Annotated in this window: 50 protein-coding genes and 3 pseudogenes (2 of these 53 running past the window's edge); 26 read left to right on the top strand and 27 right to left on the bottom strand. The window is 65.2% G+C overall.

Annotation, left to right across the window (positions count from 1 at the left end; all coding sequences use genetic code 11):
- On the top strand, nucleotides 1-584 hold the final stretch of the coding sequence (locus tag D1F64_RS08195) for an ATP-binding protein (RefSeq protein ID WP_162901417.1). Its footprint begins 1396 nt before the window's first position; only the last 584 of its 1980 coding nucleotides appear in the window; the start codon falls outside the window, past its left edge; it ends in the stop codon at nucleotides 582-584.
- A gap of 19 nt (nucleotides 585-603) precedes the next feature.
- Here the strand turns inward: D1F64_RS08195 and D1F64_RS08190 are convergent, their stop codons facing one another.
- The 4 genes and pseudogenes from D1F64_RS08190 to D1F64_RS08175 all read right to left on the bottom strand — a co-directional run bounded on the left by D1F64_RS08190 (nucleotide 604) and on the right by D1F64_RS08175 (nucleotide 4308).
- Entirely contained in the window at nucleotides 604-981 is a 378-nt protein-coding gene (locus D1F64_RS08190; protein WP_117412042.1) for a cupin domain-containing protein, read from the bottom strand.
- A 96-nt stretch (nucleotides 982-1077) separates the two neighbouring features.
- On the bottom strand, nucleotides 1078-2043 hold the full coding sequence (locus D1F64_RS08185) for a ChaN family lipoprotein (protein ID WP_117412041.1): 966 nt from the start codon (nucleotides 2041-2043) through the stop codon (nucleotides 1078-1080).
- Nucleotides 2044-2097: 54 nt separating this feature from the next.
- Nucleotides 2098-2933, bottom strand: a pseudogene (locus D1F64_RS08180) (SMP-30/gluconolactonase/LRE family protein).
- Between the two features lie 187 nt (nucleotides 2934-3120).
- Nucleotides 3121-4308, bottom strand: a complete 1188-nt coding sequence (locus D1F64_RS08175; RefSeq protein ID WP_117412039.1) for an acetyl-CoA C-acyltransferase family protein — start codon at nucleotides 4306-4308, stop codon at nucleotides 3121-3123.
- 182 nt (nucleotides 4309-4490) lie between these two features.
- Here D1F64_RS08175 and D1F64_RS08170 point away from each other — a divergent pair, with 182 nt between their 5' ends.
- The gene (locus D1F64_RS08170) at nucleotides 4491-4904 is read left to right on the top strand and encodes a hypothetical protein (protein WP_117412038.1); all 414 of its coding nucleotides are present in this window, start codon (nucleotides 4491-4493) and stop codon (nucleotides 4902-4904) included.
- A 90-nt stretch (nucleotides 4905-4994) separates the two neighbouring features.
- On the opposite strand, the gene D1F64_RS08165 is transcribed toward D1F64_RS08170, so the two are convergent.
- The gene (locus D1F64_RS08165; RefSeq protein WP_117412037.1) at nucleotides 4995-6494 is read right to left on the bottom strand and encodes a CoA-acylating methylmalonate-semialdehyde dehydrogenase; all 1500 of its coding nucleotides are present in this window, start codon (nucleotides 6492-6494) and stop codon (nucleotides 4995-4997) included.
- A gap of 177 nt (nucleotides 6495-6671) precedes the next feature.
- Here D1F64_RS08165 and D1F64_RS08160 point away from each other — a divergent pair, with 177 nt between their 5' ends.
- Nucleotides 6672-7553 (top strand): LysR family transcriptional regulator, encoded by an 882-nt coding sequence (locus tag D1F64_RS08160; protein WP_117412036.1) that lies wholly within the window; start codon nucleotides 6672-6674, stop codon nucleotides 7551-7553.
- A gap of 44 nt (nucleotides 7554-7597) precedes the next feature.
- Here the strand turns inward: D1F64_RS08160 and D1F64_RS08155 are convergent, their stop codons facing one another.
- The 7 genes from D1F64_RS08155 to D1F64_RS08125 form a co-directional block, all read right to left on the bottom strand.
- Nucleotides 7598-8224, bottom strand: coding sequence for a carbon monoxide dehydrogenase subunit G (locus D1F64_RS08155; protein ID WP_117412035.1), 627 nt, complete (start codon nucleotides 8222-8224; stop codon nucleotides 7598-7600).
- A 50-nt stretch (nucleotides 8225-8274) separates the two neighbouring features.
- Entirely contained in the window at nucleotides 8275-9120 is an 846-nt protein-coding gene (locus D1F64_RS08150; RefSeq protein ID WP_117412034.1) for an XdhC/CoxI family protein, read from the bottom strand.
- Between the two features lie 14 nt (nucleotides 9121-9134).
- On the bottom strand, nucleotides 9135-10343 hold the full coding sequence (locus D1F64_RS08145; protein ID WP_117412033.1) for a VWA domain-containing protein: 1209 nt from the start codon (nucleotides 10341-10343) through the stop codon (nucleotides 9135-9137).
- 1 nt (nucleotide 10344) lies between these two features.
- On the bottom strand, nucleotides 10345-11226 hold the full coding sequence (locus D1F64_RS08140; RefSeq protein WP_117412032.1) for a MoxR family ATPase: 882 nt from the start codon (nucleotides 11224-11226) through the stop codon (nucleotides 10345-10347).
- Between the two features lie 310 nt (nucleotides 11227-11536).
- Entirely contained in the window at nucleotides 11537-13957 is a 2421-nt protein-coding gene (locus D1F64_RS08135; protein WP_117412031.1) for an aerobic carbon-monoxide dehydrogenase large subunit, read from the bottom strand.
- Nucleotides 13954-14454, bottom strand: a complete 501-nt coding sequence (locus D1F64_RS08130) for a (2Fe-2S)-binding protein (protein WP_117412030.1) — start codon at nucleotides 14452-14454, stop codon at nucleotides 13954-13956. The genes D1F64_RS08135 and D1F64_RS08130 overlap by 4 nt, the downstream gene beginning before the upstream one ends.
- A gap of 27 nt (nucleotides 14455-14481) precedes the next feature.
- Nucleotides 14482-15345, bottom strand: coding sequence for a xanthine dehydrogenase family protein subunit M (locus D1F64_RS08125; protein ID WP_117412029.1), 864 nt, complete (start codon nucleotides 15343-15345; stop codon nucleotides 14482-14484).
- A gap of 385 nt (nucleotides 15346-15730) precedes the next feature.
- Between D1F64_RS08125 and D1F64_RS08120 the strand changes: the two genes are divergently transcribed.
- From D1F64_RS08120 to chrA, 3 genes are all read left to right on the top strand, one after another.
- Nucleotides 15731-16990 (top strand): Hsp70 family protein, encoded by a 1260-nt coding sequence (locus D1F64_RS08120; RefSeq protein WP_117412028.1) that lies wholly within the window; start codon nucleotides 15731-15733, stop codon nucleotides 16988-16990.
- A gap of 192 nt (nucleotides 16991-17182) precedes the next feature.
- The gene (locus tag D1F64_RS08115; RefSeq protein ID WP_117412027.1) at nucleotides 17183-18007 is read left to right on the top strand and encodes a sulfurtransferase/chromate resistance protein; all 825 of its coding nucleotides are present in this window, start codon (nucleotides 17183-17185) and stop codon (nucleotides 18005-18007) included.
- Nucleotides 18004-19371: a chromate efflux transporter gene (gene chrA, locus D1F64_RS08110; RefSeq protein ID WP_117412026.1), complete on the top strand. Its 1368-nt coding sequence runs from the start codon at nucleotides 18004-18006 to the stop codon at nucleotides 19369-19371. The genes D1F64_RS08115 and chrA overlap by 4 nt, the downstream gene beginning before the upstream one ends.
- 66 nt (nucleotides 19372-19437) lie before the next feature.
- Here chrA and D1F64_RS08105 read toward each other — a convergent pair whose 3' ends face one another.
- Nucleotides 19438-20622 carry an MHYT domain-containing protein gene (locus D1F64_RS08105; RefSeq protein ID WP_162901413.1) on the bottom strand — a complete coding sequence of 395 codons (1185 nt, stop codon included), beginning with the start codon at nucleotides 20620-20622 and terminating at the stop codon, nucleotides 19438-19440.
- Between the two features lie 367 nt (nucleotides 20623-20989).
- On the opposite strand from D1F64_RS08105, the gene D1F64_RS08100 reads away from it, so the two are divergent.
- From D1F64_RS08100 to D1F64_RS08070, 7 genes and pseudogenes are all read left to right on the top strand, one after another.
- Entirely contained in the window at nucleotides 20990-21904 is a 915-nt protein-coding gene (locus D1F64_RS08100; protein ID WP_117412024.1) for a pirin family protein, read from the top strand.
- 96 nt (nucleotides 21905-22000) lie between these two features.
- Nucleotides 22001-22441, top strand: a complete 441-nt coding sequence (locus tag D1F64_RS08095; protein ID WP_117412023.1) for a VOC family protein — start codon at nucleotides 22001-22003, stop codon at nucleotides 22439-22441.
- A 49-nt stretch (nucleotides 22442-22490) separates the two neighbouring features.
- Nucleotides 22491-23186 carry a YafY family protein gene (locus D1F64_RS08090; protein ID WP_117412022.1) on the top strand — a complete coding sequence of 232 codons (696 nt, stop codon included), beginning with the start codon at nucleotides 22491-22493 and terminating at the stop codon, nucleotides 23184-23186.
- 59 nt (nucleotides 23187-23245) lie between these two features.
- Complete coding sequence (locus D1F64_RS08085; RefSeq protein WP_117412021.1) at nucleotides 23246-23971, top strand: class II aldolase/adducin family protein; 726 nt, start codon at nucleotides 23246-23248, stop codon at nucleotides 23969-23971.
- 1 nt (nucleotide 23972) lies between these two features.
- Nucleotides 23973-24875, top strand: coding sequence for an ROK family protein (locus tag D1F64_RS08080; protein WP_117412020.1), 903 nt, complete (start codon nucleotides 23973-23975; stop codon nucleotides 24873-24875).
- 145 nt (nucleotides 24876-25020) lie between these two features.
- Nucleotides 25021-25782 carry an FKBP-type peptidyl-prolyl cis-trans isomerase gene (locus D1F64_RS08075; RefSeq protein WP_117412019.1) on the top strand — a complete coding sequence of 254 codons (762 nt, stop codon included), beginning with the start codon at nucleotides 25021-25023 and terminating at the stop codon, nucleotides 25780-25782.
- A 297-nt stretch (nucleotides 25783-26079) separates the two neighbouring features.
- Nucleotides 26080-28256 (top strand): annotated as a pseudogene (locus D1F64_RS08070) (anthranilate synthase component I).
- A 136-nt stretch (nucleotides 28257-28392) separates the two neighbouring features.
- Here the strand turns inward: D1F64_RS08070 and D1F64_RS08065 are convergent.
- Nucleotides 28393-29010, bottom strand: coding sequence for a TetR/AcrR family transcriptional regulator (locus D1F64_RS08065; RefSeq protein WP_117412018.1), 618 nt, complete (start codon nucleotides 29008-29010; stop codon nucleotides 28393-28395).
- A gap of 88 nt (nucleotides 29011-29098) precedes the next feature.
- Between D1F64_RS08065 and D1F64_RS08060 the strand changes: the two genes are divergently transcribed.
- Both D1F64_RS08060 and D1F64_RS08055 read left to right on the top strand, forming a co-directional pair.
- Nucleotides 29099-30316 carry an MFS transporter gene (locus D1F64_RS08060; RefSeq protein WP_117412017.1) on the top strand — a complete coding sequence of 406 codons (1218 nt, stop codon included), beginning with the start codon at nucleotides 29099-29101 and terminating at the stop codon, nucleotides 30314-30316.
- An 81-nt stretch (nucleotides 30317-30397) separates the two neighbouring features.
- Entirely contained in the window at nucleotides 30398-30901 is a 504-nt protein-coding gene (locus D1F64_RS08055; protein WP_117414501.1) for a DUF1203 domain-containing protein, read from the top strand.
- A 91-nt stretch (nucleotides 30902-30992) separates the two neighbouring features.
- Here the strand turns inward: D1F64_RS08055 and D1F64_RS08050 are convergent, their stop codons facing one another.
- From D1F64_RS08050 to D1F64_RS24355, 13 genes are all read right to left on the bottom strand, one after another.
- Nucleotides 30993-31694 carry an ABC transporter ATP-binding protein gene (locus D1F64_RS08050; protein ID WP_117414500.1) on the bottom strand — a complete coding sequence of 234 codons (702 nt, stop codon included), beginning with the start codon at nucleotides 31692-31694 and terminating at the stop codon, nucleotides 30993-30995.
- A 5-nt stretch (nucleotides 31695-31699) separates the two neighbouring features.
- Nucleotides 31700-32452: an ABC transporter ATP-binding protein gene (locus D1F64_RS08045; RefSeq protein ID WP_117412016.1), complete on the bottom strand. Its 753-nt coding sequence runs from the start codon at nucleotides 32450-32452 to the stop codon at nucleotides 31700-31702.
- A complete protein-coding gene (locus D1F64_RS08040) occupies nucleotides 32445-33422 on the bottom strand; it encodes a branched-chain amino acid ABC transporter permease (protein WP_117412015.1) in 978 nt (325 codons plus the stop codon). The genes D1F64_RS08045 and D1F64_RS08040 overlap by 8 nt, the downstream gene beginning before the upstream one ends.
- 4 nt (nucleotides 33423-33426) lie before the next feature.
- Entirely contained in the window at nucleotides 33427-34350 is a 924-nt protein-coding gene (locus D1F64_RS08035) for a branched-chain amino acid ABC transporter permease (protein ID WP_117412014.1), read from the bottom strand.
- A gap of 148 nt (nucleotides 34351-34498) precedes the next feature.
- Nucleotides 34499-35662 carry an ABC transporter substrate-binding protein gene (locus tag D1F64_RS08030; protein ID WP_117412013.1) on the bottom strand — a complete coding sequence of 388 codons (1164 nt, stop codon included), beginning with the start codon at nucleotides 35660-35662 and terminating at the stop codon, nucleotides 34499-34501.
- Nucleotides 35663-35877: 215 nt separating this feature from the next.
- Nucleotides 35878-36906: a trypsin-like peptidase domain-containing protein gene (locus D1F64_RS08025; RefSeq protein WP_162901412.1), complete on the bottom strand. Its 1029-nt coding sequence runs from the start codon at nucleotides 36904-36906 to the stop codon at nucleotides 35878-35880.
- A gap of 13 nt (nucleotides 36907-36919) precedes the next feature.
- A complete protein-coding gene (locus D1F64_RS08020; protein ID WP_117412011.1) occupies nucleotides 36920-38164 on the bottom strand; it encodes a hypothetical protein in 1245 nt (414 codons plus the stop codon).
- Between the two features lie 451 nt (nucleotides 38165-38615).
- Entirely contained in the window at nucleotides 38616-39383 is a 768-nt protein-coding gene (locus D1F64_RS08015) for an SDR family NAD(P)-dependent oxidoreductase (protein ID WP_117412010.1), read from the bottom strand.
- Between the two features lie 149 nt (nucleotides 39384-39532).
- Nucleotides 39533-40879 carry an adenylate/guanylate cyclase domain-containing protein gene (locus D1F64_RS08010; RefSeq protein WP_117412009.1) on the bottom strand — a complete coding sequence of 449 codons (1347 nt, stop codon included), beginning with the start codon at nucleotides 40877-40879 and terminating at the stop codon, nucleotides 39533-39535.
- A 146-nt stretch (nucleotides 40880-41025) separates the two neighbouring features.
- Nucleotides 41026-41850 carry an MBL fold metallo-hydrolase gene (locus D1F64_RS08005; protein ID WP_117412008.1) on the bottom strand — a complete coding sequence of 275 codons (825 nt, stop codon included), beginning with the start codon at nucleotides 41848-41850 and terminating at the stop codon, nucleotides 41026-41028.
- Between the two features lie 13 nt (nucleotides 41851-41863).
- Nucleotides 41864-42331, bottom strand: a complete 468-nt coding sequence (locus D1F64_RS08000; RefSeq protein WP_117412007.1) for a Crp/Fnr family transcriptional regulator — start codon at nucleotides 42329-42331, stop codon at nucleotides 41864-41866.
- A gap of 121 nt (nucleotides 42332-42452) precedes the next feature.
- Nucleotides 42453-43616, bottom strand: a complete 1164-nt coding sequence (locus D1F64_RS24360; protein ID WP_205470701.1) for an ATP-binding cassette domain-containing protein — start codon at nucleotides 43614-43616, stop codon at nucleotides 42453-42455.
- Nucleotides 43601-45067 carry an ABC transporter ATP-binding protein gene (locus D1F64_RS24355; protein ID WP_205470700.1) on the bottom strand — a complete coding sequence of 489 codons (1467 nt, stop codon included), beginning with the start codon at nucleotides 45065-45067 and terminating at the stop codon, nucleotides 43601-43603. The genes D1F64_RS24360 and D1F64_RS24355 overlap by 16 nt, the downstream gene beginning before the upstream one ends.
- A gap of 261 nt (nucleotides 45068-45328) precedes the next feature.
- Here D1F64_RS24355 and D1F64_RS07990 point away from each other — a divergent pair, with 261 nt between their 5' ends.
- The 11 genes and pseudogenes from D1F64_RS07990 to D1F64_RS07945 form a co-directional block, all read left to right on the top strand.
- Nucleotides 45329-46564, top strand: a complete 1236-nt coding sequence (locus tag D1F64_RS07990) for a glycosyltransferase (RefSeq protein WP_117414499.1) — start codon at nucleotides 45329-45331, stop codon at nucleotides 46562-46564.
- Between the two features lie 93 nt (nucleotides 46565-46657).
- Complete coding sequence (locus tag D1F64_RS07985; RefSeq protein ID WP_117412006.1) at nucleotides 46658-47893, top strand: glycosyltransferase family 4 protein; 1236 nt, start codon at nucleotides 46658-46660, stop codon at nucleotides 47891-47893.
- On the top strand, nucleotides 47890-49041 hold the full coding sequence (locus tag D1F64_RS07980) for a glycosyltransferase family 4 protein (RefSeq protein ID WP_248304658.1): 1152 nt from the start codon (nucleotides 47890-47892) through the stop codon (nucleotides 49039-49041). Before D1F64_RS07985 ends, D1F64_RS07980 begins: the two co-directional genes overlap by 4 nt.
- Entirely contained in the window at nucleotides 49038-50204 is a 1167-nt protein-coding gene (locus D1F64_RS07975; protein ID WP_117412004.1) for a glycosyltransferase, read from the top strand. Before D1F64_RS07980 ends, D1F64_RS07975 begins: the two co-directional genes overlap by 4 nt.
- Entirely contained in the window at nucleotides 50201-50965 is a 765-nt protein-coding gene (locus D1F64_RS07970; protein ID WP_117412003.1) for a polysaccharide deacetylase family protein, read from the top strand. The genes D1F64_RS07975 and D1F64_RS07970 overlap by 4 nt, the downstream gene beginning before the upstream one ends.
- A 262-nt stretch (nucleotides 50966-51227) precedes the next feature.
- On the top strand, nucleotides 51228-51755 hold the full coding sequence (locus tag D1F64_RS07965) for a PAS domain-containing protein (protein ID WP_117412002.1): 528 nt from the start codon (nucleotides 51228-51230) through the stop codon (nucleotides 51753-51755).
- Between the two features lie 84 nt (nucleotides 51756-51839).
- Nucleotides 51840-53000 (top strand): HAMP domain-containing methyl-accepting chemotaxis protein, encoded by a 1161-nt coding sequence (locus tag D1F64_RS07960; RefSeq protein ID WP_117412001.1) that lies wholly within the window; start codon nucleotides 51840-51842, stop codon nucleotides 52998-53000.
- A 478-nt stretch (nucleotides 53001-53478) separates the two neighbouring features.
- Nucleotides 53479-53562 (top strand): annotated as a pseudogene (locus tag D1F64_RS25045) (universal stress protein); the annotation flags it as partial.
- Between the two features lie 35 nt (nucleotides 53563-53597).
- The gene (locus D1F64_RS07955) at nucleotides 53598-53909 is read left to right on the top strand and encodes a universal stress protein (RefSeq protein ID WP_205470699.1); all 312 of its coding nucleotides are present in this window, start codon (nucleotides 53598-53600) and stop codon (nucleotides 53907-53909) included.
- Nucleotides 53910-53967: 58 nt separating this feature from the next.
- Nucleotides 53968-55470 (top strand): alanine/glycine:cation symporter family protein, encoded by a 1503-nt coding sequence (locus tag D1F64_RS07950; protein WP_117412000.1) that lies wholly within the window; start codon nucleotides 53968-53970, stop codon nucleotides 55468-55470.
- Between the two features lie 261 nt (nucleotides 55471-55731).
- On the top strand, nucleotides 55732-57671 hold the 5' portion of the coding sequence (locus D1F64_RS07945; protein ID WP_117411999.1) for a LytS/YhcK type 5TM receptor domain-containing protein. The gene runs 169 nt beyond the window's last position; 1940 of the gene's 2109 nt are visible here — the first part of the coding sequence; its start codon is at nucleotides 55732-55734; its stop codon lies beyond the right edge, outside the window.

Here is a 57671-nt window from a genome sequence, read left to right as displayed (position 1 = left end):
CCACAAAGGGTGAAGGCAAGGGGTCCGGTCTGGGCCTGAGCATGGTCTATGGTTTCGTCCAGCGCTCGGGCGGCCACATCAAGGTCGAGACGCATCCCGGAAAAGGCGCCACCTTCCGCATCTACCTGCCCCGCGCACGCCGGACAGTCGCCGAGGCCAGCCCCAAGGCACAAACGCCCGTCGCCATGCTCCGGGGCACCGAAACGATCCTGATCGTCGACGACGAGGCGGATTTCACCGACATCGCCGCGCACAACCTCGGCTTCCTTGGCTACACCGTGCTGAGCGCCAGCAACGGCAGCGAGGCGCTCGAAATCCTGAGAACCAATCCGTACATCGACCTGCTTTTCAGCGATGTCGTCATGCCCGGCGGACAGGACGGCTATCAGCTCGCGGTCGAGGCGCACAAGATGTTCCCGGAACTCAAGATCCTGCTGACCAGCGGCTACACGCAGCGGCGCGAACACTCGACCAGCGGCGATGAGACGTTTATCGCCAAGCTGGCCAGCGAATTGCTGAGCAAACCCTACAACCGCAGGCAACTGGCCGGGGCCATCCGGCGGGCGCTTGACGCCGGCGGCTGATACCGCCGGCGGCGCCATCTCACGGAAGGTGCGCGGTTTGCTCCGCAACGGATCGGGTGATGTCGGTCTCGACGTCTCCCGTGTGCTTCGTCGTGGCGGGTTCCACGAAAAGCAGCCAGGTTTCCTCGGGCGCGAAGGGATGATGCGCGACGCCTTTCGGCGTCACGTGGAAATCGCCTTGCTTCAGCGTCACGTCCTCGCGGCCGGGATAGCGCAAGACGAATGTGCCTTTGACGACAAAGAAGAACTCATCCTCCTCGTCGTGGCTATGCAGCACGAAATCGCCCTTCACCTTGGCCAGCTTGACGAACTGGCCGTTGGCCATGGCGATGACACGCGGCGACCAATAGTCGGTGATCTTGGCGAACTCGGCGTCCAGATTTCCGATTTCAAGCATGGCGTTCCCCGCAAGAGTGTCGCACGCCCTCCCACAGCTCACCGACGGAAGGATCGTCAGGGAACGGCTATTTGGCGGGCTTGCTGAAACGTTCCTTCAAGTCCGCGCAATGATCGCTGACGTTTCCCTTGGGCGTAAACCAAAGATAATCGAACGGCGCGATACCATCAACGAACCCCGCACCGTCTTGCCCCGGCAGGTAGGCGCGCGGATCGACCTCGTCCGGTTCCACTTCCGTGAATCCGATGCTGATGATCGTCGCCTCCGGATCGCGGGCACGCAGATACCACGGCACGGCATAGTCCGCGCGCGCATGACCGCCGCCGGCAATAAGCACGGCGCCGGCCTTTCCCCCGACGACAGCATGGCGCGTGCCAGCGCGGCATCGCGCGCCCTCTGCACCTTGAAGATGGCGCTGACCGCGGCGTCGGGCAGCATGCCGCAGTGAGAGATCCGCAACGTGTTCTCCAGATCGGCGGCAGCGCCTTCGCTCAACGGCTGATCAAGGGCCAATTCCGCGCGCTCCTCCGGCGGCACGGCATCAAACCCCTGCGTGCCGATGCGCTTGCGCTGCGATGGATCCAGATCGCCGGCAACAAGCGTCAGACCGGCATCGAGCGCGGCTCGCGCCACCGGTTCATAGAACGGCCACGCGGGCCAGCCGCTGGCGCTCCAGCCGAGCGCCTCGCCGAGCCCCGCCGCATCGTTGGGATGCGCCGCCAGATGGTCCGCGAGCGCTTGCGCCTTGTCTACGGACACCATCTCGAAGACCACAGCGGGATCGCGCCCGGCCGCGGCGAGTGCCGCGATCACACGCGCCTGCAACAGATGGTGATCGGCGTTGTCGTGGGTTTCGCCCAGCAGCACATAGCGGGCGGCTGCCGCGTCACGGACAAGCGCGTCCTCGCTGACGAAGGCCTCGAGCGCCGCGGAATAGATCCGTCCGACAAGCGGATGCGCGGTGAAATGCTGCGACCGCCATGCGCCAGGGTCTTCCGCTTTCGCCGCTGCGGCGTGCAAAAAGCAAGCCGTCAGGGCAAGGATCGCCAAGCGCAATTTCATGGAGATCGCTCCCTCCTGGTGAATGCCGGTTCCGCACGCACGGGTGAAAACCCGTCAGCGCAGCCGGTGTTCCGCCTGTCCAGGCACGTCGACGTCAATCGCCAGCACCGCGCCCGCGTAGGGTTGCTTCTCCAGCGCCTCTTCATCGAGGTCCTCGCTTGCCGAGGTGATGTAGAGGGTCTTCAGATCCGGCCCGCCGAAGGCCGGGCACGTGGGCTGGCCAACGGGAAGCTCAATGGTCCGGTCGATGCTGCCGTCGGGCGCGTAGCGCACCACGCGCCACGCCCCCACTGGGCGTTCCAGAGATAGCCTTCGCTGTCGACCACGCTGCCGTCGGGCACCGAGTCGCTGTCGTCCAGCGAGGCGAACACCCGCTGGCGCAAAATATCCCCGGTCTCCGGGTTCAGATCGAGCGCCAGGATGTTGCGGCTGGGACTGTCGGCGAAATAGGCCCGGGCGCGGTCGGGCGAGAACGCGATCGAGTTGGGGATGCTGATGTCCTGCTTGAGAACCTCCAGCCGGGCGCCGTCGAGCCGGTAGAGCGCGCCGGCCGCCGCCTCAAGCTTGCGTCCCATGGTGCCGATCCAGAAGCGGCCCCAGGGATCGACCCGGCCATCGTTGGACCGGGTTGCGGGATTGTCGTCCTCCAGCACCATATGCGGATGCAGGCTGCCGCTTTCCATGTCCAGCACATAGAAGCCATCATCGCCGGCAAGCAGCAGGTTGCCCGCGTCGATCCAGCCCGCGGCCGATCCCATGAACGGCAGGTCCATTACGGCGACGTCGCCCTCGCCCGCCATCCGGTAGAGTTTCGAGCGCAGGATATCGAACCAGAACAGGCACTGCGCCTCGGGATGCCACAGGGGTCCTTCGCCGAGAATGTTTCCCACGTTGGCCGCGATCCGCACGCCGCTGTCCGTTTTGACCACAGCGCCACAGTCGACCGCCCGCCATTGCGACACCTGACCCAGTTTCTGCACGCCTCGCTCCCGATTGGTTCTGCCCGCTTGCCCGACCAATGATACGGGCAAGCGGGCGTGTGGTCAGTAAAATTACGACGACGAATCGCCGGAAGGGCTACGCGAGGTTCTCGATCGCGATCGCGATGCCCTGGCCGCCGCCGATGCACATGGTGATCAGACCAAAGCGGCCGCCGATGCGCTTGAGCTCGTACATCGCCTTGATGGTGACGATGCAGCCCGTGGCACCGACCGGATGGCCGAGCGCGATGGCGCCACCGTTGGGATTGAGTTTTTCGGCCGGCAGGCCGAGATCCTTCGCCACCGCGCAGGCCTGGGCGGCAAAGGCCTCATTGGATTCGATCGTGTCAAAATCCGCGACCGACAATCCGGTCTTTTCCAGCAGCTTGCGCACGGCCGGAATCGGGCCCACGCCCATCACGCTGGGCTCCACGCCCGCATGCGCGTAGCCGACGATCCGCGCCATGGGCTTGCGGCCCTCGCGCTCGGCCCGCTCGCGGTCCATCAGGATCACCGCCGCGGCGCCATCGTTGATTCCGGAGGCATTGCCTGCGGTCACCGAACCATCCTTCTGGAACACGGCGCGCAGGGACGCCAGCGTCTCGGCCGTGGTGTCGCCACGCACATGCTCGTCGGTGTCGAAGGAAACCGTGTCGCGCCGGACCTTGACCTCGACCGGAACGATCTGCTCCCTGAAACGGCCGTCCTTGATGGCGGATGCCGCGCGCTTTTGGCTTTCCAGCGCCAACGCGTCCTGATCCGCGCGGGAGATGTTCCAGTCGCGGGCCACGTTTTCCGCCGTAACCCCCATGTGGCCGGTGCCGAAGGGGCAATTCAGCGCGCCCAGCATCATGTCGGCCATCGTCGCGTCGCCCATCTTCTGGCCGAAACGCGCATCCAGCGAGGCATAGGGCGCGCGGCTCATGCTTTCCGCGCCGCCCGCGACCGCCACCTCGACGTCGCCCAGCAGGATCGTCTGCGCGGCTGAGACGATGGCTTGCGCGCCGGAGCCGCACAGCCGGTTGACCGTCAGCGCCGGAACCTCCACCGGAATGCCCGCCTCGACGGCGGCGATGCGCGAGAGATACATGTCGCGCGGCTCGGTGTGGATGACGTTTCCGAAGACCACATGCCCGACAGCATCCGGCGCCACGTCCGCGCGGCCCATCGCCTCGCGCGTCACCAGCGCCGCCAGAGCCGAGGGCGGAACGTCCTTCAGCGCCCCGCCGAAGGTGCCGATGGCGGTGCGGGCGCCGGCGAGAATGACGACTTCACGATTGGACATGCTTTCCTCCCACGGAGACGCGCAACGCGTCCGTCCTGTTTGAAGCATCCTATTGGGGTCCGCGGCAGCACGTAAATGCCCCAGACGGATTTGGGACGGAACTGCACAGATTGCTATTCCAGACGGGAGGCCTCAGTATTAATTGCGATATTTATTCCATTGATTCCAACTTCGGAGGTAATATGCGGCCCATTTTCCCCGCACTTGTGATTTTCCCCGCACTTGTGATTTCCGCACTGTTTGCGAGCATCGGCTCCGCTTCCGCCGGCACGGCGATGCCGCCGTGCAACGTCCAATACAAAGGCATCGAAAAGGTCGCGGGATATGACGTCCGCGTCTACAGCGGCGTGTACAAACCTGGCAAGGGATGCCGTCAAATCATCGAGCTGTCATCGCGCGATTTTCCCGCGACCATGCTGAAGGCCGAGCTTTTGAACAAGCCTCTGAAAGGGAAAGTCAGGACCCAAAAAAGCTATTTCGAATATACTCCGAAAAAGGGATATTCCGGAAAAGACGATTTCGTCCTCTCATACTATGTTAAGAACAAATTCGGGACCGGGTATCAATTCACGCATATCAAGCTGAGACCCAGATAAAACAAGCCCTATCGCTTACTTGTTTATTGGAGCAGCACACAAGCATCGCGGGCGCGCCGCGATGCTTTTCCGGTTTATCCGCCAACACCCTCACATCGTCGGGATGACGAATTCCGCGCCGTCCTTGACGCCGGAGGGCCAGCGGGCCGTGACGGTCTTGGTGCGGGTGTAGAACTTGAAGGCGTCCGGGCCGTGTTGGTTGAGGTCGCCGAAGCCGGAGCGCTTCCAGCCGCCGAACGTGTGATAGGCCAGCGGCACGGGGATCGGCACGTTGATGCCGACCATACCGATGTTGATGCGCGAGGCGAAATCGCGCGCGGCGTCGCCGTCGCGGGTGAAGATCGCGGTGCCGTTGCCGTATTCATGGCTCATCGGCAGGTCGAGCGCCTCCTCATAGGTCTTGGCGCGCGCCACGCACAGGACGGGACCAAAAATCTCGGTCTTGTAGATGTCCATGTCCTTGGTGACGTTGTCGAACAGGCAGCCGCCCATGAAATTGCCGTTCTCATAGCCCTGCATGGTGAAGCCGCGGCCGTCGACCACCAGCTTGGCGCCTTCCTTGACGCCATTGTCCACCAGACCCTTGACGCGCGCGAGCGCCTCCTTGGTCACCAGCGGGCCGAAGTCGACGTCGTCGCCGGCCGTGTACGGCCCGATCTTCAGGCTTTCGACGCGCGGGGCCAGCTTCTCGATCAGCCGGTCGGCCGTGGCGTCACCCACGGGCACCGCGACGGAAATCGCCATGCAGCGCTCGCCGGCCGCGCCGTAGCCCGCGCCGATGAGCGCATCCACCGCCTGGTCCATGTCGGCGTCCGGCATGATGATCATGTGGTTCTTGGCGCCGCCGAAGCACTGCACCCGCTTGCCGTTGGCGCAGCCGCGCGAATAGACGTATTCGGCGATCGCCGTGGAGCCGACGAAGCCGACCGCCTGGATGTCGGGATCGTCGAGAATGCCGTCGACCGCGTCCTTGTCGCCGTTGACCACATTGAGGATGCCCGGAGGCGCGCCGGCTTCCAGCATCAGCTCGGCCAGCATCATCGGCACGGAGGGATCGCGCTCCGACGGCTTGAGGATGAAGGCGTTGCCCGCGACGATCGCCGGGCAGAACTTCCACATCGGGATCATGGCCGGGAAGTTGAACGGCGTGATGCCGGCGACGACGCCCAGCGCCTGGCGCATGGAATACATGTCGATGCCGGGGCCGGCGCCCTCGGAAAACTCGCCCTTGAGCAGATGCGGCGCGCCGATGCAGAACTCGGCCACTTCCAGGCCGCGGATCACGTCGCCCTTGGCGTCGGGAATAGTCTTGCCGTGCTCGCGCGACAGGGCTTCCGCCAGCTTGTCCATGTCCCGGTGCAGCAGCGAGACGAATTTCATCATCACGCGGGCGCGCTTTTGCGGGTTCTGCGCGGCCCATGCGGGCTGGGCGGCCTTGGCGTTCTCGACGGCTGCGCGCAGCTCGGCCTTGGTGGCCAGCGCCAGTTTGGCCTGAACCTCGCCTGTGGCCGGATTGTAGACGTCGGCGAAGCGCCCCGACGTGCCCGCAACATGCTTGCCGCCGATGAAGTGACCGATTTCCTGGGTCATGGAGACCTCCCTGAATTGTTTCGCCAAGCGGCTTAGAGCCGCGTCGTGTTTCGCCTCCGGCACGCGGCCGGATTCTCTGTGGCTGGCATTTTGTGCTTTAATTTTTGAAACACAATACTCGACTTAGCGCATCCGATGTGCGCATTTTGACCCTCACGTTCAATCTGAAAGCATGCCATGAACTGGGACGACGCACGGATTTTTCTTGCCATCGCGCGCTCCGGACAGATCCTGGCGGCGGCCAAACGGCTGGGGTTGAACCACGCCACGGTGGGCCGGCGGCTGACCGCGCTGGAGGAGGCGCTGCAGACCAAGCTGTTCGAGCGGCGCACCAACGGCTGCGTGCTGACGGCGGCGGGCGAGCGGTTCCTGCCGGCGGCCGAGCGCATCGAAGCGGAAATGCTGGCCGCGCGCGCGGCGATCGGCGGCACGGACGTGGAGGTTTCAGGCACCGTGCGCATCGGCGCGCCGGACGGCTTCGGTGTTGCCTTCCTGGCGCCTCGCCTGGGTGAGCTCACCGCGCACTATCCCGATCTCACGGTGCAACTGGTGCCGGTGCCGCGCTCCTTCTCGCTGTCGCGGCGCGAGGCGGACATCGCGGTCACCGTCAGCCGTCCCGAGCACGGCCGGCTGGTGGCGCGCAAGCTGGTGGACTATTCCCTCGGCCTCTATGCCGCGCGCGGCTATGTCGAGGCGCACGGCGCGCCGCGGTCCACAGCCGAGCTGGGCGCGCATCAACTTGTCGGCTATGTGGATGACTTGGTGTTCGCGCCTTCGCTGAACTACGCCGCCGAGATCGACCGGAACTGGTCGGCGCGTTTCGAGATCGCCTCGGCGCTGGGCCAGACGGAGGCCGTGCGCGGCGGCGCGGGCATCGGCATCTTGCACGGCTTCATCGCGCGGCGCGATCCGGATCTTGTCCAGGTGCTGCCGGACATCACCATCCGCCGCGCCTACTGGATCACCTATCACGAGAGCCTGCGCGACGTGCGAAGGGTCCGCGCGGCGGCGGACTTCATTTGTGAAGCCGTCGCCGCGCGCAGGTCTATTTTCGAGTAGCCGCGCCGGCCATCCCCCTTGAGGGGGCCGCCCTGCCCGTCGCGTTACCGGCCGAACCAGAAATAAACCATGACGGCCAGCGCCACGGCCACGGGGACGATCCCCAGAGGGCCCTGGTACCAGTATTTGGGCTCAGGTGCCGCCGCCGCATCGGCAGCCGGGATCGCGGCCCCTTCCAACGCGGGTTCGGACGTGCCGCCGGTGGCTTCCGGCGTGGCAGCCACGCCCTGGGATTCCTCGACCATGCTTCCGAACTTCTCAAAGAACTGCTTGGCGAGTTTCTTCGAGGTGGAATCGATCAGCCGCGAGCCGAGCTGTGCAAGCTTGCCGCCCACATCCGCATCCACATCGTAGCGCAGGATCGTGGCATTCCCGTCCTCTTCCAGCGTGACGGTGGCGCCGCCCTTGGCGAAACCCGCCGCCCCGCCCTTGCCCTCGCCGACAATGCGGTAGCCCCTCGGCGGATCGAGATCGGTCAGCGTCACGGCGCCGGTGAACGTGGCGCGCACGGGCCCCACGGCCAGCCCGACCTTGGCCTCCAGTTCGGTGTCGCTGAGCTTGTTGAGCTCCTTGCAGCCGGGAATGGCGGCCTTCAGCACATCGGGATCATTCAGTGCCGCATAGACGGCTTCGCGCGGAGCGGCGATGCGCTCTTCGCCAGACATTTTCATGGATCGTTTCCTCGTTGATGGTCCGTTCTTGAAGGAGTGACGGTGATCCGCTACGCCGCGCTCGTCTGCGAATTCGCGCCGCTCCGCCGGGTGGCGGCGCGACGCACCTGGATCACCTCCGCCATGATCGACAGGGCGATTTCCTCCGGCGTGATGGCGCCGATATCGAGACCCGCGGGCGCATGTAGCGACGCAAGCCTGGCTTCGGGAACACCAGCATCCGCGAGATCGCGTTTCAGGGCTTGCGCCTTCTTGCGGCTGCCGACAAACGCGACATGCGCCATGTCGCTGGCGAGCACCCCGGTCAGCGCCTTTATATCACCGCGCCCCTGGGTCGCAACGATGGCGAACACGTCGCCCTGCGGCAGGGCGCTGGCCTCGTAGCCGTCGATCCGCCGGTCGGCGGTCTCCACCGACGCCCAGTCCTTCTCGGGCGCGGCGAGCACCACCTCGAAGCCGAAGCGCGGCGCCAGATCGGCGACGGCGCGCGCCACCGGCGCCGTGCCGCAGACCAGCACCACAGGACGCGGGCGCATCGGCTCGATGAACACATCCACCGTGCCCTTCGACGGGCAATGACTGCGATAGTATTCCACGCCGCCGCGCGCCTCGCCCTGGGCCACACCCTCCGCGCTCATGATCTCGTGCGGCTGCACCGAGATCAGCCGGGGCTGGCCGTCGGCGAGCGCGCTCTTGACCGCGCGGGCCACGGCGCCTTGCGCGCAGCCGCCGCCGATCCAGCCATGCATGGTGCCATCCTCCAGCACCACGGCCTTGGCGCCGGCCTTGGCGGCCGTGGCCGCCACGGTGCGCACCACGGTTGCCACGGCAAAGGGCCTGCGCTCGTGGCGCAGGCGGTCGATCATGTCGAGAACGGTTTCCTTGAGATCGCTCATTGGTGTCCTCCCGTTCAGATACGGGCGAGATAGGGTTCGAGTTCCGCGAGGCTTTCGAGATTGTGCGCGGGAGCGAAAAGATCGAGATACGGCAGCGCCGCCTGCATGCCGGCGGCCAGCGGCGCGTAGTCGTCCCAGCCGGCCATCGGATTGAGCCAGACGATGCGCCGGGTGCGCTTGCGCAAACTCGCCAGCGCCTCGGCCAGCCCTTCCGCGTCTCCGGTGTCGTAGCCGTCGCTCATGATGATCACCGCCGTGCGGCCATGCACCACCCGCGCCGCATGCTGCCGGTTGAAGGTGGCGATGCTCTCGCCGATCTTCGTGCCGCCGGAGAAACCGCGCGCGACCAGCGACAACCGGTCCAGCGCCTTTTGCGGATCCTTTTCCCGAAGCACCGGCGAGACGTGCACCAGCCGCGTATGAAACAGGAAGGCGTCCGCCTCGCGCACATGATCCAGAATACCATGCAGAAAGCGCAGGAAGAACGCGCTGTACTGGCTCATGGACGCCGAAACATCGAGCAGCGCCACGATGCGCAGCGGCGTCTCGCGGCGCTTGCGCCGCATCAGGTCGATGGGCTCCCCGCCGCGCCCGACCGAATGCCGGATGGTGGCGCGCAGATCGATGCGCCGTCCCTTGCGGCGCAGCCGCTCGCGCCGGGTCAGCCGGTAGCGCATGCGCCGCGCCAGCCGCTCCACCAGCGCGTTGACTTCGGCGATGGCGTCCGGATCCGCCACATGGCGCAGGTCGGTCGTCTCCAGCACCTCGGCGCGCGATGCGCCGCCGCGCGTCGCCTCGCCCTCGCCGGCCGCTTCCGTGTCGCCGCCGCGCTCCACATGGTCCGGCAGTCCGTCGGGCGCGCCCTGCGCCCCGGGCTTTCCCGCCACCCGGTTGACGCCGGCCGGCGCCTTTTGCGGCTGGCCCGCGATCATCGTTGCCGCACGCACGCCGCGACCCAGCCAATGCGCGTCGAACAGCGCCTCGAACCGCTGCCAGTCGGCCGGGCGCGCGCACAAAAGGGCCCGGAGCGCGGGGCGCAGCGCCGACGCGCGGCGGCCATAACCCGCCTCAGCCAGCACCAGCGCGTCGCGTGCTTCATCCAGCCCCACAGCGAAATGGTTGTCGCGCAGGGTCTTCAGAAAACCGGTCATGCGCGCGCGCACGGCGGCGCCGGCGGCATCCCCGACCTCACCGGCCTCGCGCGATGCGGACGCGGCGTTCATGTCAGGCCACCTTTCCCAGCAGACGGTCGGTGACTTCGCGGGTCATCGACGCCTGGTCGGACCGGGTCTTGAGCAGACACAGCAGGGTCTCGTGGATGACTTCGGGCTGGTCGGCGAGATGCTTGACCCCCAGGCCGACGAGCGCGGCCGCCCAGTCGACGGTCTCGGCCACGCCCGGAACCTTGGAAAGGTCCTCCTTGCGGATCATCGCCACCATGCGCGCGATCTCGATCGCCAGGCTGGTGTCGATGTCCGGCAGCCGGGCCTGCAGGATGCGGGTCTCGCGCGCCTCGTCGGGATAGTCGACATAGTGATACAGGCAGCGCCTGCGCAGCGCGTCGGAGAGCTCGCGGGTGCCGTTCGACGTCAGGATCACCCGCGGGATCGTCACCGCCTTGATGGTGCCGAGCTCGGGCACCGAGACCTGCCAGTCCGACAGGATCTCCAGCAAAAACGCCTCGAATTCCTCGTCCGCCCGGTCGATCTCGTCGATCAGCAGCACCGACGGCGTCTTGGAGCGGATGGCGGCCAGCAGCGGCCGCTCGAGCAGATAGTCTTCGGAAAAGATCTGCGCCTCGACCGCCTCGGCCGCGAGCCCGTCGCGCTCGTGCGTCTTGATGGCCAGCAACTGGCGCTGATAGTTCCATTCATACAGCGCCGAAGAGGCATCCAGCCCCTCGTAGCACTGCAGGCGGATCAGCGGCGCCTCATGAACCGCGCTCAAGGCCTTTGCGACCTCGGTCTTGCCGACTCCGGCCTCGCCCTCCAGCAGCAGAGGCCGCTTGAGCAGGTCCATCAAGACGAGTGCTGTGCCCAGTTCACTGTCCGCCACATATCCGGCACCGGCGAGACGCGTGGCGATTTCGGCCTTGTCGAGGGTCATGGGGAAGTCCGTTCCTTCGGCGCAGACATTGAATTCATCTCTGGAAGTCGATCAACGACTTTACCCGTGATGTCATCCCGGGCGAGCGCAGCGAGACCCGGGACCCAGTAACCATTGGGGTCGGTTGTTTCGCGGGATCACTGGCGGCGTTGATTACTGGGTCCCGGCTTTCCGCTAACGCTCCAGCCGGGATGACACCGGGAAGAGGCACTATTGCGCCCACCACCAGGTCTCAGCGCCCCCCGCCCGCGTGGGAAGGCATGATGGGAGCGGCCGCGCCATGTCGGCAATAGCCGCCGCTCCCATTTTTCTATCCCGTCAATCCCAGCCGCTTGCTCACGCTCCACAGCCGCCAGTTGTCATGCGGCATCTGGATATGGCCGGCGTCGAGGTGGGCGAAGGCGTCGTTGACCGCGTTGGAGAAGCACGGCACGGAGCCGACGTTCGGGCTTTCGCCGACGCCCTTGGCGCCGATCGGGTGATGCGGGCTTGGCGTCACCGTGTGATCGGTCTCCCAGATCGGCGTCTCCACGGCCGTGGGCAGGAAGAAGTCCATCAACGAGGCGGTTTTCACGTTGCCCATCTCGTCGTAGGCGATCTCCTGGCCCATGGCGATGGCGTAGCCTTCCGTCAGCCCGCCGTGCACCTGACCCTCGATGATCATCGGGTTGATGCGCGTGCCGCAATCGTCCAGCGCATAGAAACGCCGCACGGTGTGCGCGCCCGTATCGGCATCGATGTCCATCACGCAGAAATAGGCGCCGAAGGGAAAGGTCATGTTCGGCGGATCATAGTAGCTCACCGCTTCCAGCCCCGGCTCCATGTTGGGCGGCAGGTTGTTGTAGGCCGCCCAGCAGATTTCCTTCATCGACTTGGTCTTTTCCGGCAGTCCCTTGACGCGGAAGCCATCGACATCCCACTCCAGATCGCCCTCGTGCACTTCCAGCAGGTGCGCCGCGATCATCTGCGCCTTGGCCTTGATTTTCCGCGCGGCCATGGCGGTCGCCGCACCGGCGACCGGTGTCGAGCGCGAGCCGTATGTGCCGAGGCCGTAGGGCGCCGTGTCGGTGTCGCCTTCCTCGATGTCGATCATGTCGGCTGGAATGCCCAGTTCCGTGGCGATGATCTGGGCATAGGTGGTCTGGTGCCCCTGCCCCTGGCTGATCGTCCCCATGCGGGCGATGGCCGAGCCGGTCGGATGGATGCGGATCTCGGCTGAATCGAACATGCCGACGCCGAGGATGTCGCAGTTGCGGGTCGGACCCGCGCCGACGATCTCGGTGAAGAACGAGATGCCGATGCCCATCAGCTGGCGCGTTTCGCCGCGATCGAAGGCGGCGCGCTGTTCGGCCTGCTCACGGCGAAGCCCGGCATAGTCCACCGCCTCCATCGCCTTGCGCATGGCGGTCTCGTAGTCGCCGCTGTCGTATTCCCAGCCCAATGCCGACTGATAGGGGAACTGCGCCGCCTTGATGAAGTTCTTCAGGCGCAATTCCGCCGGATCCATCTTCAGCTTCTGCGCCAGCAGATCGATGGCGCGTTCAATCGCATAGGCTGCTTCGGTGACGCGGAAGGAGCAGCGGTAAGCCACGCCGCCCGGCGCCTTGTTGGTGTAGATGCCGTCCACCGCCACATGCGCCGTCGGGATGTCGTAGGAGCCGGTAACGATGTTGAAGAAGCCGGCCGGCCATTTGGTCGGATCGGCGCAGGCGTCGAACGCGCCGTGATCGGCCAGCACGTGGCAGCGCAGGCCGGTGATCTTGCCGTCGGCCGTGGCCGCCAGTTCCGTGGTCATGTGATAATCGCGGGCGAAGGCCGTCGCCGCGAGGTTCTCGATGCGGTCCTCAACCCACTTCACCGGCTGGCCGAGCACGATCGAGCCGACGATGGCGCAGATGTAGCCCGGATACACGCCGACCTTGTTGCCGAAACCGCCGCCGATGTCCGGCGAGATCACGCGGATCTTGTGCTCGGGTATCGTGGACAGGAGCGACGCCACCGTGCGCACCACATGCGGCGCCTGGAAGGTGCCCCAAAGGGTCAGGTCGCCCTGGATCTTGTCCATCGAGGCGACGCAGCAGCAGGTCTCCAGCGGGCACGGGTGACAGCGATGGTATGAGATCAGGTCCTTGGTCGTGACCGCCGCACTGGCGAAGATCGCGTCGGTCTCTTCCTTCTGGCCCACCGTCCACTCGAAGATGTGGTTGTGATGCTTGCGGGGGCCATGCGCCCCTTCCATCTTGCCTTCCAGATCCTCGCGCAGGACCGGCGCATCCGCGTCCATCGCCTTGAACGGATCGATGACGACCGGCAGATCCTCGTATTCGACCTCGACCAGTTCCACCGCGTCGGCCGCGATGTAACGGTCCTCGGCGATAACGAAGGCGACCTCCTGCATCTGGAACAGCACCTTGCCGTCGGCCAGCACCATCTGCACGTCGCCGGCCAGCGTCGGCATCCAGGCGAGGTTGACGGTCTTCAGCGTTTCCGCCGTCAGCACCGCCTTGACGCCCGGCAGCGCTTCGGCCGCCGATGTGTCGATCGACTTGATGCGGGCGTGGGCATAGGGCGAGCGGACGAAATCGCCAAACAGCATGCCCGGCAGCTTGATGTCGTCGACGTAGTTGCCCTTTCCTTGCGTGAACCGCACATCCTCGACGCGCTTGCGCTTGCAGCCCATGCCTTCGAGTTTTGCTTCGCGCTCCTCGCGCGGCAATGTCATGTCGTTCATTCCGCTGCCTCCTTCGCGTCAGCGCCGTTCATAACCTCGGCGGCGGCCCGGATGGCCTTGACGATGTTCTGATAGCCGGTGCACCGGCACAGGTTGCCCGCGATGCCCATGCGGATTTCCTCGTCCGTCGGGTTGGGGTTTTCCTGCAGCAGGCGGTAGGCGCGGGTGATCATGCCCGGGGTGCAGAAACCGCACTGCAGGCCATGGTGCTGGCGGAAGGCTTCCTGCAGCGGATGCAGGCTGCCGTCGGCTTCCGCCATGCCCTCGATCGTGCGGATGTCCGCGCCGTCGGCCTGCACCGCGAACAGCGTGCAGGACTTGACCGACTTGCCGTCGATGTCGAGCGTGCAGGCGCCGCAGTGGGTGGTCTCGCAGCCGATGTGCGGGCCGGTCAGCGACAGCTCCTCGCGGATGAAGTGAATGAGCAACGTGCGCGGCTCTACGAGGGCTTCCACCTCTTTGCCGTTCACGGTCATCTTGACGTGTGTTTTAGCCATGAATGTTTCCTCTCCCTGGTCCGCGGATCACGCCGCGCGCGTCTTGGCGCGCTCGATCGCACGGCGGAGCATGACGCCGGCCATCTTGGTGCGGTACTCCGCGGGGCCGCGTCCGTCGGACGCAGGATCGGTGATGCCTTCCGCCGCCGCGACAGCCGCATCGATGGCCGCCTTGTCGATCACGGTGCCGACGAGGGCGCTGGCGGCCTCCTCAGCAAGCAGCGGTGTGTCACCGACGTTGGTGAGCGCGATCGCCGCGGAGGCGCACGTCCCGCCACTCATCGTCAGCACGACGGCGGCGGCGGCGGTCGCATAGTCGCCGACCTTGCGCTTCAGCTTCTCATAGGCGTAGCCGTGGCCCGCCGGCGACGCCGGGATCCGGATTTGCGTGAGCAGTTCGCCCGGCTCGAGCTTGGTGAAATAGGCCGCCTCGTAGAAGTCGCGCGCCGCGACCTCGCGGGTGCCGTTGGGACCCGCCAGCACATAGGTGGCTCCCAGGCACTGCATCAGCGCCGGCATGTCGTTGCCGGGATCACCATTGGCGACATTGCCGCCCATGGTTCCGACATAGCGGACCTGCGGATCGGCGATCAGTTTGGCGGTCTCGATGAGAATCGGCAGGCTCGCGGCGATCTCGGCCGAGTCGATCATGTCGTGCTGCGACACCATGGCGCCGATGACGACCGTGTCGCCCTCACGCGTGATGCTCTTCAGTGCGGCGATCTGGCTGAGGTCGATGAGATGCTCCGGCTGCGCCAGGCGCAGCTTCATCATCGGAATGAGGCTGTGGCCTCCGGCGAGCGGCCGCGCTTCTTCACCCAGTTCGGTGAGCAGGGCGACTGCCTTGTCGACGGAATCCGGCCGGTAGTAGGAAAAGGTTCCCGGTATCACAATCGTCCTCCCATTTTCGGCCCGCCGCGGTGCTCTCCTCAGCCCCATCAGCGGGTGTGCGATACGACAACATGGTGCCTGATCGCGCCGCGCCCCGGTGCTCAATTCCATGAGAGACAAGGCGTTTTGCACGAACGACGGAATATGCCGCACGAATGACGGGAGGCCCGCATGAGCGGCGAAATGCCTCGTCTTTGTGGTTCCGTGGAGGCCGGATTCGCGGTGCCGGCCGCGTCCGGGCTCGACAGGCGGGGCCGGATCCCTGTAGAAGGCGCTCCCGGCCGCGCACCGCACGCAGGTTTCGTGCACCGTTCCGATCCGCGCCATCCCCGCCGGACGCGCTTTCCCCGCGCCCTGCCATGGCGACACCGACAGAGGCATTCTCGTGACGCACCTTGCTTGCGGGCTGGATTTCGGCACCTCGAACTCCACCCTCGCCATCCACGCGGAGAACGCGCCGCGCCTGTTGCCCCTGGAAGGCGACGAGGTAACGATTCCCAGTGCGGTGTTCTTCGGCACGGAACCGCAGGACGCCTTCCTGGTGGGCCGCGCCGCCATGCGCGCCTACGTGGAGGGCGCGACGGGACGGCTGATGCGCTCGCTCAAGTCGATCCTCGGCTCCTCGCTGATCGAGGACCGGACGCAGGTCTACAAGCGCCGCATCGCCTTTTCGGAGGTGATCCGCCTGTATATCGCCGAGTTGAAGGCGCGCGCGGAAATCGCCGCCGGGGCGCCCATCGATCATGTGGTGCTGGGCCGCCCGGTGCATTTCGTCGACAACAAGGACGAGGCCGACGCCCAGGCCGAGGCGACCCTGCTGCGCATCGCACGCGAGATCGGCTTTTCGGATGTTTCCTTCCAGTTCGAGCCCGTCGCCGCCGCCTTCGACTACGAGCGCCGGATCGATCGGGAACGCATCGTGCTGATCGCCGACTTCGGCGGCGGCACCTCGGATTTCACCGTCGTGCGTCTGTCGCCCGATCGCAACGTCGCCGACGACCGCGCCCGCGACATCCTCGCCAACGGCGGCCTGCGCCTGGGCGGCACGGATTATGACCGAACCTTGAGCATAAGCGCCTTCATGCCGACGCTCGGCCACGAGACGCTGCAGACACGGGGTGATCTGGAAATTCCGGCGGGCCCCTACTGGGACCTGTCGAACTGGGCCGACATCCACCATCTCTATGATCCCAAACGACTCATCGAGATCCGCCACACCCGGCAGGTCGCGCAGCGGCCCGAGTTCATCGATCGGCTGATCCATATCATCGAGGAGCGCAAGGGCCACAGCATGCTGATCGAGGTGGAGGCGGCGAAAATCGCCCTGTCGTCAGCGCCCGCGTATCAAGCGGCGCTCGACTGGATCGAGGCGGGCCTCACCGTCACCGCGACCCGCGACAGCTTCGAACGGACCACCGCGCGGCTGCGGGAACGCCTGCGCGGCGCATCGCTCGCCTGCGTCGCCGAGTCGGGGCTGACGCCGGAGGCGATTTCCGCCATCTTCTTCACCGGCGGCACCAGCCAGATCCCCAACGTCCGCGAAGCGATCACGCACACCTTCCCCGACGCCCAGGTCATCGACGGCGACCGCTTCGGCTCCGTCGGCCTGGGTCTGGCGATCGAGGCCAAGCGGCGCTACGGGTAGCGGGCCGGACCGCAAACATGATCCTACAAGTCGCTCACAGCAACCGTTGGCAGTATAATGTGCTGAAGCGCATAGAGTTCTTGACTTCGCTTCCCTCATTTCCTTATCTGACTGCATGGGGATTGCGAGCTCCCCACGAGGCGCCAGCCGAAGATCGCGTTCCACATCAACCCCGGAGACGGAGGAACGCACATGTCTGCGCCCAATGCCATTTCCTGTGACAAGCTCGCCCGCATCATCGGAACCCCACGCACACCTATTCTGCTTGACGTCCGCTCTGAGGACGACTTCATGGCCGACCCGAGGCTCCTGCCCGGTGCGACCAGAGTTGACGACCAGGCGCTTGCCGATCTCGCCGCGCAGTTGGGAAATCAGCCAACCATTGCTGTTTGCCAGGCCGGACACCGGCGCAGCCAGGGCACAGCCGCATGGCTCCGCGCGGAGGGCTGTGTCTCGGAATACCTCGAGGACGGGTTCGAGGCATGGCGCGCCGCCGGTTTGCCATTGATCGATCCCGCCAAGTTGCCGCAACGCGACGCCCAGGGCCGCACCGTCTGGGTTACGCGATCGCGCCCGAAGATCGACCGCATCGCCTGCCCCTGGCTAATTCGCAGGTTCCTTGATCCCCGCGCGGTGTTCCTGTTTGTAGCCCCCGCGGAAGTGACCGCGGTTGCCGAGCGCTACAATGGTACTCCCTTCGACATCGAGGACGTGTTTTGGAGCCACCGGGAGACGCTATGCACTTTCGACGTGCTGCTGGCGGAATTCGGTCTGACCATTCCCGCGCTCGACAGGCTCGCGACCATCGTTCGCGGCGCCGATACCGCCCGGCTCGACCTCGCCCCTGAGGCGGCGGGTCTGCTCGCGGCGTCGCTGGGATTGTCTCGGATGTATTCAGACGACCTGGAGCAACTCAAGGCCGGAATGCTGCTCTACGACGCGTTCTATCGCTGGGCGCGTGACGCGAGTGAGGAGACCCACAACTGGCCCACGAACACACCAAAGGCAGAGCGGTGAAGGGCCGTCGATATCCCACGCTCGCCGAGGCCACTCACATCTGGGCGCGGATCGGGCTGCTGAGTTTTGGCGGTCCCGCCGGGCAAATCGCGCTCATGCACCGTATCCTTGTCGAGGAGCAACGCTGGCTGGGCGAGAAGCGGTTTCTGCACGCGCTCAACTACTGCATGCTACTGCCCGGCCCGGAGGCGATGCAGCTTGCCGTCTATATCGGCTGGCTAATGCATCGCACCTTGGGCGGCATCATAGCGGGCGCCCTTTTTGTCCTGCCGGGTGTGGTGTCGATCATGGCGCTCAGTTGGGTCTATGCGCTTTATGGCAACGTCGGCCCCATCCAAGCGCTGTTTTTCGGGCTCAAAGCAGCGGTGCTGGCCATCGTCATACAGGCCGTGATCCGCATCGGGTCGCGCGCCTTGAGAAATGCCGCGATGCGGGCCATTGCCGCGACCTCCTTCATCGCGATCTTCGGTTTCGCAGTACCGTTTCCGCTGATCATCCTGGCCGCAGGGATGATCGGACTTTTTGGTGCCCGCGCAGGTATGCCCGCCTTCCTGGGTGGCGGCGGACATGGCAAGGTTGGCGCGATACAGGTCAACGACGCCGACACATTGCTGGGCGAAGAGTCACCTGCCCACACACAGGTCAACCGTGCGTGGGCCTTTCGTGTATCAGCGGTATTCCTCATCCTCTGGCTGACTCCGGCGGCCCTGCTGTTCGCCGTGTTCGGACCTGCCAACATCTTTGCGCAGATCGCGGCCTTCTTCAGCGTCATGGCTGTGGTGACCTTCGGAGGTGCCTATGCGGTGCTCGCCTATGTGGCGCAGGAGGCGGTACAGAACTTCGGCTGGCTCGCGCCAGGCGAGATGCTCGACGGCCTTGGCATGGCGGAAACGACCCCCGGCCCGCTGATCATGGTGACACAGTTCGTGGGCTTCATGGGGGCCTTCCGCGGTGCGGGCGGGCTCTCGCCGTTGGTGGCGGGAACGCTGGGTGGGCTTCTAACCACGTGGGTAACGTTTACACCTTGCTTCCTTTGGATATTCCTCGGTGCGCCCTTCATCGAGCGGTTGCGCGACAACAAAGTGCTGTCAGCCGCGCTGACCGCGATTACGGCGGCGATTGTGGGTGTTATCCTGAATCTCGCCGTCTGGTTCGGCCTGCATGTCATCTTCGACGAGGTCCGTACCGTCATGTCGTTCGGGCTCAGTCTCGATATGCCCGTCTTGTCATCGCTCAACGGCCCCGCGGCGGCTCTGGTGCTGGTCGCACTGATCGCGGTGTTGCGGTTCCGTCCCGGACCCGTCTCAGTCCTTGCCGGGTGTGCCGCGGCCGGGCTCGCGCTAAACTTCGCCGGGATTACGTGAAGGAGACACGTCGCCCGACCTGGACGAGCGCCAATCGGCGCGGCGCGGCGAGCGTTCAATCGACTCTCAAACCCCCAGCGCCACTTTCAGCGGCTTCAGACGGGTGCGGCTGACCGGGACCTGGTAGGGGGTGTCGCCGTCGAGTTCCAGCACGCCCTGCTCGCCATTGCGGCGCAGGGTCTGGGCGTGGCGGAGGTTGACCAGGTGGCTGCGGTGGACGCGCACGAAATCGGCCCTGCGCACCCGGTCTTCCAGCTCCGAGATCGACAGCGAACAGAAATAGGTGCGCTCGCCGTCAAAGATGCTCGTGTAATGCGCGTCGGCGCGCGCGGCATAGACCTGCTCGGGCGCCAGCAGGATGATCTTTCCGTCCTTGTTCACCGGGATACGGATCATCTCGCCGCCTTGGGCCGCGGAGGAGCCCGCGTTCCAGCCTCGCGGCGTCTCCCCGGCCATGCCTTGCGGCACCGCAAGCTCGCCGTGGTTCATGTCGCCGAAGACACGCGTGGACCAATGCTCCGCACCCTCGCGCGCGTCCATCTCCTCGCCGGGCTCGTCGGGAAGCAAAGTGAGGAAGAAGACCGCTGAAATGGCAAAGGCGATGATGGCGACGATGATCGCCAGCATGTCGTTGGACATGGCCGGCGCGGTCACCGGCTGCACGGAGGACAGCGGCTCGAAGGTGGCCGCCGCCATGGCGGTGTAATGCATGCCGGAAATGGCCGCCCCCAGCGCCACCGCCGAGGTCAGCACGTTGTGGCCCGGGCCACGCACGAACAAGAGCCACAGCCCCAGCATGGACGAGCCCATGCCGACGGCGACCGACGCGGACACCATGACCGGATCGAAGGTGCAGGTGACGCCGGTCAGCGCCGCCATGCCGATGTAGTGCATGCCGGCGATGCCGGCGCCCATCGCCGCGCCGCCGATCCCCAGGCTCCAGCGGCCAAGCCGCAGCACACGGCCGCAGCACAGGCCGGCGCCCACCACGAGCGCCGCCACGAGGGCCGAGACCAGCGTCAGCAGCACATCGTAGCCCACGGGAATATCCAGCCGGACGGCAAGCATGCCGATGAAATGCATGGCCCAGATGGCGACGCCGAGCGAAACGGCCGCGGCGCCGAACCTGACCTTCCAGGCGGCGCCAGAATGGCCCGACAGCGACTTCGCCAGAAGCAGCCCTACGTAGCTGCCCTGAATGGCGATGACGACCGACAGGATTGCGAGCCCATAGTCATAGGTAAATTGCATAAATCGGCGGGTCCTCCCAAACCCTCCAGAACATCCGCGCAACCGTCCCGACTGGCGGCGCCCGAACAGCGCGACCCACGCTTGCCGAATACGCGGTTTCGCAAAATGAGCGACTCCATGTGGCAGCATTCGGGCAGGCCTGGCCGGACGCAGCACGCAGGCACGTCCGGATTTCACAATATGCTGATCCCGCGCATTGATAAAGCCTCATGCATGATCGCCGGTAGAGGATTGGAAACACTGCGTTCGACGGCCCGATGCTTCTCTCACCCTTGGTAAGGCGCTACTGTCATGGAGCAGTATTGATGCGGTATCGGTCCCCCGGGCGCCCCGCGCGACGGCCGCGCCCCAAGCACGAGACGCCGAGATGAGCAGACTGCCCGACGATCCCACCCTGGGCGATGCGATCAGCAGCAACGCCATCGACACGATCATCGTGCCGCGCGCGCGCGATCTCGGCGGCTTTTCCGTGCGCCGCGCCCTGCCCTCGCCCAAGCGGCAGATGGTCGGCCCCTTCATCTTCTTTGATCAGGTCGGCCCGGCGGAGTTCATCACCGGAGAAGGCATCGACGTGCGGCCGCATCCGCACATCGGGCTCGCCACCGTCACCTATCTCTACGACGGCGAGATCTACCACCGCGACAGCCTCGGCTCGGCGCAGCCGATCCAGCCCGGCGACGTCAACTGGATGACGGCCGGGCGCGGCATCACCCATTCCGAGCGCACCGCGCCCGAGGTGAAGGCCACCGGCTCGAAACTGTTCGGCGTGCAAAGCTGGGTGGCGCTGCCCGGACACGCCGAGGAAACGGCGCCGGACTTCACCCATCACGCCAAGGCGGCGCTGCCGGTGATCGAGACTCCGGGCGCGCGCGTGCGCATCATCGCCGGTGAACTCTATGGAGCCAAGGCACCCACGAAGACCTTCTCCGACATGTTCTATGCCGACGTGGCGCTGGAGGCCGGCGCCACGATTCCGCTCGACGCGGGCTACGAGGAGCGCGGCGTCTACACGCTGTCGGGCGACATCGAGATCGCCGGCGACACCTTCGGTCCCGGCCAACTGCTGGTGTTCAAACCCGGCGACGCGCTTTCGATCACCGCGCGCACGGATGCCCGCTTCCAGTTGCTCGGCGGCGAGCCGATGGACGGCCAGCGCTACGTGTGGTGGAACTTCGTCTCCTCGTCGAAGGAACGCATCGAGCAGGCCAAGGAAGAATGGCGCCGCGGCCGTTTCGACATCGTGCCCGGCGACGAGGCGGATTATATCCCGCTGCCCGACTGACCGGAGTTTTTATGGCCACGGCGGAACACTCCTGACAGAAGGCTGTCAGGAGGCCTCTCCTAGACTGCAACCGTTGCATCACTGAGGAGAGACGCCATGACGTCCGCATCGAAGCCTTTCACCCCGGATCATTTCACCGTCTGGACCGAAATCCCGGTCACCGACATGGACAAGGCCATCGCGTTCTATGGCGCGGTGTTCAAAACCGAATTGAAGGTGGATGACACCGGGCCCAACCCGATCGCCATCTTCCCCACCACCGGCACCGACAGCGTCGCCGGGCACCTGTATCCCGGCAAGCCCGCCGCCCGGGGGGAAGGCCCGACGATCCACCTCGCCTGCCCCGACGCGCTGGAGCAAACCATGGACCGGCTGCACGCCGCTGGCGGCACGGTGCTGTCGGATCCGATCACGATTCCGCCGGGCCGCTTCGCCTACTGCCAGGATCCCGACGGCAATTCCATCGGCCTGTTCGAAAGTGCGCGCATGGCGAAGACGATTGACCATGCGGAAATTGATCGTATGCAGGATGCGTGAGTACTGTGTCCGCGGCTGTTTCAACGCGGAATAGTCGGGGACAGAGACCATGCGACGCGCCGACCGCCTCTTTCAGATCGTGCAATATCTGCGCGGCGGTCGGCTCGTTCGCGCGGCGCAGCTCGCCGAATGGCTGGAGGTGTCCGAGCGCACCATCTATCGCGACATCGCCGATCTTCAGTCCACCGGCGTGCCCATCGATGGCGCGGCGGGGGTCGGCTACATCATGCGCGACGGTTTCGACCTGCCGCCGCTGATGTTCACCCATGACGAGATCGTGGCGCTGGTAGCCGGCGCGCGGATGATCCGCGCCTGGGGCGGAGCCGCGATGGCGCGCGCGGCCGAGGAGGCGCTGGTGAAGATCGAGATCGTGCTGCCGGACGCCGAACGCGCTCGCGCCCATCAGGTCGAGGTGCACGCCATAGCGCCGGAAATGACGCCGGAGGTGCGGTCCTTGATCGACGCGCTGGAGCGGTCTGTGCAGACCCGCACACGTCTGGCGCTGTCCTATCTGGATGCCGAGGCGCGCGCGAGCGAGCGCACCGTGCGGCCGCTGGGGCTGTGGTTCTGGGGCAAGGTCTGGACACTCGTCGCCTGGTGCGAGCTGCGCGCGGATTTCCGCATGTTCCGCCTCGACCGGATCGAGACGATGCGGGACTGCGGCGACAGCTTCCGCCATGAACCCGGCAAGACGCTCGCCGACTTCTATCGCACCATGGAACGGCGGCCGAAGCGGGAGACATGACGGCGCGATCCGCCCCCCTGCCTCTTGCGCGCGTTCGTCGCCTCGCCTAAGGCTTGAGAATGACGAAAATTGTCCATCACCCAGACACGGCCCTGCGGCATGCGATCATCGAGACGTGCCGGGCCATGAACGCGGCGGGCCTCAACCAGGGCACCGCGGGCAACGTTTCCGCGCGCAACGAGGACGGTTTTTTCATCACCCCCTCCGGTGTGCCCTACGCGGCGATGGAGCCTGCGCAGATCGTGCAGATGGACCTCGACGGCGGCTATTCCGGCGACATGCTGCCCAGTTCCGAATGGCGCATGCATCTCGACATCTACCGGGAGCACGAAGACGCCGGCGCGGTCGTGCATGTGCATTCCACACACGCCGCCGCCCTCTCCTGCCTGCGCCACGATATTCCGCCGTTCCATTACATGATCGCGGTCACCGGCGGCGCGACGCTGCGTTGCGCGGATTACGCCACCTTCGGCACCGGGGAGCTGAGCGAGGCAATGAACCGGGCGCTGGAAGGCCGCGCCGCCTGCCTGCTCGCCAACCACGGCCAGATCGCCTTCGGCGCGAATCTCGCCAAGGCGCTGTGGCTCGCCGGCGAAGTCGAGGAGCTCTGCCGCCAGTACACCATCGCCATCTCGCACGCGGCGGCCGCTCGGCGCCCGCTGGTCATCCTCGACGACACCGAGATGGAAACAATCCTCGAAAAATTCAAAACCTACGGCAAGCAGCCGGAGGATTTCGCGCCCGGCGAGCACGCGGCCTTCGACGTTCCGGTGCAGCGCGACTGACATGACGGTCCGCATCGGCATCGACTGGGGCGGCACCAAGATCGAGGCCATCGCGCTCGATGAGACGGGCGCGGAACTGATCCGCCGCCGCGTGGCGACGCCGAAGGGTGATTATTCGGCGTGCATCGCCTCAGCCCGCGATCTCGTGCTCGGCATCGAGCGGGAGATCGCGACTGCCGGGAGCATCGGCGTCGGCATCCCCGGCACGCTGTCGCCCGCGACCGGACTGGTGAAGAACGCCAATTCCACCTGGCTCAACGGCCGTCCGCTAAAAAGAGATCTGGAGTCCGCCTTCGGCCGGCCCGTGCGGGTGCAGAACGACGCCAACTGCCTCGCAGTCTCCGAGGCGCGCGACGGCGCGGTCGCGGGCGCGCATGTCGTCCTCGGCGTGATCCTCGGCACCGGCTGCGGCTCCGGCATCGCGATCGATGGTGAGGCGCTGGAGGGACACCAGGGCATCGCCGGCGAGTTCGGCCATGTGCCGCTGCCGTGGGTGGCTGCTGACGAACACCCGGGCGCTAGATGCTGGTGCGGCCGGAACGGCTGCCTGGAGACCTTCATTTCCGGCTCGGGTTTTGAGCGCGACTATTTCGAGACCACCGGAACCGCGCGCTCCCCGCAAGCCATCGTCGAGGCCGCGCAAGCGGGCGACGCGGAGGCCGCGGCCGCCTACCGCCGCTACGCCGAGCGGCTCGCGCGCGGTCTGGCGCTATTGATCAATATCCTCGATCCCGACGCCATCGTGCTCGGCGGCGGCATGTCCAACATCGATGCACTCTACGCCGACCTGCCGGATCTCATCGCGCCCTTCGTGTTCTCGGATCAATGGCACACGCCGATCGTCCGGGCACGACACGGCGACAGCTCCGGCGTGCGCGGCGCGGCGGGGCTTTGGGAGACGTGAACGCCACGCCGGCCCGCAGAGCGGATGCGGGCCAGATGCGTTTTCACGTTCTGAAGAAAAACCGTGCCTCGTCGCGACTTCGCCACACACATGCCTTCTGTTTTTGCACACGTTCCCTTTGACCCTCCCGACCCGTGAGGACCCGATGATCAGATCAATGCTCGCCGCACTGTTTTCCGCCCTTTTCCTGCTGCCCGCGTTCGCCGCGGAGGTGCAGACGCGCGACATCACCGTTGGCACCGGCGAGGAAGCCAATGTCGGCGAGACGGTGATCGTGCATTACACCGGCTGGCTGATGGACGGCACCAAGTTCGATTCCAGCCACGACCGAAACCAGCCGCTTGCCTTCACGCTGGGCGAGCGCCGCGTCATCATCGGCTGGGAACAGGGCGTCGAGGGCATGAAGGTCGGCGGCAAGCGCGAGCTGATCATTCCGCCGGAACTCGCCTACGGCGAGCGCGGCGCGGGCGACGCGATTCCGCCGGGCGCCACGCTGAAATTCGAGGTCGAGCTGCTCGAGGTCCGGGCCAAGAGCTACACCGACCTCGACAACGACGCGCTGAAGGCCAGGATCGCGGCGGGCACGACGATCGTCGATATCCGCCGCCCCGACGAATGGCAGCAGACGGGCGTGATCCCCGGCAGCCATCTCATCACCTTCTTCGACAAGGAGGGCAAGGCGAACCCCAGTTTCGGCGCGGCGCTTCAGGCGGTCATCGCCAACCCCGCCCAGGAAGTGGTCTTCATCTGCCGGACCGGCAGCCGCAGCTCCGTGCTGTCGAAATATCTGGCGGAGCGCGCCGGTTTCATCAATGTGGCCAACGTCGAGAAGGGTATCATGGACTGGATCGCGTCCGGCGGCGAGGTCGCCAAGCCGGAGATGCCCGAGGATTGCTGGTTGTGCTGAGGGCGTTCTCAAGGCGCGATCATCGCATCGCGATCAACCGTTGCAACGCGCGCGCGACTGCGCTATCCAACTGACCATGAACATTTTGATCAAAGCAGTGGCAGGCTGGTGGTGGCGCCCATAGGGTGGCCGTGACGACGCATGCGCGCATGAGATCGTAACGACAAGGCCGCCCAGGGACCCCCGGGCGGCCTTGTCGTTTTCGGGGTCCAATTTCCGAACACTGTGGCGGTATGGATTTTGGCGATTCGCATGGGCCCGCACGAGAGCGGGATGCGAAGGTGGAGGTTTGAGGCTATGAGTTTTTCGGCGGAACAGCGCTACATCACCGGCGGCGGTATCGAGATCATCCGCCGCCCCGCGCGACCGACTATGAAGACGGCACCTCCGCCTGGCTCGACCGGCTCGACAACGAACGCGGTGCGGTTCTCTCCTCCAACTACGAGTATCCCGGCCGCTACACGCGATGGGACATGGCCTTCGTCAATCCGCCCCTGATGCTGGAAAGCAAGGCCGACCGCGTCACCATCACCGCGCTCAATGAGCGCGGCACGGTGCTGCTGCCGGCCATCCGCGCGGCCGTCTCGGAGATCGAGGAAGTGGCGTACTGCCAGGCCGAGGGCGATCACATCGACATCGTCATCGCCAAGCCGTCGCGCGCGTTTACCGAGGAAGAGCGCTCGCGCCAGCCGTCGGTGTTTTCCGTCATCCGCCGCATCGTCGCGCTGTTTGACTGCGAGGACGAGTATCTCGGTCTCTACGGCGCCTTCGGCTACGATCTCGCCTTCCAGTTCGAGCCTATCGAGCTGAAGCTGGAGCGCGCCGGGGATCACCGCGACGTGGTGCTCTATCTGCCCGACGAGGTCCTGATCCTCGATCACCACGGCCGCCGCGCCACCGTCTACAACTACGACTTCATCGCCGGCGGCCAGTCGAGCGAGGGGCTGTCCTCGGTCGCCCCGTCCGCCGCCTTTGAACCCGCCAACCACGAACCGGGGCGCGGCGACCATGCGCCGGGCGAATACGCCGATCTGGTGCGCGAGGCGGTCGACTATTTCCGCCGCGGCGATCTGTTCGAGGTGGTGCCGGGGCAGATCTTCACCGAGCGCTGCACGTCCCTGCCCTCGGCTGTCAGCCGCCGGCTGAAGGAGATCAACCCCTCCCCCTATTCCTTCTTCATCAACCTCGGCCAGAACGAGTTCCTCGTCGGCGCGTCGCCCGAGATGTACGTGCGCGTCAGCGCCGGACGGCGGGTGGAGACCTGCCCGATTTCCGGCACCATCCGCCGCGGCAAGAACGCGATCGAGGACGAGGCGCAGATTCGCAAGCTGCTGAACTCCGCCAAGGACGAGGCCGAGTTGACCATGTGCTCGGACGTCGACCGCAACGACAAGAGCCGCGTCTGCGATCCCGGCTCCGTGCGCGTCATCGGCCGCCGCCAGATCGAGATGTACTCGCGGCTGATCCATACGGTGGATCACATCGAGGGCATCCTGCGCGACGGCATGGACGCGCTCGACGCCTTCCTGTCGCACACCTGGGCGGTCACGGTGACCGGTGCGCCGAAGCGCTGGGCCATGCAATTCATCGAAAACCACGAGCGCAGCGCGCGTTCCTGGTACGGCGGCGCGATCGGCGTGGTGCATTTCAACGGCGATCTCAACACCGGCCTGACCCTGCGCACCGTGCGCATCAAGAACGGCATCGCCGAGGTGCGCGCCGGCGCCACACTGCTCTACGACTCCGTGCCCGAGGACGAGGAAGCCGAGACCGAGCTGAAGGCGTCGGCCATGCTCGCGGCTGTGCGCGAGGCCGGCAAGGTCAATGAGGCGGCCGTCGCGCATGAGGCGGCCGGCGTCGGCGAAGGCGTGAAGATCCTACTGGTGGATCACGAGGACAGTTTCGTGCACACGCTGGCCAACTACTTCCGCCAGACCGGCGCCGAGGTCGTCACCTACCGCTCGCCGGTGTCCGACACGATCTTCCACGACGTCGACCCCGATCTGGTGGTCATGTCGCCCGGGCCGGGCAATCCGAGCGATTTCGACTGCGCCGCCACCATCGGCCGGGCCCGCGCCCGCGGGCTGCCGATCTTTGGCGTCTGCCTGGGGCTTCAGGCGCTCACCGAGGCCTTTGGCGGCTCGCTCAAGCAGCTCAACGTGCCGATGCACGGCAAGCCCTCGCCGATCACGGTCTCCACGGAAAGCAGCATCTTCGCCGGGCTGGAAAATCCCGTCACCGTCGGCCGCTATCATTCGCTCTATGCCGACAAGGACACGCTGCCCGGCGCGCTCAAGGTGACGGCGGAAACCGACGACGGCGTGATCATGGCGATCGAGCATGCCGCCGAGCCCGTCGCCGCGGTGCAGTTCCACCCCGAGTCCATCATGACGCTGGACCAGGAAGCCGGTCACCGCATCATCAGTAACGTGGTGGAGAAACTGGCCAGACGCCGGACCCGCGCGGTGGCCTAGGGCAGCCTGGGGTTACCGGATTGAGGGCTGCAAGCCCGAGGCTTGCAGCCCTCTTCGTCCACGCGAAGGAAGAGCGAGGCGGCCGCATGCCGCTAAGCCTTCGAGACGGCCCGCATGCCGCCCGCCAGGAACTACCCTACGTTGCGGTTTCCAGGCTCAGTTCGTAAACGGTGGCGATGAGGGAGCGGACAAGCTCCGCGGACGGCGGTTCGTAGAACAGGATGCGGTAGACCAGCGGCGCAATGACGTGGTCCATGATCGCGGTGGTGTCGGGAAACGGCACGCCGCGCGCCTTGGCCCGCGCCGCGATCTCCTCGATCTGCACCTTCGTATAGGCGGAACACTTGCCCGGCTTGCCGGCGCCAGGCATTTCCGCGCCGGATCGGCCCGCCAGCACGTCACGGATCATTTCCCGGCCCGGGGCGGACGAGAATTCCTCTGCGAACGCCTCGACCCACAATTCCAGATCCTTGCGCGCGTCGCCCGTATCCTTGGGATCCTCCTCCGGCCGGAAACGCTCCACGGCCACATCGGCCAGAAGTTCCTGAAGGTCGCCCCAGCGGCGATAGATCGTGGAAGGCGTCACGCCCGCGCGTTCAGCGATCGCGGGGATCGTCAGCGCATCGCGGCCGATCTCCTCCAGAAGCTCCGTCGTCGCCTTGTGCACCGATGCCTGCACCCGCGCGCTGCGCCCTCCTGGCCGAGTCTGCCCATGCGAAACCACAGAATTCTCCCGTTTTCGAGCCAAGCTCATTTTCTTAACGCAAATTATTTGCTTTTAGCCGCAGGCTACGCTACATATACCTAACGCAATTCATTTGCTTTTAAGGCACTCTATCATCATGTCAACGACTGCGAAACCGGCAACGGCCACCCCGGCCGATGTCGATCATCCCACCGCGCTTGTCTTTCATTCGGCGACGTTGATCCTGGTCTTCGCCGGCGCCGGCGCGCCCACGCCGCTGTACCGGCTCTATCAGGAGCACTGGCACGCCTCGCCGCTGATGATCACCTCCATCTTCGGCGTCTACGCCGTCAGCCTGCTGGCGGCTCTGCTGATCGGGGGCTCGATTTCCGACCATGTCGGCCGCCGCCCGACGATCTTCGTGGCGCTTTTGCTTCAAATCGCAACCATGGCCGTCTTCATCGTAGCGGACTCAACCATGGCGCTGCTCGCGGCGCGTCTTGTTCAGGGTCTGGCCACAGGCGTGGCCGCAAGTTCGATCGGCGCGGCGCTCGTCGACTCCAGCCGTCGGCACGGCCCATTGATCAACAGCCTGTCGCCCCTCATCGGCATGGCGATCGGCGCGGCCCTCTCCGGCGTGCTGGTGACCTTCGCGCCCGCTCCCATGCGGCTGATCTACATCGTGATGCTCGCCGTCAATTTGCTGCTGGCGCTAGCGATCTGGCGAATCCCGGAAACCATTGTGCCGCGTCCGGGCGCACTCGCCTCGCTCAAACCTCGCGTGGTGGTGCCGGTCCAGGCCCGCCGGGCCCTGGCGCTGACCGTGCCGATCATCATCGCGCTGTGGACCCTGGGTGGCTTCTACATGTCCCTCATTCCGACCCTGATCGGCAAATCCACCGGCATCCAGTCGCCGTTGCTTGGAGCTCTCGTGGTGTCGGCGTTGATGTCGGCGGGCGCGGTCGCAGTCTACCTGCAGCGCAACCGGACACCGTTCAGCACCCTGACACTCGGCTCGAGCGCGATCGTAACCGGTGTCACGATCCTGATTGGGGGTATCCATATGGGCAATGTGCCCGTGTTGTTGGGCGCCAGCCTGCTTATAGGCATCGGCATGGGGTCGAGTTTTCTCGCCTCCGTCGGCATGATCCTGCCGCTCGCCGAGCCAGACCAGCGCGCCGAACTGCTCGCGGCCTTCTATATCATTTGCTACCTGTCGATGTGCCTGCCCGCCATTCTCGCAGGCTTCACTGCCAATGCGATTGGGATTCCCGCCACCGCGGACATCTTCGCGACCGCTGTCGCCATCATGACGCTTGGCGGCTATGCCGCGATCGCCATCTTTCGCGACCGGCCGGGGTACGCGGTGGCGTGAGAAACGCATCCAATCGCAGGAAACGGGTCGCGGCATCGCGGCCCGTGAGACATGGATGAACTCCCGACACAGGAGACACCCATGAGCGACATTCTTATTCAGGCGATGCCGACCGAAACCGCCCGCGCCTACCAGTCTGGCGGCTTGGACGCCAACGGACAGCCTCCCGAGCGCCATATATCCGATGGCTCCGGCGTGCCCTGCCGCCATTGCCTGCGCGGTGTCCCGGCCGGTCAGGACTATCTCATCCTGGCGCATCGACCATTTTCAATGACCCAGCCCTACGCCGAAGTGGGTCCGATCTTCCTGTGCGCCGCCCCTTGCGAGCGCCGTGCGGACGGGACCAGTTTGCCGGAGATGTACGACAGTCGCGGCGCGCTGATCCTGCGTGGCTATGGCGCGGACGAGCGCATCGTCTACGGCACGGGTCAGGTCGTGCCGGTTCCACAGATCACGGCAGTGGCCCGCAACCTGCTCGACGACAGCCGCATCGCCTTCGTGCACGCGCGCTCGTCGACGAACAACTGCTTCCAGTTCAGGATCGAGCGGGATGTTTCGGGCGCAATTGGCATCACCGGTCTTTGACAGGACGCAACGCCGCGAACGCGCGGTGGCGTGAGAAACGCGATCACACCCACCACGTCATCTTCGCGGGGCCTCCCGAAGGTGACGTGGTCTAAACCCCCAGATAGCGCATCTTGAGCTCCTCGACGGCGGCGAGGTCGTCTGTGGTTCCGGCCCAGACGACGCGGCCCTTCTCGACGATGACGTGCCGGTCGGCGAGCTTTTCCAGGGCGTCGAAATTCTTGTCGACGATGAGGATCGACTGGCCCTCGCCCTTCAGCCGCTCCAGGCACTCCCAGATCTCCAGCCGGATCAACGGCGCGAGGCCCTCGGTGGCCTCATCCAGAATCAGCAGCTTCGGGTTGGTCATCAGCGCCCGGCCGATCGCCAGCATCTGCTGCTCGCCGCCCGAGAGCTGGGAGCCGAGATTGCGCGCCCGTTCCTTCAGCCGCGGGAAGAACGCATAGACCCGGTCCAGCGACCAGCCGGGCTGCGCGCCGAAGCGGTTCGCCGCGGTGGCCACGAGGTTTTCACGCACCGAAAGCGTGGGGAAAATCTGGCGGCCTTCCGGCACCAGCCCCAGCCCGCTCTGGGCGATCTCGTGCGACGGCCAGCCATCGACACGCTTTCCCTCGACACGAATCTCGCCGCCGCGCGCCGGCAACATGCCCATGATGGTGGAGATCGTCGTCGTCTTGCCCATGCCGTTGCGGCCCATGAGCGTCACGACTTCACCCGCCTCCACATTGAACGACATGTCGAACAGCACCTGGCTGTCGCCATAGCTGGCCTCGACGCCGATCAGCTCCAGCATCGCGCTCATACCGGTTCCTCGCCGAGGTAGGCGGCCTGGACGTCGGCGTTGGCGCGGATCTCCTCGGGCGTGCCGGTGGCGATCAGACGGCCGTAGACCAGCACGGATATGCGATCGGCCAGCGCGAAGACGGCGCTCATGTCGTGCTCCACCAGAACCATGGCCACCTGGCCGCGCAAGTCCTGCAACATCGCGATGAGGCTGTCGGTCTCCTCGCGGCCCGTGCCCGCCATCGGCTCGTCCAGCAGCAGCAGTTTCGGCCGCGCGGCGAGCGCGATCGCCAGTTCCAGCGCCCGCTGCTCGCCGTGGCTCAACCCGCGGGCGCGCACAAGAGTCCGCTCCTCGAGCCCGACCCGGCGCAGGCACGCCATGGCCTCGCTGTTCAGCGCCCGGTCGGAGGCCGCGCGCCGGACGAACCGGAACGAGTGGCCCTGTTGCGCCTGGACCGCCAGCGCGACGTTTTCTAGCGCCGTGAACTCGGGCAGCACGTTGGTGATCTGGAACGACCGCGCCAGACCGCAGCGCGCGCGCTTGTGCACCGGCAGCGCGGTGATGTCCCGGCCCTTGAAAGTCACCCGCCCCTGATCGCTCGGCAGCGCGCCGCAGATCTGGCCGATCAGCGTCGTCTTGCCCGCTCCGTTGGGACCGATGATGGCATGGATTTCACCCTCGCGCACGTCGAGCGACACGTGATCGGTGACGTTCAACGCGCCGAAATGCTTGCACAGGCCATCGAGCCGCAGGATCGGGTCAGTCATCCTTGCGCCTCCCCGCCTGCAGGCTGTTGAGAAATCCCGTCAGCCCGCCGCGCGCGTAAAGCACCACCACGATGAGGAACGGGCCGAAAACCACCCGCCAGTGCTCGCTCACCTGCGAGAGATTTTCCTCCAGCAGCAGATAGGCCGCCGCCCCCAGGATCGCGCCGTGCAGCGTGCCCATCCCGCCCAGCATCACCATGACGATCAGTTCGCCCGAGCGGTGCCAGTTCATGTAGGCGGGAGAGACGAACTCCGTGTGGTTGGCGAGAAACGCCCCGCCCAGCCCCGCGATCATCCCGGCGATCGCATAGGCGGTGAGCCGGTAGCCGAACGGATTGATGCCGATGGCGGCCAGCCGGCTCTCGCTCTGCTTGGCTGCGCGCAGCACCCGGCCGAAGCGCGAGGCGATGATCATTCGGCACATCAGGTAGCAAGCCCCAAGCGCGGCCAGCACGACGTAGAAGAAGGTCCGGTCATCGCTCAGCAGATCGGCGCCCAGAACGCTGTTGCGGCCCCAGATCGTCAGCCCGTCGTCGCCGCCATAGGCCGACAGCGAGGTCGCGGTGAAATAGGCCATCTGACCGAACGCCAGGGTGATCATGATGAAATAGACGCCCCGGGTCTTCAAACTGATCGCGCCGGTGATCAGCGCGAAGATCCCGGCCGCCGCGATGGCCACCGGAAAGGCGACCAGCCCTTCGGCCTGGCCGCCTTCCGCCAGAATGCCGACCGCATAGGCGCCGATGCCGACGAAGGCCGCGTGGCCGAAGGAAACCAGCGCGCCGTAGCCGAGAATGAAATCCAGACTCAACGCGACGATGGCGAAGATCATGATGCGGGTGACGAACAGCATCAGAAAGCGGTCGTCGGAAAGATGGGCCAAGAGCGGAACCAGCGCGAAGGCGGCGAACAACGCCAGCGGCAGCAGGATCGCGCGGCGCGGCGCCGGGCTCGTGTTGGTGCTTGCCATGGGCTCAGCCGGCCTTGACGGGGAAGAGCCCGGAGGGACGGAAGAACAGAACGCCGGCCATCAAGATATAGATCAGCATGGAGGCCAGCGCCGGTCCCACGTCGTTGGCGGCCGCGGGCGGCAGCACCAGCTTGACGATGTCGGTGGCGAACGAGCGGCCCAGCGTGTCGACAAGCCCGATGATGAGCGCCGCCAGGAACGCGCCGCGGATGGAGCCTATGCCGCCGATGACGATGACCACGAAGGCCAGGATCAGCAGGTTGTCGCCCATGCCCGGCTCCGCCGAGAACAGGGGCGCTGCGAGAATGCCAGCAAACCCCGCCAGCATCGCGCCGAAGCCGAAGACCACCATGAAAAGCGCGCGGATGTTGATGCCGAGTGCGGCCACCATCGGCGCATTGGAGGCGCCCGCGCGCACCAGCATGCCGATGCGGGTGTGGCTCACCAGCACATAGAGGACCGCGGCCACCACCAGCCCCGCGACGATCAGCGCGATGCGGTAGACCGGATAGAGCAGCCCGTCCATGAGCACGAAGGAGCCTGACAGCATATCCGGCATCGGCAGCGACAGCGGCGCCGATCCCCAGGCGATCTTCACGGCCTCGTTGATGAACAGGATCACGCCGAAGGTGGCCAGCACCTGGTCGAGATGGTCTCGGTCGTACAGATGCCGGAAAATCAGGAACTCGAGCGCCAGCCCGCAGACCAGCGCCGCCACCATGCCCATCAGCAGCGCCGCCCAGAAGCTGCCCGTGGGACCGTAGAAGGCCACGGCCAGATAGGCGCCGAGCATGTACTGCACCCCATGCGCGAGATTGATGAAATCCATCACGCCGAAGACCAGAGTCAGGCCCGCGGCAATCAGAAACAGCAGAATGCCGAGCTGAAGCCCGTTCAGCGTCTGGACGGCAAGAAGGGTCGCGCTCACTGGAAAGACCGTTTGGATCGGACCTCTGGCGTGCGCACGGGTCGATCCACCTCAGATTGTCGGACGAGGAGCGGCGGGAGGGCCACTCCGGAAAAGCGACAGGCCGCGGCGCGCCCTTGGCGAGGCGCGCCGCGGCCAATCCGTCATGTTACATCTTGCAGGACGCCGCGTATGCGTCGGAGTGATCGTCAAAGACCTTTTCGACGACTTCCGTGGCGTATTTGCCATCCGCCCGCTTCACCGCCTTGACCAGATAGAAGTCCTGGATGGGGAAGTGATTGGTGTTGTACTTGAAGTCGCCGCGCACGGAGGCGAAGTCGGCCTCGGCCATCGCCGCGATCAGCGCGCCCTTGTCGGCAACGCCGCCGGCCTTCTTGACCGAGGCGTCGATGAGCTGCGCCGCGTCATAGCCTTGCGCGGCGTAGAGCGACGGCACGTAGCCGTACTCCGCCTCAAAGGCCGCAACGAAGGCCTTGTTGGCGTCGTTGTCGAGGCTGGGCGCCCATTCGGCGCCGGCAAACAGACCCACGGCCGCGTCCTTGGTCGCCGGCAGCGTCGTCTCATCCACGGTGAAGGCGGAGAGGAACGGCGTGCTTTCGGACAAGCCCGCCTGCGCGTACTGGCGCACCAGATTCACGCCCATGCCGCCGGGCATGAAGGTGAAGATGGCGTCGGGCTTGGCGGCGGCGATCTTGGCGATTTCGGCGGAGAAATCGAGCTGGCCGAGCTGGGTGTAGATCTCGTCGACGATCTCGCCCTTGAAGAAGCGCTTGAAGCCGGCGATGGAATCCTTGCCCGCCTGATAGTTCGGCGCCATCACCACCATGCGCTTGTAGCCCGCGTCCTGCGCGTGCTTGCCCATCACCTCGTGGTTGTTGTCGTTCTGATACGAGGTGGTGAAGAAGTATTTCGAGCAGCCCTTGCCGGCGATCGGCGAGGGTCCGGCGTTGCCGCCGACAAAGATCGTCTCGCTTTCGATGATCGGCTTGTAGACGGCCATCATCACGTTGGAGAAGACAACGCCGGCCATGATGTCGACCTTGTCGCGCTCAAGCAGACCCTGCACCTTGGTGATCGCGCTGTCCGGCTTCAGCTCGTCATCGACCACGATGACCTCGGTGTCCATGCCGCCGAGCTTGCCGCCCGCCTGTTTGACGCCCAGCAGAAAGCCGTCGCGCATGTGCTGGCCGAGGACCGCCGGCGGACCCGACAATGTTGCCAGAAAACCGATCTTCAGGCCCTCGGCGGATGCCGGCAGACCCATGAGCCCGAGCGCGCCAAGCGCGACTGCGGTGGAAATGATACGCTTCATTGGAACTCCCCTATCGATCGGCGTTTCGCCGTTCCCGATTGCCACAGATAAAAGCGTATTCCACCGGCAAATACAATGCGATGTGCCGCAATGCGGCGCGGCGGGGACCCTGCAAGCCTGACAGAACGCCGCCCGGACACCTATCGGGGGTCTCCAATGACGGCCAGACACCCGCCTGGCGTGTCCCGCACGCGGTCGCGTGACGATCCCCATGCTCAGGCGTTGTCGTTTATCGCATCGAGAATCTCCTTGAAAATCTGCGGCGTGATCCGCACCGCACGATTGAGGCTCCCATCGGCGTCGGTGTGAATGCCGATCACCGTGCGCTTGCCGTCGGTCGAAGTGTGAAAGATCGGGCTACCGCTCTGGCCTTCCTTGGTGTCGACGCTGTGCCAGAGATAGTCATCGGCGAAAGCCCGGATGCGGCCCGGGCAGGACACCTGGATCACGTAGCCGCCGTCTTGCGGATAGCCGAGGCTGTTGATGCGCATGTTGTCCAGATGAGAATCCTTCGTCGAGGCATAGCCGAACCAGCCGGTCTGGCTGCCCATGTGCTTGTCGGGCAGCACGATGACGCCGTAGTCGAACCGGTCGTCCTTTGCCTTCGTCCATTGCGTCGGAACGCGCACCACCTTGGAGCGTTGCGACTGGAAAGGCTCCTGGCTGCGGTTGAGACCGGGCGTCACGTAGATCTCGAGCGGCGTGTGCCCCTCCTTGGGAAACAGGCAGTGGCCGGCAGTCACCACAATGTTGGGCGAAGCGAACCAGCCCGTGCCGAAGGCGACGGCGCCGGTGGTCATCACCGTCCTGAGCCGGCAGATGCAGCGGTGCGGCGGCGAGAGCGTGTTGTCGACCGGCACCCGGTCATCCTTCGGATCGAAGATGATCTTCTGCTTGGTGTCGGTGGGTGGCCCGCCCTCGCCATCGGCCTGGCTCGCGGCATCGTCCGGCATAGCCGCGGGTTTGGGACGCGGAAGCGGCGGCGGAAGGAGCGAACCCGTCACGGCGGCCCGCGCCGCGCGGTGCGATGGCTCGATCATCCCGGCGCCGAACATATCGTCCATGTAGCAGGGCGCGTAGAGCTCGAGCGGGTCGCGCAGGCTACGTGGTCCAAAGATGCCCGCCGGCGCCGGGCCGAAATAACCTTCCGGAAAGGCCTCGCCGCGCTCGAGACCGCCGAGATCAATCTCGACCATCTCCGGCAACCGCTTCGATGTGCTTCCCGGCGTCTTCTTCCTCGCCATGGCCATGCCTCGCTCAATCGCCGGAGCAGTCGCCCCGCGTGCAGTCCGGGGTCTGGTTCTCGAAGGGGCCGCTTTCGGGGTTCGCGCCGCCGCTCGATGCGCCCCCACCAGATGCTCCCCCACCAGATGCGCCGCCGCCCGATGCACCGTCGTTCGATGCTTCCGCCTGGTTGGTCACGCCGCCGTCACCGCCCTGCAGCTTCTCGGACGTTCCCATGCCGACACTCATGATCGACGTCCTGCCGTCGAGCAGCGACGTCTCCTTGTTGCTCCTCGCCTCTTCCAACTTCTGGATCTCATTCACATAGGCCACTTCCGCTTTGAGCGCCGACTCGCGGCTCGTGAACGTGTCGGCGATCGAGGCGAACAACGCCTCGATGATGGTCGCGGGCAACAGCGCCACGGCCGCCGCCTCGCTGGGCTTCTCGACCTTCAGCGAGGTGAGAATGCCATTGGTGAAGCCGGCATTGATCACCTTGTTGACGAACGGAGTACGGGAGAAATCCGTCGCCACGACAGGCCCGCCATTGGGCAGCGGCACGATGACGGAACTGACCGCCACGTCGCCGCCGATCTTGAAACCGGCGGATATCCGGTAGGGAACGGGAAGCCGGTAGCACACGCCGATCCGGCAATCGGGCAGCGTGGCTTGCGGAACGAGGTCCGGCGCGAAGGCCGTCAGCTTGACGCTCGGACGCGTCGCCCTCAGGGAGCGGTAGACGCCGCACAGATTCACCTTGTCCTCGTCCTTGGCGGCGGCGGCGCCGCAATTGTCGCGAATGCCGGCGGCCGTCCGGATCCTGATGGCGGCGGCGATGGCGTCCTCACCCGCGCGCATGGTGACAGGGTCGTCTGGATCGATATCGACCTGGGCGATCAGCGTTGCGCCCTGCAGGCTCGATTCCTTGCCGAACGACTTGATCGCGCCGTAGGACTTGGCGAGGTTGATCAAAAAGTCGCCTGTCTTGTCGTCGGCCGCCACATTCACGGTCTTCAGCAGGCCGTTGTCGCCGACCGTCACATCGACCGTGTCGGAACTCAGCGGGTTTGGCCTGTAGCTGACGTAATAGGTGTGGCGCGGGTCACCGACATAGGCCGGCGCGCCCGCATTGATGATGAAGTTGCCGCGGCTTTCCAGCAGTTGAACCGGCAAAACCGCCTTGGGCAGCATGTAGGCGAAAGACGTGTTGCGGCGGTTCTGCTCACTGAGTTCGTCAACGCTGGTAACCGAGGCGCAGCCGCCCAGCCCCGCGGCCACGAGAACGGCGGCGCCACGAAGCCACGGGCGGCGGTCGCGAACTCGGCGCCTGGCGCCTGGCTTGCCAGCGACATTCAATGCCCGAACGTCGTGGGATGACATCTTGACTGAAACAATCGTCGAAACGAAAAAACGCATGGACCGCCCCCGATACATCGCACAGCAGGGCGCTGCTCGGGTCACAAATCCTCATTTGTGACAGAAATGCCGCAAATCCGCCCCGCGCCATCCGCTTGGCGCCTGTTGACCAGCGCTCCGAATGGCATTTGGCAAGAGCGTTATGAAATCCACCCCGCCGAAAGATATCATTAAATCACAAATCAATAAGAGACGATATGATTTCCAGCATCCGCGAGTGGCATGCCGGCCTCCGGGCCGCAAAACGGCGTCTGCCTCTGGGGAAGCAGACGCCGGACCGCATGAAATCGAAAGTCGTTGCTTGAACGGAGCCTCAGCGCGGGGCGAGGCGGATGGCGCCGTCGAGACGGATGGTCTCGCCGTTCAGCATCTCGTTCTCGCAGATCGCGCGCACCAGTTGGGCGTACTCGTCGGCGCGGCCGAGCCGCGAGGGGAACGGCACCTGCTTGCCGAGCGAGGCCTGGATCTCTTCGGAAAGACCCATCAGCATCGGCGTCTCAAAGATGCCCGGCGCGATCGTCATCACGCGGATGCCGTACTGCGACAGATCGCGCGCCACTGGCAGCGTCAGCGCGGCGATGCCGCCCTTGGACGCGGCGTAGGCGGCCTGGCCGATCTGACCGTCGAAGGCCGCGACGGACGCCGTGGAGACGATCACGCCGCGTTCGCCGCTGATCCCGCGCGGTTCCAGCGTCGTCATGCCGGTGGAGGAATGCGCCATGTTGCGGAAGGTGCCGGACAGATTGACCGCGATCACCTTCTCGAACATTTCCAGCGAGTGCGGCGCGCCGCGCGACACGGTCTTGGCGGCGGGCGCAATGCCCGCGCAGTTGACCAGGATGCGCTCCTGTCCATGCGCGGCGCGCGCCGTCTCGTAGCCGGCCACGACGCTGTCCTCGCTGGTCACGTCGACGGCGACGAACAGACCGCCGATATCCTCGGCCACCTTGCGGCCGGCGTCCGCGTTCATGTCGAACACGGCCACCTTGACGCCGGCGGACGCCAGCATGCGCGCGGTTGCCTCGCCAAGTCCCGATGCGCCACCGGTCACGACCGCGGCAACGGTTTCATCAAGCTGCATGTATCCAAATCTCCCTCGCGCCCGCCGCGGCGCCTTCTAGCAAGCGGCGGGACGCACCCATACCCGGTAGCGGCCGGAGTCACCGCGGTGATGCCCGCGTGCCCCTGGCCAATCTCGAAATGGAGAGGTCGCAGGTTGCCGCGCGGCGGTCAAGACCGGGCGAGCACCGCGATGTCCAGCGGCTGCGCGATACCGGCGACCGTCACGCCGGGGCGCATCTCCACATCACCGACCAGACTGCCCTGACTGCGGGCAATCCGCAGACAGTCGGCGGTGAGGATCGCCGATGTGCGCAGCGCCTTGTTGGCGTCCTCGAGCTTTGCGGCGAGGTTCACCGGCGACCCGATCACCGTGTATTCCAGCCGACTCGCGGTGCCGATGACACCCACGGTGACCGGACCGCAGGCGGCGGCGACGCCAACGCGCAGCGGCTCCGGCCATCCCTCGTCGACGAACTCGGCGGCGACGGCACGCATCCGCTCGGAAATGTCCCGCATCGCGGCGACCGCGTCGGCGGCGTAGGTCTCGGAGGCCTGCACCGCGCCGAAGGTCGCCAGAATGCCGTCGCCGAGGAACTTGTCGATGCGGCCGTTGTTGCGCTGGATGATCGGCACCACGCATTCCTGGTAGCGCGAGAGCACGCGCATGACGGTTTCCGGCGGCAGGCTCTCGGCCGCCGTCGTGAACGAGCGGATGTCGACGACCATGACGGCGGCGGTGCGCGACACCCCCTGCCCGGCTTCGAGCGCCACATCGGCGCCGGTTATCGACTGCGCCACTTCCGGCGCGAAGAACCGTTTCAGATCCTCCGCCGCGACATGGTCGCGGATCGCCTCGAAAAAGATCGTGCGCGCCCGGTACAGGCTGACGGAGAGAATACCCGTCACCGCCAGAATGATGATCAGCTTGTCGAGCTCGGCGCCGATGAGGATCGAATTGGAGGTCAGATACTCCACATAGTTGCGGGTCACATGCATGCCGTCCATGTCGGCGATCACGGCATAGGCGACGAGGCCGAACCAGCCGGCGGCGGCAACGAGCCCCGTGGTCAGCACGAAGCTTGGATCAAGCCGGAGCGCGCGCAGGGAGATGAACAGGAACACATACATCAGCGTCGGCGCCTTCAGGTAGAAGGTCGGATGCTGCCCGTACTGGATGTGAAACGAGAAAATGATGCCGACAAGCAGGCAGACGTCGACGACGATCGAGATCATCAGATACCAGTCGGGCAATTCCCGCTGGTAGGAGATGTACAAGCGTATGATCGTAAACAGGAAATAGGTGCTCAGGGCGAAGGGAACGAAATTGAACCCCTGCGTGCCCTCGGCGCGCGGCGCCAGCGAATAAAGCAGCGCGAAGAACAGCACCACCCCAAGCTGGACCCAGCCGATGAGCCGTTCGGCGGCCGCGTCACGGCGGTGAATCTCATCACGGATGCGCACGGGCACCACCATCCGGCTGGGCGACGGCTGCCAGAGCTGCTTGAATCGCGCCATGATGCTTGGCCTTCTTTCAAAAGAAATTCAGGTTGATTTCAAACGAATTCCAATTGATGCACCGGCGCCGGACCAACGGCGATACCCATCCGGATATCACCCCGGCACCGGCCGATGTCCCCGTGCGTCTTGCGCCCTTGCGGCCGCTACAGGGTCAGCACCATGCCCTGGCGCGCCACCAGCGCGCCCGCATGCTCGCCCCGCGCCGCGGCCCCAATCACATCCAGTTGGTCATCGGTCCGGCACGGATCGTGGTGAAACAGCACCGGCCGCGCGACATCGGCGCGCCGGGCCAGCCGCGTCGCCTCCTGCCAGGTGGAATGCCCCCAGCCAATGTACCGCGGCAGTTCCTCGTCGGTGTACATGCTGTCGTAGACCATGACATCGACACCCTGCACGAACGCGGCGATCGCGGCATCGATCGCCGCATCGCCGTGCTCGTGATCCGTGATCACCGCAAGCGCCCGTCCCTCGAAGTCGACGCGGTAGCCGCAGGCGCCTCCGGGATGGTTCAGCTTGATGGAGCGGACGCTCACATCGTCACCGAGCGCCAGAGCACCGCCGGCCTTGAACTCTTTGAAGGTCACGGCGTTCAGCGTGTCGGCCGCGACCGGGAAAATCGGCGGCGACATGATGCGGGAAATGACGTTTTGCAGGCCCGAGGGTTCTGGAAAATGCCCCGCCCAGCAGCGGATCTGGAAGTTCTTGTCATAGGCGGGCGAAAAGAACGGCAGCCCGCATATGTGATCAAGATGTGTGTGGGTGAAGAGCAGATCGAAGGAGCGCAGACTCTCCGCCATGAGCTGCTGACCGAAGCGGCGCGCGCCGGATCCGCAGTCAATAAGGATGAGCCTCTCGCCCGCACGAATCTCAAGCGCCGTTGTTTCGCCGCCGTAGCGCAACGTATCCTCGCCCGGGGTTGGCGTGGAACCGCGAACCCCCCAAAATCGCACCGAAAAGTCACGCGTCACGCGGTCAGTCTCCTCAGCCGGTCGCCGGCCCGGTTGCTTGCGCCTTGGAAATCGCCAAGTCGCGTGTTGTCTTTTCCAGCCGCTGGGCCAGCACCCGCATCACCTCCAGCGCCATTTCCGGGAACTCCTCGAGAAGCTTGAGGAAGTTTTCCTTGGACACCGTCAGCACATCCAGATCCGTTTTCGCCACAAGCGTGGCCGTGCGCGGTACGTCGCAGAGAATGGCGATCTCCCCGACAATATCATTGGCCCCGATGGTGGCGACCGTTCGCTCTCCGCGATCCGTCGCCACGACGACATCGGCGGAGCCTTGCAGAATGATATAGGCACTGTCGCCCGTATCGCCCTGCTCGCACAAATGCTCACCCTCGTGGAACTGCGTCCGGTCGCTGATAAAGGCCAGCAGACGCAATTTTCCGGCGTCGATTCCGCGAAAAAGCGGCACCTTGCGCAGGGCATCCACTTCAGTTTCCAACGACATCGTGGCAGCTCCCTGTGTTGATCACCGTCACCCCGTATCGCCCCGCCCGATCACCGGTCAGACGCTCCGGCGCGTGGCTCACGCCAACCCTTCGCCCAGATGGCCGGCCGCGCTGCGTCATTCACGCCTCGCCCGCCGACATCTCAACCGGCCGCTCACCATTTGTCACCTGACTCCGGGCAAGACTGCCACCGGTCATTCTAAGGACCATGTCGAATTCGGCTGCGACCTGCTGATCGGAGATCCCGAACAGCACTGTCTTGCCGACCAGTTCACGGCGAATCATCGCGCGCAACCGCGCGTCTTCCGCTCCGGGCCCGGCGGCGATATCGTCGAGAATCATCATCTCCGGGCGTTTCATGATCCCGCGCGCCAACGCGATCTTGCGCCGCTGGCCGCCTGTCAGGCGCGAGCCCGCGACCCCGACATGGAAATCCAGGCCGGCGCTGAGAATCGGCTCGCGCAGATCCAGTTCGTCGACCATCGCACCGATAAGCTGGTCGATGCGCTCGCGGCTGTCGCGCCGGTCGACCCGCGGCCGGCCGAACAACAGGTTCTCCTCGATGGTCAGCGGGCCGATGTAACGGTCGATATCCAGAATGACGTAACGCTTCGACGTGGCCATGATCTCCTCGTGGAAACGCTTGCGCGCGGTCACGATGTCGGCGGCCAGTGCGTCATCGACAACGCCGAGACGGTGGCGGGAGGGCACCAGCTTGAAAGCCAGGCCGATCAGCCGCCCGCATTGCGCTTCGGAGAGCGCGCTCGCACCGGCTGCGCGCGTCTTTCGAAGAATCTTCTCGAACTCCGGCAATTCATCCGGCGTGATGAAGGAGTAGGCGCCCAGCAGCACCGAGTCGGCGCTGACGCTGGCGAACAATTCGATCATCGTATCCGCGATCTTGATGCCGATCGCCACGAAGCGGTCGTACAGGCTCTGCCGCTTCAGAAAGGCGACAAGCCGGGGATTGGCGGCGATCTTCTCGATCGTCATGTCCATATCCGCCGGCACGCCGTAAAGCAGGTTCTCGCCCAGGGTCGCGGACTGGTTGAACGTCTCGATGTTCCACAGTTCGACCACATGCTGCAGTTTCGTGTCGGACGACACGCGCTCGGCGATCGCCTTGCGCACCTTCAGAATATGCTCGGCCACGCCAGGATGAACGTCGGGATCCAGCCGCGCCTGCAGGCCCATGCGGTAGACGTCGTCTCCGAGCCCCACGGCGTCGACGATGGACAGCGCGCGCTCGTCCAGCGCCGCCGGGCTGTTCACGCCGGCCGCCACAAGATCCTCCCAGGGCAGTTCCGGATCGAAGGGCGAATTGGCCGTCTGCAGCGCTTCGCGGCGCTTGTACTCGGCCTCCGCGCCCGTCGCCTCGACATCCCGCGCGGCCGGTGACGCAGACCGTAGAACAGATTGTCGCGGATGGTGCCGCTGAAGATATGCGGCGCGGCGTTGACATAGGAGATGAGCCGCCCGAGCGTCGCCTCGCCCAGATCCTCCAGGTTGCTCTTGCCGATCTCCACCCGTCCCGAGGCCGGACTCAGAATTCCCGCGGCAAGCTGCAGGGTTTCCGAGCGGCCCGAGCCGTCCTCTCCGACGATGGCCACAGCCGTTCCCTGCGGCACCTTGAACGAGACCCCGTTGACCTCCTGGCCCGCCGCGCCGCCGGAAAACGTGACGCTGGAAAACGACAGATCGCCCTGTAGCGCCAGCACCTCGTCGGCCGTCAGCCGTTCCACCTTGTAGAGATCGGGCGGATCGAAATTCTCGATCACAGCCTGATACTTGACGTTCACGTCCGCGAGGATCTGGTAGTAGGCCAGCAGTTCCTTCCAGGGTCCCGCCAGGTCCTTGTAGGCGGCGAGCACGGCCACCAGCGCGCCGAAGCTGATCTGGCCGCGAATCACCAGATATCCGCCGATGGAGTAAAAGAAGAAGGGCGTGAGCTGGTTCATGAAATTGTTCACGAACTTGATCATGTATTTGCGTTTGAAGATCGCGTAGCGGATGTCGTAGTTGGTGTGCAGCCGCGCCGACACTTCCGCCATATGCAGAACCGACGTGTCGTTGGCGTGGATCTCCGTCGCCCCGTTGATGCTCTCGCCGATCTTGTCGGCCACGGCGCGCACATTGCGCACCCGCATCCGCGACAGCTGGATCACGCGCTTCTGCAGCTTCGGAATGATGTAGGCCTGCACCGGATACAGCGAGATGGCGGCCGCGCCGAGCAGCGGGTCCTGCGCGAAAATGAACGTGATGTAGACGATCAAGGTGCCGCCCTGATACGCCGGAACCGCCACCGCATCGCCAATGAAGCCGCCGAGATCCTCGACCTCGGCCGTGATCATCGGAATGATCTCGCTCGATGAGACACGGCGGAACTGCGGCAGCCGGAAGCGCAGCACACGTTGGAACAAGTCAAAGCGCAAGCGGCGCAGCATGCGCTCGCCGGTCTGGCCCTTGTAGACGTTGAGAACGTATTTGACCGCGTTGTTGATCACCACCAACGACAGGAAGCCGAGGCACAAGGCCATCAGATAGGGAACCTGAGCGAACTCGATGCCGAAGAACGTGCGGGGGCCGGGCCCGCCCTGAATCGCATCGTTGACGATCAGCTTGGGCACTTCCAGCATGGTGTACAGCGCGGGAAACGACAGCACCGTTATCAAAACGATATAGAGCTGCTGCCGGGCGCTGTATTTCCAGATGAAGCGAAAGAGGGTCGATTCCATTCAAAGGCGCCCAAGCGAATTGTCACATGATCGTCAATACTTGAAACCTGAAATCAGCCAGGATTGGACACACACTATCGCCGATCCGCCGGATTTTCATAGAGGCCGGGACAAATTTGCTCACATGGTGGTGCCAAAACGATATTGAGTAATTCCGGCATGCAATGCATGGTGCGGGAGCAATCACCCATTTGCACGGCAATCGAATTCGGGAGATCCGTCCGAATGCCTGTGAATTCCAATACGGGCAAGACGGGCACGATGCGAACTGAAAAGCCGAAAATCCTTATCTACAGCCACGACTCCTTCGGATTGGGGCACTTGCGCCGCTGCCGCGCAATCGCCCATTCGCTCGTCAACGAGTTCAGCAACCTGTCGGTTCTGATCCTGTCGGGCTCGCCGATCATCGGCAGCTTCGATTTCCGCAGCCGCGTGGATTTCGTGCGCATTCCCGGCGTCATCAAGCTGCGCAACGGCGAATACACATCGCTGGGGCTGCATATCGACATCGAGCAGACACTGGCGATCCGCTCCTCGATCATCGAGCACACCGCCAAGATCTACCGCCCTGATATCTTCATTGTCGACAAGGAACCGCTGGGCCTGCGCGGCGAGGTGCACGCCACCCTGCAGCAGCTCAAGCAGACCAACACGCGGCTGGTGCTGGGTCTGCGCGACGTGATGGACGATCCGGACATCCTGCGTGAGGAATGGGAACGCAAGAACGTGTTTCCCGCGCTTGAGGAGCTGTACGACGAATTGTGGGTCTACGGCCTACCCGGCATCCACGATTCGCTCGCCGGCCTCGGGCTGCCGCAATCGGTGCACGACAAGGCGCTTTACACTGGCTACCTCAAGCGCTCGCTGCCACGCACGCCGAGCATTCTCGAGCCGTTCCCGTTCATGGACCAGCCGCATATCCTGGTCACGCCGGGCGGCGGCGGCGACGGGGTGGAACTGGTCGACTGGGTGCTGCGCAGCTACGAGGCGCGTCAGGACACGCTTCTGCCCGCGCTGGTGATCCTGGGTCCGTTCATGCCCGCCGAGGCGCAAGCGAACTTCATCGCCCGTGCCGACAAGATGGACAATGTGCACATCATCCGATTCACACCGCACATGGAGCCGTTCCTCGATCAGGCGACGGCGATCGTCGGAATGGGCGGTTACAACACATTCTGCGAGATCCTGTCCTTCGACAAGCCGACGTTGCTGGTGCCGCGTATCGTGCCGCGCCGCGAACAGGCCATCCGCGCCAAGCGGGCCGAGGCCTGCGGTCTGGTGCGCGTGCTGCCGATCGACGATTATCCCGACGTGTCGCAGATGTCGCGTGCGCTGGCCGAGCTGCCGTACTCCGCGCCGCCCGCGACGGCCGGCTACGCGGGACTGCTCGACGGGCTCGACAACATCAATGCCCGGGTCGAGACGATCCTGTCTGGAGAGCGCGTCCTGCACGAACCCGAAAGCGCCGTGTCCGCGCCGGTCTATTCCGGCCCCTGAACGGGCCTTGACCGGACCGGCCGGCGGCTGATGTGCGCGGGGCGACCGCCAGGCGCGCCGCTTGACAGCCAATCACCGAACCAAGAGCCGCCCATGTCCCGCGTCGCCGTCGTCGTCAAAGGCTATCCGCGCCTTTCGGAAACCTTCATCGCCCAGGAAATCCTGGGCCTGGAACGCCTCGGCGTCGAGCAGCTGATCGTCTCCCTGCGCCATCCGACCGATCCGCACGTGCACGACATGCACCGCGAGATCCAGGCCGAGGTGCTCTATCTGCCGGAATACCTCGAGGACGATCCCGCGCGCGTCGCCGCAGCCGAACGCTGGGCCGGGGCACAACCTGGCCACGCCGCGGCGCGCGCGGCGTTTGAAGCCGATCTTGCCCGCGATGCCTCCGATGGCCGCCACCGCCGCTGGGGACAGGCCTGCGTGATGGCGCACGAACTGCCCTCAGACATCACCTGGCTGCACACCCACTACCTGCACACGCCGGCGTCGGTCACACGCTACGCGGCACTCATCCGCGGCATGCAGTGGTCGTTCTCGGCGCACGCCAAGGACATCTGGACATCCGAGGAATGGGAGTTGCGCGACAAGCTCGCCGACGCCGCCTGGGGGGTCACCTGCACCCGGCTCAACGCCGAATACCTCAACGGGCTCGCCGACCGCCCCGACAAGGTCGAGCTTGTCTACCACGGCCTCGACATGACGCGGTTTCCTCCCGCGCCCGCGCAGCGTCCGCCGCGCGATGGAACAGCGGATCCGGTGCGCATCGTCTCCGTCGGCCGCGCCGTGGAGAAAAAAGGCTATGGCGTCCTGCTCGAGGCGCTGGCCGCCCTGCCACCCGCGCTCAACTGGCGGTTCAGCCACATCGGCGGCGGCGAGCTGCTGGACGCGCTGAAGCGGCAGGCCGACGCGCTTGGACTGTCGAGCCGCATCGACTGGCGCGGCGCGCTGGCCCGCGACACGGTGATTGAAGCCTACGCGGACGCCGATCTCTTCGTGCTTCCCTGCACCATCGCCGCCTCGGGCGACCGCGACGGGCTGCCCAACGTGCTGATGGAAGCCCAGACCATGGGGCTCGCCTGTCTGTCGACCCGTGTCTCGGCGATCCCGGAGCTGATCGACGACGGGGAGACCGGCGTGCTGGTCGCCCCGGACGATTCTTCGGAACTGGCGCAGGCGCTCGCCCGGCTGATCGAGGATCCCGCCCTGCGCGCCCGTCTGGGCACCCGCGCCGCCGAACACGTGCGCGCGAAATTCTCCTCCCAGCCCGGCATAGCCCGTCTGGCCGAGCGCTTTCGTCCGCTTGTGGAGACCGCCGCCGCGTGACCAGCGTTTTGGGGATAGAGACCGTTGCGGTCTACGCGCCGATGAAGCCGCTTGACGACCCTGTGCCCTCCGGCGACCGCCAGGTGGGCCGGCTGATCGTGCAGGCGCTGGAACGCGGCGGCCGCGCGGTTGTCCAGCCAAGCCGCTTCCGAAGCTGGTGCCGGGATGGCGGCATCGAACGACAACAGGATCTCGAACGCGCCGCACTTGCGGAAGCGGACCGGCTGGTCGAGGCGTTTCAAAGCGGCACGGCCCCGTGCCCGGATGCCTGGCTGACCTATCATCTGTATCACAAGGCGCCGGACTGGGTCGGTCCCGCCGTCGCCGACGCGCTCGACATCCCCTTTGCGGTGATCGAGGCGAGCCGCGCGATGAAACGCAAGAGCGGACCGTGGCAACACGGTTTCGCCGCGGCCGACGCGGCACTCGTCCGCGCTGATGCCGTCGCCGCCATGCACGCCGCGGATGCGGAAGGGCTGGAGCCCATCGTGCCGGCCGGCGCCCTGCGCATCCTGCCGCCGTTTATCGACGCCAGCCCCTTCGCTCAACCCAAACAGCCCCGCCCGGCCGGCGCGCCGGTGCGGCTCCTCACGGTTGCGATGATGCGCGAGGGCGACAAGATGCGCTCGCACCGATTGCTGGCCGAGGCGCTCGCGCAGGTGGCGGATCTCGACTGGCATCTGACGCTGGTCGGCGACGGCTCGATGCGCGACGCGGTTCTTGCGCTCTTTCCCGCATCCCGAATCACCTGGCTCGGACGGCTGGCGCCGGAAGACATGCCGCGCCCCTATGCGCAGGCCGATCTGTTTGTCTGGCCGGCGATCCGCGAGGCCTTTGGCCTTGTGTTTCTCGAGGCCCAGGCTGCCGGCCTGCCGGTGATCGCCGGCAGCACCGGAGGCGTGCCCGATATCATGCGCGACGGCGAGACCGGCTGGCTGGTGCCGGTCGAGGACACGGACGCCTTCGCGCGCGCCTTGCGGCAGGCGATCAACGGCGCGGATACACTCGAGGCCATGGGCCAGGCGGCGCGCGCCCATGTGCGCGACCGCCATGATATCGCCGCCGCCGTGCCGCAACTCGACGCCTTCCTGCAATCCGCCGCCGCCAGACACGCCGCACGCCGCAACCAACGGATCCCCCGCACGTGACAGCCCCCACAGCGCTCATCCATGTCCAGCATCTGCTCGGAACCGGCCACGTGGTGCGCGCCGCCGCCATCGGCCGGGCACTGGTGGATCTCGGCGTCCCGGTGACGATGGTCTGCGGCAACACCGTGCCGCCGACGCTCGACGCACGCGGGCTCGACGTCGTCTGCCTGCCGCCCGTGCGCGCACGCGACGCCCATTTCAAGGAATTTCTCGACGAGACCGACGCGCCCATCGACGACGCCTGGCGGGACAATCGGCGCGACTTGCTGCTGAAGGCATTCAATGACGTGCGCCCGGATATCCTGCTGAGCGAAACCTATCCGTTTGGCCGGCGCAAATTCGCCTTCGAGATGCTGCCGTTGCTGCAGGCTGCGCGCGCCCGCGCCACGCCGCCGCTGATCGCCTCCTCCATCCGCGACATCCTCGTGCGCAAGCCCGATCCGCGCAAGGAAGAGACAATGGCGGAGATCGCCAACCGCTTCTACGATCTGGTGCTGGTGCATTCCGATCCCGACTATGTGCGGCTGGAGGACAGCTTTCCCTTCACCGACCGCGTCGCGCACCTGCTGCGATACACCGGCTTCGTGCACACCGGAACACGCGCGGAGCCACCGTCCGGCGAGGGCGACAACGAGGTGATCGTGTCCTGCGGCGGCGGCGCGGTGGGCACGCATCTGCTGGATACGGCCGTGCATGCGCGGGCCGTCAGCCGCGCCGCGAACGATCTCACGTGGCGGCTGCTTGTCGGTCATGACGTGCCCGAAGAGCGCTTCACGGCCCTGCGCGCGACGCTGCCCCAAGGCGTGATCGCGGAACGCGCGCGGCCGGACTTCCCGGGCCTTCTCAAACGCGCGCGGCTGTCGGTCAGCCAGGCCGGCTACAACACGGTGCTCGACGTGCTGGCGGCGGAAGTCCCCGCCGTGTTCATCCCCTTCGCGCAAGTGCTCGAAACGGAGCAGAGTCACCGCGCCCAGGCGCTGGCGGGCCGCGGCCTGGCAACCATCGCCGACGAGAAGACGCTGACGCCCGAGGCGCTCGCGCAGGCTGTCGACGCGGCCATGGCCTTGCCGCGCGGACGCGAGCGGGTGGGGCACGAAGCGCAGATGCGCGGCGCGGAGACAAGCGCGGAGCTGCTGCTGCGCGCATGGGAGGAAAGCCGATGAGCACACGGGAGCTGCACATCTTCCGCGCGGCCCTCACCGCGCATCTCGACTGGTTCGCAGAGCGCGGCAAATCCGCGCGCTTCTGGTGGCGCGACGATGACGCCATCGAGCCGTCCCCGGCGCTCGACCGGCTGCTCTCCATCGCCAACACATACAAGGTTGAAGTCGGCCTCGCTGTGATCCCGGAGCCGGCGACCGAGGCACTGGCCGACCGGTTGCGCGAGGAGCCTTACGCCAAGGTGCTGCTGCACGGCTGGCGGCACAAGAACCACCAGCGCAAGGATCTGGGGGAAAAGGCGGCCGAATTCGGCTCCCGCCGGAACCCCGCGGAAGCGATCGACGAGTTGCGCCGCGGCAAGGCGCGACTGGAAGCGCTGTTCGGCGAGGCCTTCATTCCCGCCTTCGTGCCGCCCTGGAACAGACTGTCTCCGGAGATCGCCCGCGGCGCGCAGGCCATCGGGTTGAAGGGAATTTCCAGCTTCACCTGGTTCCATGCGCCCGACCCGCACCGGCTGCAGACCCATATCGACATGATCAAGTGGAAGAAGGGCCGCCGCTTCATCGGCTGGCCCGCGGCCGCCATGCGTTTCGACCTGCAGATGACCCGGCGGCGCAACGCACCCAGTGAGCCGATCGGCATCCTCAGCCACCATCTGGCGATGGAAGACGACAGCTTCCGCTTTCTCGAGGAGACCTTCGCCATCGCCGCCGCCCACCCGGGCGCGCAGTGGCCGCCGATCCGCGATCTTTTTGCCGTGTAACATGGCTGAATCGGGGGCCGGCGCGACGGATCTTGCGCGCGCAGGCCCCTGTAAAAAATATCGAGACAAAAACAGATAGGTCAGGTTACCCCGCGTCCGCCCACGGTCCTCAAATGATTGTTTTACCGGATGCCCGCGTTCATCTCGAATTAACGAAACGCGCCGAAGTTCGCCATACCCTTTATGCATCCGAAACAGACGGGCCGCCCGCGACAGGCTGCCCGACCGTCCCTTGGACGCCCGGAAAACCAGGTGAAACGCCATGCGCGACGTGCCTCTCACAGGCGTTGAACGATTCTTCGATGACAACGACATCATCGTCAGCAAGACCGATCTCAAGGGCCGGATCACCTACGCCAATCAGGTTTTTCTCAAGATCGCCGACTTCAGGGAAGCCGAGGTTCTGGGCGAGCCTCACAGCATCATCCGGCACCCCGACATGCCGCGCTGCATCTTCAAGACCCTGTGGGATACGGTCCAGGCGGGACACGAGATTTACGCCTACGTCGTCAACCGCACCAAGGGCGGCGATCACTACTGGGTTTACGCGCATGTAACCCCCAGTTTCGACGCGCAGGGCCGCATCGTCAGCTATCACTCGAACCGCCGGGTGCCCGATCGCGCGATTCTTGAGAGCCAGATCATTCCGCTGTACCGCCAGTTGAAGGCGATCGAGGACGCGCCCGCCAGCCGCAAGGACGGTCTGGCGGCCTCCGAACGCGCCATCGCCGACCTGCTGGCGGAAAAGGGTTTGGCCTACGACGAATTCGTCGCGACCCTCGCCGCTTGACGGCGCAACCGGCCGTCCGGCGCGGTAGCCCCGATATTGTGAACACGACCGGTTCCGCCGGCATCCAAACCTGAGTTGAAAACCATGGCGTTCAGAAGCAACAAAGCCGCGATCCGCAAAGCCATCGACGTCTGCAACGCGGTGGCTGCCGGCGACTTCGAAAAACGCATCATCGACATCCGCGAAACCGGGGAGATGGGCGAGCTGATGCACGCGATCAACCTGATGATCGACCGCACCGACGCCTACCTGCGCGAGTCGAAAGCCTGTCTCGACTACGTCAGCCGCAACCAGTATTTCCGCCTGATCTCCGAAAAAGGCATGGTCGGCAGCTTCGGCGATGCGGCGCGCAGCATCAACACGGCGACGCTCTCCATCAAGACCAAGCAAGACGGCTTCCGCCACATGGCCGAGACCTTCGAGACGCAGATGGGCGACATCGTGGAAAACGTCTCCACCGCCGTCGTCACCCTGCAGTCGGCATCCGACAGCGTCACCAAGGCGTCGAACACCGCCAACGAACAGTCGCTGATCGTCGCTTCCGGCGCGGAAGAGGCATCCGCCAACATGCAGAACGTCGCCTCCGCCACCGAGGAACTCACCGGCTCGATCGGCGAGATCAACCGGCAGGTGCGCCAGTCGGCGGAGATCGCCACCGGGGCCGTGGCGCAGTCACGCGACATGAGCCAGGACATCGAGAGCCTGTCGGGCGCCTCCCAGAAGATCGGCGAGGTGGTCAATCTCATCAACGCCATCGCGGCGCAGACCAACCTGCTGGCGCTCAACGCCACCATCGAGGCGGCGCGCGCGGGCGAGATGGGCCGGGGCTTCGCCATCGTGGCGCAGGAGGTGAAAAGCCTCGCGGGGCAGACCGCCACCGCGACCGAGGATATTGCCGCCCAGGTCGAGGGTCTGCAGCGCGCCACGACCAAGGCCGTGGAGGCCAACGCGCAGATCAGCACGACCATCGAGCAGGTGAGCGACATCTCCGCGGCCATCGCCTCGGCGGTCGAGCAGCAGAGCGCGGCCACCAGCGAAATCGCCCAGAATGTGGAGGTCGCCGCCAAGGGCACCCGCAACGTCAGCTCCGGCATCATGTCCGTGCAGATGGCCACCAGCGAGACCAGTGAAGTCTCCGCCCGCGTCCTGGACTCAGCCAGCGCGCTGTCGCGTCAGGAACGCAGCCTGCAGACCCTGCGCGAGGAGATGAACAGCTTCCTCGCCGAAATCGGCAAGGTCGGCTAGCCCATAAAGGGCGTCCCGGCCGCCCTACCCCAATATTCCGCCACGAGCGATCCGGCGTCCATGTCGACGGGCGCTCACGCATGTCCCGTCAGGCCGGCGATCTCCATAACGTCGGCCCGGGCATCCTGACCAGCGCCCACGCCAACTCCCAAAGCAAACATCCTGCGATCCTCTGCGCCGCGCGGGACTCGAGCCCTCCGGTTTCATAAATCCGGGACTGCATTGCCCTGTCCACCGCGCTTACGCAACGGGACATGAAGCCGGTTTTCCACAACGTCACGCCCTGACGTAACGATTTTCACGAATTTATACGTATCTCTGAGCCGGCAAGCGGACTTTGCCCCTATGCTGCTCAACGGAAGGATCAATTTTGATCTGATATCCGTTCTTTCGCGCAAATTGCATCCGCGTCACTTGAAGCTCGCGAGACTATCCTTCCATCTGCCTGCGAAACGACGGCGCACTCAGGAGGACTGCAATGACCGATACCATCGTCGTCGGCTTCGACGGCTCGGACGCATCGAAACGGGCAGTGGACTTCGCGAAGGCCCTCGCGGATCGCAGTGGCTCCGCCCTGCACCTCGTGCATGTGCTGGAATGGTCGCCCTACAGTTTCCACTCCCCGAAGAACTCGCGGAGCGGCACATGCGGCGCGAGCAGGAGCTGTCGCGCGCGCAGGAGCTGCTGCAGCCCACCGTCGACGCGCTGGCCAAGGCCGGACAGGCGGTCACCAGCGAGGCCCGGCACGGCGACACCGCCGATCTGTTGTGCAAGATCGCCAAGAGCACCGGCGCGTCCCAGATTGTCGTCGGGCGCAAGGGGGCGTCCGCCCTGGCGAACCGGATTCTCGGCAGCATGGCCATCAACCTGATGCAGAGTTCGCCCGTCCCGGTAACGATCGTGCCCTAGGGCGGCGACGCTCCATTTGATGATCGATTTTCAATAATCCGTATCCAGGGGGACAATAATGTCCGTACGCATCCTCACAGCGGCCTTGAGCCTGCTCCTGACGACCCAATTCGCGCACGCGCAATCCAGCATTGACCAGGCGATCAGCGACGCCGTCGCCCCGATCGTCAATCCGATTGTCAGCCTCGTGTTCTATTCGGTGCCGGTCTTCGGCACCCAGTTTCCGCTGATCGTCGGCTGGCTGGTTGTCGCCGCCGCCGTCTTCACGGTCTATTTCGGATTTATCCAGTTTCGCGGTTTCAAGCACTCGATCGAGCTGGTGCGCGGCGACTATTTCGACCCCAAGGACGCCGGTGAGGTGACGCCGTTCCAGGCGCTGGCCACCGCGCTTTCGGGCACCGTGGGCCTGGGCAACATCGCCGGCGTCGGCGTCGCGGTCTATCTCGGCGGTCCGGGCGCCACCTTCTGGATGATCCTCGCCGGCCTGCTCGGCATGGCGTCGAAATTCACCGAATGCATATTGGGCGTGAAATACCGCAATGAATACACCGACGGCACCGTGTCCGGCGGACCGATGTATTATCTGTCCAAGGGCCTTTCCGAGGACGGCAAGGCAGCACTGGGCAAGTTCCTCGCGATCTTCTTCTCGATCTGCTGCATCGGCGGCGCGCTCGGCGGCGGCAACATGTTCCAGGCCAACCAGTCGTTCGCCCAGATCTCCTCGATCATTCCCTTCTTCGAAGGCAAGGGCTGGCTGTTCGGCCTGATCATGGCCGCCATCGTCGGCTTCGTGATCATCGGCGGCATCAAGTCGATTGCACGGGTCACGGAAAAGATCGTTCCGGGCATGGCGATCCTCTATGTCGGCTCCTCGCTGATCATCATCGCGATGAACTTCAGCGCCATTCCCGAAGCGGTTTCCTCGATCTTCACCGGCGCCTTCGCACCGACAGCGGTCGCCGGCGGCATCGTCGGCGCCCTGATCCAGGGCTTCAAGCGCGCGGCATTCTCCAATGAGGCCGGCATCGGTTCCGCCTCCATCGCCCACTCGGCGGTGCAGACGACCCACCCGGTCACCGAGGGCTACGTGGCGTTGCTGGAGCCCTTCATCGACACCGTGGTGATCTGCACCATGACCTCGCTGGTGATCATCGTCACCGGCTCCTGGGTCGCCGGCGACGGCGTCACCGGCATCGCCCTGACATCGCGGGCCTTCGAGTCCAGCTTCTCCGGCTTCGGCTACCTGCTGGCGATCGCCGCCGTGCTGTTCGCCTTCTCGACCATGATCTCCTGGTCCTACTACGGCCTGAAGGCCTGGACCTACATGTTCGGCGAGGGGAAGACCAAGGAGCTGATCTTCAAGTCCATCTTCTGCGTCTTCGTGGTCATCGGCTCGTCGCTCAGCCTCGGCCCCGTCATCGACTTCTCGGACGCGATGATCTTCGCCATGGGCATCGCCAACATCATCGGGCTGTACATGCTGATGCCGAAGGTGAAGGCGCTGCTGAAGGACTACCAGGGCAAACTCGCCTCCGGCGAGATCTCCAAGGTCGCAAAATAGACAGCGCGAAACGGATGACAACAAGGCCCGCCCCGGAACGCTCCTGGGCGGGCTTTGCCAGCGGATGAAGAGGAAAGCGTCGTGTTCGCCATGCCCGTGCGCCTTGGCGGGAACTTGGCGCCAGACGGCCAAAAGGCTGCGTTTGCGGACGCTGGGGAAATACGTAGGTAGTATACCAAAGCAGATACCACTATACGCGGTTGACACATTTATCTGTGCTTTAATCCCCTTGATGCCCAACAATCCGGCGTGCCCAGGATCATGATTCTCGAGCTCATAAAAGGCGTAGCCCTTCTCCTCGCTCTGAGTCAGTTGCAGAATCTCGTTCTCCATTTGAGGCGGCTGGGCGAAACCAGTCAGAAAATCTTGTCCGGCGTGTTGTTCGGGGGCATTTGCATCATCGGGATGATGCTGCCCATCGAAATGACCCCCGGAGTGATTTTTGACGCCCGCTCCGTCGTCATCAGCATGTCGGGACTGTTCGGCGGCCCGATCGTCGGCGTCATCGCATCGCTTATTGCGGCCGGATACCGTATTTGGCTTGGCGGCAGCGGCGTCTACGTGGGCGTCGGCACCGTCATCATATGCGTCTCGCTCGGCCTTGCTTATCGGCACCTCCACAGGAAGGGTCTGGTCAAGGTCGGAATCGTTCAGCTTCTGGTCTTCGGGCTGATCGTGCACATCGCAACGGTCCTTCTGTTCACGCAACTGCCTGCGGAGATTGCCCAACGCGTCATGGAACATCTGGCGGTTCCGTACGTCCTCACGTTCGCGCCCGCCACCGCAATCCTTGGAATGCTGCTCAAGGATCTGGACGATCGCATTGAAACCGAAAACGCGCTGACGGAGAGCGAGGCGAGACGCGCCCTTCACATTCAGAACACGCCCCTGGCCGCCATCTCATGGGACCGCGACTTCTGCTGCACCGAATGGAACAAATCAGCGGAAAGGATATTTGGGTACACCGCCGAAGAGGCCATTGGCCGGCGCGCCAGTGACTTGATTGTGCCTGCCGAGATCCGGGACGACATCAAGAATTACTACGGCGTCTTGTTGGAAAACCAGGAGGGAAGCCGAAGCGCGAACGCGAATATCACGAAAGATGGGAAGACCATATTCTGTGTTTGGTACAACACGCCCATCGTTGACCGGAATAACCATACCATCGGCGTGGCGTCCCTGGTGCAGGACCTGACCGACCAAAAGCGCTCCGAGGAACAGCTTCGCCAGGCTCAGAAGATGGAAGCGATCGGTCAGCTCACGGGTGGCATTGCGCACGATTTCAACAACATGCTGTCGGTGATGCTTGGCAATGCGGAGATCATCGAGTCCGACATGCGTGAGGACCGCCTGGCGCGGGACAGGATCGAGAAGCTCAAGCAAACCATTGACCGCGCCGCCTCGCTCACCCAGCGGCTGCTCGCCTTCTCCTGCCAGCAAACCCTGTTTCCACGGAGCACAGACGTCGAAGCGCTGATCGGCCAGCTCGAGGACATGCTTCGCCTGACGCTTGGGGAGACGATCGTCTACAACTTCAAGGCTGCCGACGACCTCTGGCGCGCATGGGTCGACGGGCCACAGCTCGACCACGCTCTTCTCAATCTCGCGATCAACGCGCGCAGCGCCATGCCGGACGGCGGAACCTTGACCATCGAAGCGGTCAACACGACGCTCGACAAGGCCTACACCAGTCAGCACGAGGACGTGACACCGGGAGACTACGTCAGACTATCGGTCAGCGACACCGGTCACGGCATGACCCGGGAGGTCATGGAGCATGCGTTTGAGCCCTTCTACACCACCCGGGACGTGGGTGAAGGCAGCGGCCTCGGCCTGAGCATGGTCTACGGCCTGATCCGGCAGTCCGGTGGCCATATCACGATCTCGAGCGAAGTCGATCAGGGCACAACCGTCACACTCTATCTGCCGCGCGCCCAAAAATCCGCGACCGATGAGGTGGACGGCGTGGAGCCGCCTGAGGTCACCCGTACGTCCGCGCGCATCCTCGTCGTCGAGGACGACCCCAACGTCCGGGAGATCCCCGTCCGCATTCTGAGAACCGAGGGCGGCTACGAGGTTGTCGAGGCGGAGGATGGCGAGGCGGCCATCGAGATCCTCAAGAGCGATCGACCGGTCGATCTGCTGTTCACCGACGTCGTCCTTCCAGGCGGCATGAACGGCGTTGCCATTGCCGAGGAAGC

The sequence above is a fragment of the Breoghania sp. L-A4 genome (assembly GCF_003432385.1).
Lineage (GTDB): Bacteria > Pseudomonadota > Alphaproteobacteria > Rhizobiales > Stappiaceae > Breoghania.
Note: the sequence above shows the minus strand (reverse complement) of the source record. Positions and strands in the feature narration are given on the sequence as shown.

Bases quoted from the DNA above. Each gene is read 5' to 3' on its own strand.
- D1F64_RS08065 (WP_117412018.1), bottom strand. From the start codon at position 29,010: ATGAGCTTGGCTCGAAAACGGGAGAATTCTGTGGTTTCGCATGGGCAG.
- D1F64_RS08095 (WP_117412023.1), top strand. From the start codon at position 22,001: ATGACGTCCGCATCGAAGCCTTTCACCCCGGATCATTTCACCGTCTGG.
- D1F64_RS08085 (WP_117412021.1), top strand. From the start codon at position 23,246: ATGACGAAAATTGTCCATCACCCAGACACGGCCCTGCGGCATGCGATC.
- D1F64_RS08010 (WP_117412009.1), bottom strand. From the start codon at position 40,879: ATGGCGCGATTCAAGCAGCTCTGGCAGCCGTCGCCCAGCCGGATGGTG.
- D1F64_RS08040 (WP_117412015.1), bottom strand. From the start codon at position 33,422: ATGGCAAGCACCAACACGAGCCCGGCGCCGCGCCGCGCGATCCTGCTG.
- D1F64_RS08000 (WP_117412007.1), bottom strand. From the start codon at position 42,331: ATGTCGTTGGAAACTGAAGTGGATGCCCTGCGCAAGGTGCCGCTTTTT.
- D1F64_RS08060 (WP_117412017.1), top strand. From the start codon at position 29,099: ATGTCAACGACTGCGAAACCGGCAACGGCCACCCCGGCCGATGTCGAT.
- D1F64_RS08135 (WP_117412031.1), bottom strand. From the start codon at position 13,957: ATGAACGACATGACATTGCCGCGCGAGGAGCGCGAAGCAAAACTCGAA.
- D1F64_RS08115 (WP_117412027.1), top strand. From the start codon at position 17,183: ATGTCTGCGCCCAATGCCATTTCCTGTGACAAGCTCGCCCGCATCATC.
- D1F64_RS08045 (WP_117412016.1), bottom strand. From the start codon at position 32,452: ATGACTGACCCGATCCTGCGGCTCGATGGCCTGTGCAAGCATTTCGGC.
- D1F64_RS08100 (WP_117412024.1), top strand. From the start codon at position 20,990: ATGAGCAGACTGCCCGACGATCCCACCCTGGGCGATGCGATCAGCAGC.
- D1F64_RS24355 (WP_205470700.1), bottom strand. From the start codon at position 45,067: ATGGAATCGACCCTCTTTCGCTTCATCTGGAAATACAGCGCCCGGCAG.
- D1F64_RS08145 (WP_117412033.1), bottom strand. From the start codon at position 10,343: ATGAACGCCGCGTCCGCATCGCGCGAGGCCGGTGAGGTCGGGGATGCC.
- D1F64_RS08080 (WP_117412020.1), top strand. From the start codon at position 23,973: ATGACGGTCCGCATCGGCATCGACTGGGGCGGCACCAAGATCGAGGCC.
- D1F64_RS08130 (WP_117412030.1), bottom strand. From the start codon at position 14,454: ATGGCTAAAACACACGTCAAGATGACCGTGAACGGCAAAGAGGTGGAA.
- D1F64_RS08050 (WP_117414500.1), bottom strand. From the start codon at position 31,694: ATGCTGGAGCTGATCGGCGTCGAGGCCAGCTATGGCGACAGCCAGGTG.
- D1F64_RS07985 (WP_117412006.1), top strand. From the start codon at position 46,658: ATGTCCCGCGTCGCCGTCGTCGTCAAAGGCTATCCGCGCCTTTCGGAA.
- D1F64_RS08025 (WP_162901412.1), bottom strand. From the start codon at position 36,906: ATGGCGAGGAAGAAGACGCCGGGAAGCACATCGAAGCGGTTGCCGGAG.
- D1F64_RS08105 (WP_162901413.1), bottom strand. From the start codon at position 20,622: ATGCAATTTACCTATGACTATGGGCTCGCAATCCTGTCGGTCGTCATC.
- D1F64_RS07955 (WP_205470699.1), top strand. From the start codon at position 53,598: ATGGTCGCCCTACAGTTTCCACTCCCCGAAGAACTCGCGGAGCGGCAC.
- D1F64_RS08165 (WP_117412037.1), bottom strand. From the start codon at position 6,494: ATGACCCAGGAAATCGGTCACTTCATCGGCGGCAAGCATGTTGCGGGC.
- D1F64_RS08150 (WP_117412034.1), bottom strand. From the start codon at position 9,120: ATGAGCGATCTCAAGGAAACCGTTCTCGACATGATCGACCGCCTGCGC.
- D1F64_RS08090 (WP_117412022.1), top strand. From the start codon at position 22,491: ATGCGACGCGCCGACCGCCTCTTTCAGATCGTGCAATATCTGCGCGGC.
- D1F64_RS08175 (WP_117412039.1), bottom strand. From the start codon at position 4,308: ATGTCCAATCGTGAAGTCGTCATTCTCGCCGGCGCCCGCACCGCCATC.
- D1F64_RS08190 (WP_117412042.1), bottom strand. From the start codon at position 981: ATGCTTGAAATCGGAAATCTGGACGCCGAGTTCGCCAAGATCACCGAC.
- D1F64_RS07965 (WP_117412002.1), top strand. From the start codon at position 51,228: ATGCGCGACGTGCCTCTCACAGGCGTTGAACGATTCTTCGATGACAAC.
- D1F64_RS07970 (WP_117412003.1), top strand. From the start codon at position 50,201: ATGAGCACACGGGAGCTGCACATCTTCCGCGCGGCCCTCACCGCGCAT.
- D1F64_RS07960 (WP_117412001.1), top strand. From the start codon at position 51,840: ATGGCGTTCAGAAGCAACAAAGCCGCGATCCGCAAAGCCATCGACGTC.
- D1F64_RS08155 (WP_117412035.1), bottom strand. From the start codon at position 8,224: ATGAAAATGTCTGGCGAAGAGCGCATCGCCGCTCCGCGCGAAGCCGTC.
- D1F64_RS08140 (WP_117412032.1), bottom strand. From the start codon at position 11,226: ATGACCCTCGACAAGGCCGAAATCGCCACGCGTCTCGCCGGTGCCGGA.
- D1F64_RS07950 (WP_117412000.1), top strand. From the start codon at position 53,968: ATGTCCGTACGCATCCTCACAGCGGCCTTGAGCCTGCTCCTGACGACC.
- D1F64_RS08030 (WP_117412013.1), bottom strand. From the start codon at position 35,662: ATGAAGCGTATCATTTCCACCGCAGTCGCGCTTGGCGCGCTCGGGCTC.
- D1F64_RS08055 (WP_117414501.1), top strand. From the start codon at position 30,398: ATGAGCGACATTCTTATTCAGGCGATGCCGACCGAAACCGCCCGCGCC.
- D1F64_RS07990 (WP_117414499.1), top strand. From the start codon at position 45,329: ATGCGAACTGAAAAGCCGAAAATCCTTATCTACAGCCACGACTCCTTC.
- D1F64_RS08170 (WP_117412038.1), top strand. From the start codon at position 4,491: ATGCGGCCCATTTTCCCCGCACTTGTGATTTTCCCCGCACTTGTGATT.
- D1F64_RS08015 (WP_117412010.1), bottom strand. From the start codon at position 39,383: ATGCAGCTTGATGAAACCGTTGCCGCGGTCGTGACCGGTGGCGCATCG.
- D1F64_RS08160 (WP_117412036.1), top strand. From the start codon at position 6,672: ATGAACTGGGACGACGCACGGATTTTTCTTGCCATCGCGCGCTCCGGA.
- D1F64_RS08185 (WP_117412041.1), bottom strand. From the start codon at position 2,043: ATGAAATTGCGCTTGGCGATCCTTGCCCTGACGGCTTGCTTTTTGCAC.
- D1F64_RS08075 (WP_117412019.1), top strand. From the start codon at position 25,021: ATGATCAGATCAATGCTCGCCGCACTGTTTTCCGCCCTTTTCCTGCTG.